Annotated in this window: 50 protein-coding genes (2 of these 50 running past the window's edge); 28 read left to right on the top strand and 22 right to left on the bottom strand. The window is 61.6% G+C overall.

Features of this window, described 5'->3' with window-relative positions:
• Both odc2 and JYU29_RS11575 read left to right on the top strand, forming a co-directional pair.
• A protein-coding gene (odc2, locus tag JYU29_RS11580; RefSeq protein WP_213984937.1) for an ornithine/lysine decarboxylase crosses the window boundary here: on the top strand, positions 1-1119 show its 3' portion. The gene continues 15 nt to the left of window position 1, outside the view; the window shows 1119 of its 1134 coding nt (coding positions 16-1134); its start codon lies off the left edge, out of view; its stop codon occupies positions 1117-1119.
• Between the two features lie 131 nt (positions 1120-1250).
• Entirely contained in the window at positions 1251-1850 is a 600-nt protein-coding gene (locus JYU29_RS11575) for a GNAT family N-acetyltransferase (protein WP_213984936.1), read from the top strand.
• Between the two features lie 319 nt (positions 1851-2169).
• On the opposite strand, the gene JYU29_RS11570 is transcribed toward JYU29_RS11575, so the two are convergent.
• Positions 2170-3150 carry a zinc-binding dehydrogenase gene (locus JYU29_RS11570; protein WP_213984935.1) on the bottom strand — a complete coding sequence of 327 codons (981 nt, stop codon included), beginning with the start codon at positions 3148-3150 and terminating at the stop codon, positions 2170-2172.
• A gap of 181 nt (positions 3151-3331) precedes the next feature.
• Positions 3332-3613 (bottom strand): SCP2 sterol-binding domain-containing protein, encoded by a 282-nt coding sequence (locus tag JYU29_RS11565; protein ID WP_213984934.1) that lies wholly within the window; start codon positions 3611-3613, stop codon positions 3332-3334.
• A 214-nt stretch (positions 3614-3827) separates the two neighbouring features.
• On the opposite strand from JYU29_RS11565, the gene JYU29_RS11560 reads away from it, so the two are divergent.
• Positions 3828-4163: a hypothetical protein gene (locus JYU29_RS11560; RefSeq protein ID WP_213984933.1), complete on the top strand. Its 336-nt coding sequence runs from the start codon at positions 3828-3830 to the stop codon at positions 4161-4163.
• 46 nt (positions 4164-4209) lie between these two features.
• Here JYU29_RS11560 and flbT read toward each other — a convergent pair whose 3' ends face one another.
• The 3 genes from flbT to JYU29_RS11545 form a co-directional block, all read right to left on the bottom strand.
• The gene (gene flbT / locus JYU29_RS11555) at positions 4210-4644 is read right to left on the bottom strand and encodes a flagellar biosynthesis repressor FlbT (RefSeq protein ID WP_213984932.1); all 435 of its coding nucleotides are present in this window, start codon (positions 4642-4644) and stop codon (positions 4210-4212) included.
• Positions 4641-4988, bottom strand: a complete 348-nt coding sequence (gene flaF / locus JYU29_RS11550) for a flagellar biosynthesis regulator FlaF (protein ID WP_213984931.1) — start codon at positions 4986-4988, stop codon at positions 4641-4643. Before flaF ends, flbT begins: the two co-directional genes overlap by 4 nt.
• Before the next feature lie 107 nt (positions 4989-5095).
• Positions 5096-5767 carry a response regulator transcription factor gene (locus JYU29_RS11545; RefSeq protein ID WP_213985056.1) on the bottom strand — a complete coding sequence of 224 codons (672 nt, stop codon included), beginning with the start codon at positions 5765-5767 and terminating at the stop codon, positions 5096-5098.
• A 444-nt stretch (positions 5768-6211) separates the two neighbouring features.
• Between JYU29_RS11545 and JYU29_RS11540 the strand changes: the two genes are divergently transcribed.
• Positions 6212-6664: a hypothetical protein gene (locus tag JYU29_RS11540; RefSeq protein ID WP_213984930.1), complete on the top strand. Its 453-nt coding sequence runs from the start codon at positions 6212-6214 to the stop codon at positions 6662-6664.
• Here the strand turns inward: JYU29_RS11540 and JYU29_RS18420 are convergent.
• Complete coding sequence (locus tag JYU29_RS18420; RefSeq protein WP_213984929.1) at positions 6661-7386, bottom strand: helix-turn-helix transcriptional regulator; 726 nt, start codon at positions 7384-7386, stop codon at positions 6661-6663. The two genes, JYU29_RS11540 and JYU29_RS18420, sit on opposite strands and share 4 nt — an antisense overlap.
• A 2-nt stretch (positions 7387-7388) precedes the next feature.
• Positions 7389-8054, bottom strand: a complete 666-nt coding sequence (locus tag JYU29_RS11530; protein WP_250157351.1) for a helix-turn-helix domain-containing protein — start codon at positions 8052-8054, stop codon at positions 7389-7391.
• 480 nt (positions 8055-8534) lie between these two features.
• Between JYU29_RS11530 and JYU29_RS11525 the strand changes: the two genes are divergently transcribed.
• The 9 genes from JYU29_RS11525 (at position 8535) to JYU29_RS11485 (ending at position 24828) form a co-directional block, all read left to right on the top strand.
• On the top strand, positions 8535-10127 hold the full coding sequence (locus JYU29_RS11525) for a peptide ABC transporter substrate-binding protein (RefSeq protein WP_213984928.1): 1593 nt from the start codon (positions 8535-8537) through the stop codon (positions 10125-10127).
• A 69-nt stretch (positions 10128-10196) separates the two neighbouring features.
• Complete coding sequence (oppB, locus tag JYU29_RS11520) at positions 10197-11114, top strand: oligopeptide ABC transporter permease OppB (RefSeq protein WP_213984927.1); 918 nt, start codon at positions 10197-10199, stop codon at positions 11112-11114.
• Positions 11107-12264: an ABC transporter permease gene (locus JYU29_RS11515; protein WP_213984926.1), complete on the top strand. Its 1158-nt coding sequence runs from the start codon at positions 11107-11109 to the stop codon at positions 12262-12264. Before oppB ends, JYU29_RS11515 begins: the two co-directional genes overlap by 8 nt.
• A gap of 1 nt (position 12265) precedes the next feature.
• Positions 12266-13894 (top strand): ABC transporter ATP-binding protein, encoded by a 1629-nt coding sequence (locus tag JYU29_RS11510; protein WP_213984925.1) that lies wholly within the window; start codon positions 12266-12268, stop codon positions 13892-13894.
• A gap of 135 nt (positions 13895-14029) precedes the next feature.
• Entirely contained in the window at positions 14030-15991 is a 1962-nt protein-coding gene (locus tag JYU29_RS11505; protein ID WP_213984924.1) for an autotransporter assembly complex protein TamA, read from the top strand.
• Positions 15988-20583, top strand: a complete 4596-nt coding sequence (locus JYU29_RS11500) for a translocation/assembly module TamB domain-containing protein (protein ID WP_213984923.1) — start codon at positions 15988-15990, stop codon at positions 20581-20583. The genes JYU29_RS11505 and JYU29_RS11500 overlap by 4 nt, the downstream gene beginning before the upstream one ends.
• Before the next feature lie 147 nt (positions 20584-20730).
• The gene (locus JYU29_RS11495) at positions 20731-21483 is read left to right on the top strand and encodes an SDR family NAD(P)-dependent oxidoreductase (protein ID WP_213984922.1); all 753 of its coding nucleotides are present in this window, start codon (positions 20731-20733) and stop codon (positions 21481-21483) included.
• A gap of 10 nt (positions 21484-21493) precedes the next feature.
• Positions 21494-22711, top strand: a complete 1218-nt coding sequence (locus tag JYU29_RS11490; RefSeq protein WP_213984921.1) for an acyl-CoA dehydrogenase family protein — start codon at positions 21494-21496, stop codon at positions 22709-22711.
• 164 nt (positions 22712-22875) lie between these two features.
• The gene (locus tag JYU29_RS11485; protein ID WP_213984920.1) at positions 22876-24828 is read left to right on the top strand and encodes a putative bifunctional diguanylate cyclase/phosphodiesterase; all 1953 of its coding nucleotides are present in this window, start codon (positions 22876-22878) and stop codon (positions 24826-24828) included.
• Between the two features lie 3 nt (positions 24829-24831).
• Here JYU29_RS11485 and JYU29_RS11480 read toward each other — a convergent pair whose 3' ends face one another.
• Positions 24832-25884 (bottom strand): phosphotransferase family protein, encoded by a 1053-nt coding sequence (locus tag JYU29_RS11480; protein WP_213984919.1) that lies wholly within the window; start codon positions 25882-25884, stop codon positions 24832-24834.
• 19 nt (positions 25885-25903) lie between these two features.
• Positions 25904-27070: an acetyl-CoA C-acyltransferase gene (locus tag JYU29_RS11475; RefSeq protein ID WP_213984918.1), complete on the bottom strand. Its 1167-nt coding sequence runs from the start codon at positions 27068-27070 to the stop codon at positions 25904-25906.
• Between the two features lie 91 nt (positions 27071-27161).
• Here JYU29_RS11475 and JYU29_RS11470 point away from each other — a divergent pair, with 91 nt between their 5' ends.
• Both JYU29_RS11470 and JYU29_RS11465 read left to right on the top strand, forming a co-directional pair.
• Entirely contained in the window at positions 27162-27827 is a 666-nt protein-coding gene (locus JYU29_RS11470) for a TetR/AcrR family transcriptional regulator (protein ID WP_213984917.1), read from the top strand.
• A gap of 13 nt (positions 27828-27840) precedes the next feature.
• The gene (locus JYU29_RS11465) at positions 27841-28815 is read left to right on the top strand and encodes an NAD(P)H-dependent flavin oxidoreductase (RefSeq protein ID WP_213984916.1); all 975 of its coding nucleotides are present in this window, start codon (positions 27841-27843) and stop codon (positions 28813-28815) included.
• Here the strand turns inward: JYU29_RS11465 and JYU29_RS11460 are convergent.
• Together JYU29_RS11460 and JYU29_RS11455 are read right to left on the bottom strand one after the other, a co-directional pair.
• Complete coding sequence (locus JYU29_RS11460) at positions 28812-29273, bottom strand: MaoC family dehydratase (protein ID WP_213984915.1); 462 nt, start codon at positions 29271-29273, stop codon at positions 28812-28814. The two genes, JYU29_RS11465 and JYU29_RS11460, sit on opposite strands and share 4 nt — an antisense overlap.
• Positions 29274-29359: 86 nt before the next feature.
• The gene (locus tag JYU29_RS11455) at positions 29360-30151 is read right to left on the bottom strand and encodes a GGDEF domain-containing protein (RefSeq protein WP_213984914.1); all 792 of its coding nucleotides are present in this window, start codon (positions 30149-30151) and stop codon (positions 29360-29362) included.
• 342 nt (positions 30152-30493) lie between these two features.
• Here JYU29_RS11455 and JYU29_RS11450 point away from each other — a divergent pair, with 342 nt between their 5' ends.
• The 5 genes from JYU29_RS11450 to JYU29_RS11430 all read left to right on the top strand — a co-directional run bounded on the left by JYU29_RS11450 (position 30494) and on the right by JYU29_RS11430 (position 37649).
• Positions 30494-31510 (top strand): pyridoxal-phosphate-dependent aminotransferase family protein, encoded by a 1017-nt coding sequence (locus JYU29_RS11450; protein ID WP_250157350.1) that lies wholly within the window; start codon positions 30494-30496, stop codon positions 31508-31510.
• A 72-nt stretch (positions 31511-31582) separates the two neighbouring features.
• The gene (locus JYU29_RS18345; protein WP_250157349.1) at positions 31583-33064 is read left to right on the top strand and encodes a class I SAM-dependent methyltransferase; all 1482 of its coding nucleotides are present in this window, start codon (positions 31583-31585) and stop codon (positions 33062-33064) included.
• Positions 33064-34140, top strand: a complete 1077-nt coding sequence (locus tag JYU29_RS11440; protein ID WP_213984912.1) for a glycosyltransferase family 4 protein — start codon at positions 33064-33066, stop codon at positions 34138-34140. Before JYU29_RS18345 ends, JYU29_RS11440 begins: the two co-directional genes overlap by 1 nt.
• A 10-nt stretch (positions 34141-34150) precedes the next feature.
• Positions 34151-36544, top strand: a complete 2394-nt coding sequence (locus JYU29_RS11435; RefSeq protein ID WP_213984911.1) for a glycosyltransferase — start codon at positions 34151-34153, stop codon at positions 36542-36544.
• Positions 36545-36557: 13 nt separating this feature from the next.
• Positions 36558-37649 (top strand): acyltransferase family protein, encoded by a 1092-nt coding sequence (locus tag JYU29_RS11430; RefSeq protein ID WP_213984910.1) that lies wholly within the window; start codon positions 36558-36560, stop codon positions 37647-37649.
• Here the strand turns inward: JYU29_RS11430 and JYU29_RS11425 are convergent, their stop codons facing one another.
• The 3 genes from JYU29_RS11425 to JYU29_RS11415 are packed head-to-tail and all read right to left on the bottom strand — an operon-like array spanning position 37650 to position 40848.
• Positions 37650-38873, bottom strand: a complete 1224-nt coding sequence (locus JYU29_RS11425) for an ABC transporter ATP-binding protein (RefSeq protein WP_347879882.1) — start codon at positions 38871-38873, stop codon at positions 37650-37652. It lies immediately after the preceding gene.
• Positions 38870-39670: an ABC transporter permease gene (locus tag JYU29_RS11420; protein ID WP_213984909.1), complete on the bottom strand. Its 801-nt coding sequence runs from the start codon at positions 39668-39670 to the stop codon at positions 38870-38872. Before JYU29_RS11420 ends, JYU29_RS11425 begins: the two co-directional genes overlap by 4 nt.
• Before the next feature lie 8 nt (positions 39671-39678).
• Positions 39679-40848, bottom strand: coding sequence for a glycosyltransferase family 4 protein (locus tag JYU29_RS11415; protein ID WP_213984908.1), 1170 nt, complete (start codon positions 40846-40848; stop codon positions 39679-39681).
• A gap of 151 nt (positions 40849-40999) precedes the next feature.
• On the opposite strand from JYU29_RS11415, the gene JYU29_RS11410 reads away from it, so the two are divergent.
• Positions 41000-41806 (top strand): SapC family protein, encoded by an 807-nt coding sequence (locus JYU29_RS11410; RefSeq protein ID WP_213984907.1) that lies wholly within the window; start codon positions 41000-41002, stop codon positions 41804-41806.
• A gap of 149 nt (positions 41807-41955) precedes the next feature.
• Here the strand turns inward: JYU29_RS11410 and JYU29_RS11405 are convergent, their stop codons facing one another.
• Entirely contained in the window at positions 41956-42339 is a 384-nt protein-coding gene (locus tag JYU29_RS11405; protein WP_213984906.1) for a helix-turn-helix domain-containing protein, read from the bottom strand.
• Between the two features lie 301 nt (positions 42340-42640).
• Here JYU29_RS11405 and JYU29_RS11400 point away from each other — a divergent pair, with 301 nt between their 5' ends.
• From JYU29_RS11400 to JYU29_RS11390, 3 genes are all read left to right on the top strand, one after another.
• Complete coding sequence (locus JYU29_RS11400) at positions 42641-44230, top strand: DUF4214 domain-containing protein (protein ID WP_213984905.1); 1590 nt, start codon at positions 42641-42643, stop codon at positions 44228-44230.
• Between the two features lie 208 nt (positions 44231-44438).
• Complete coding sequence (locus JYU29_RS11395; protein ID WP_213984904.1) at positions 44439-45593, top strand: glycosyltransferase; 1155 nt, start codon at positions 44439-44441, stop codon at positions 45591-45593.
• The gene (locus JYU29_RS11390) at positions 45586-46017 is read left to right on the top strand and encodes a hypothetical protein (protein ID WP_213984903.1); all 432 of its coding nucleotides are present in this window, start codon (positions 45586-45588) and stop codon (positions 46015-46017) included. Before JYU29_RS11395 ends, JYU29_RS11390 begins: the two co-directional genes overlap by 8 nt.
• A 37-nt stretch (positions 46018-46054) precedes the next feature.
• Here JYU29_RS11390 and JYU29_RS11385 read toward each other — a convergent pair whose 3' ends face one another.
• The 6 genes from JYU29_RS11385 to JYU29_RS11360 all read right to left on the bottom strand — a co-directional run bounded on the left by JYU29_RS11385 (position 46055) and on the right by JYU29_RS11360 (position 54188).
• Positions 46055-47014, bottom strand: coding sequence for a GDP-mannose 4,6-dehydratase (locus JYU29_RS11385; RefSeq protein WP_213984902.1), 960 nt, complete (start codon positions 47012-47014; stop codon positions 46055-46057).
• 15 nt (positions 47015-47029) lie between these two features.
• On the bottom strand, positions 47030-48013 hold the full coding sequence (gmd, locus tag JYU29_RS11380) for a GDP-mannose 4,6-dehydratase (RefSeq protein WP_213984901.1): 984 nt from the start codon (positions 48011-48013) through the stop codon (positions 47030-47032).
• An 82-nt stretch (positions 48014-48095) separates the two neighbouring features.
• The gene (locus JYU29_RS11375) at positions 48096-49409 is read right to left on the bottom strand and encodes an O-antigen ligase family protein (protein ID WP_213984900.1); all 1314 of its coding nucleotides are present in this window, start codon (positions 49407-49409) and stop codon (positions 48096-48098) included.
• Between the two features lie 134 nt (positions 49410-49543).
• Positions 49544-51019, bottom strand: a complete 1476-nt coding sequence (locus tag JYU29_RS11370; RefSeq protein ID WP_213984899.1) for a hypothetical protein — start codon at positions 51017-51019, stop codon at positions 49544-49546.
• 101 nt (positions 51020-51120) lie between these two features.
• Positions 51121-52437 carry an HlyD family type I secretion periplasmic adaptor subunit gene (locus JYU29_RS11365; protein WP_213984898.1) on the bottom strand — a complete coding sequence of 439 codons (1317 nt, stop codon included), beginning with the start codon at positions 52435-52437 and terminating at the stop codon, positions 51121-51123.
• Positions 52438-52457: 20 nt separating this feature from the next.
• The gene (locus JYU29_RS11360; RefSeq protein WP_213984897.1) at positions 52458-54188 is read right to left on the bottom strand and encodes a type I secretion system permease/ATPase; all 1731 of its coding nucleotides are present in this window, start codon (positions 54186-54188) and stop codon (positions 52458-52460) included.
• A 389-nt stretch (positions 54189-54577) separates the two neighbouring features.
• On the opposite strand from JYU29_RS11360, the gene modA reads away from it, so the two are divergent.
• The 4 genes from modA to JYU29_RS11340 are packed head-to-tail and all read left to right on the top strand — an operon-like array spanning position 54578 to position 57561.
• Positions 54578-55375: a molybdate ABC transporter substrate-binding protein gene (gene modA, locus JYU29_RS11355; RefSeq protein ID WP_213984896.1), complete on the top strand. Its 798-nt coding sequence runs from the start codon at positions 54578-54580 to the stop codon at positions 55373-55375.
• A 12-nt stretch (positions 55376-55387) separates the two neighbouring features.
• Entirely contained in the window at positions 55388-56089 is a 702-nt protein-coding gene (modB, locus tag JYU29_RS11350; RefSeq protein WP_213984895.1) for a molybdate ABC transporter permease subunit, read from the top strand.
• Positions 56086-57195, top strand: coding sequence for a molybdenum ABC transporter ATP-binding protein (gene modC, locus JYU29_RS11345; RefSeq protein WP_213984894.1), 1110 nt, complete (start codon positions 56086-56088; stop codon positions 57193-57195). Before modB ends, modC begins: the two co-directional genes overlap by 4 nt.
• A 3-nt stretch (positions 57196-57198) precedes the next feature.
• Complete coding sequence (locus tag JYU29_RS11340) at positions 57199-57561, top strand: winged helix-turn-helix domain-containing protein (RefSeq protein ID WP_213984893.1); 363 nt, start codon at positions 57199-57201, stop codon at positions 57559-57561.
• On the opposite strand, the gene JYU29_RS18535 is transcribed toward JYU29_RS11340, so the two are convergent.
• A protein-coding gene (locus JYU29_RS18535) for a BrnA antitoxin family protein (RefSeq protein ID WP_213984892.1) crosses the window boundary here: on the bottom strand, positions 57553-57671 show its 3' portion. The gene runs 97 nt beyond the window's last position; 119 of the gene's 216 nt are visible here — the last part of the coding sequence; the start codon falls outside the window, past its right edge; its stop codon occupies positions 57553-57555. The genes JYU29_RS11340 and JYU29_RS18535 overlap by 9 nt on opposite strands.

The raw sequence follows: 57671 nt of genomic DNA, 5'->3' as shown, positions 1-57671 counted from the left end.
ATCATCGACTTCCTCGCCACCCGACGTCCAGACGGTCCCTGCCTCGTGGTCGACCTCGACGTCATCGAAGACAACTTCCATGCTTTCGAGCGCGCTCTGCCGGACTCGAAGATCTTCTATGCCGTAAAGGCAAACCCAGCTCCGGAAGTTCTGCGCCTTCTGGCTCAGCTCGGCTCGTCCTTCGACACGGCATCGGTTGCCGAAGTCGAAATGGCGCTCGACGCCGGTGCAACGCCCGACCGCATCTCTTTCGGCAACACGATCAAGAAGGAGCGCGACATCGCGCGTGCCTACGCACATGGCATCAACTTGTTTGCCGTGGATTGCATCGAGGAAGTCGAGAAGATCGCGCGTGCCGCTCCTGGCTCCCGCGTGTTCTGCCGCGTGCTGACCGATGGCGAAGGCGCCGAATGGCCGCTATCGCGCAAGTTCGGCTGCGTGCCGGCGATGGCCGTCGACGTTCTGCGTCATGCCAAGTCGCTCGGTCTCGAGTCCTACGGCGTGTCCTTCCATGTCGGTTCGCAGCAGTGCGACCTGTCGGCATGGGACCGTGCGCTCGGCGATGCCAAGATGGTATTCGAGAAGCTGGCGCGCGAAGGCATCGTGCTGAAGATGGTCAATATGGGCGGCGGTTTTCCGACCCGTTACCTCAAGGACGTGCCGGTCGCGAAGGCCTATGGCCAGGCGATCTTCGAGTCGCTGTCGAAGCACTTCGGCAACCAGATCCCGGAAACCATCATCGAGCCGGGTCGCGGCATGGTCGGCAATGCAGGCGTCATCAAGTCGGAAGTCGTTCTGATTTCGAAGAAGTCCGACACGGATGACGTGCGCTGGGTGTATCTCGACATCGGCAAGTTCGGCGGTTTGGCCGAAACGATGGATGAGGCAATCCGCTACCCGATCGCGACCCCGCGCGACGGTGACACGGTGGCTCCATGCGTGCTGGCCGGCCCGACCTGTGACAGCGCTGATGTGCTGTACGAAAAGACGCCGTATCCTCTGCCTTTGTCGCTGACGATCGGCGATGAAGTGCTGATCGAAGGCACCGGCGCTTACACCACCACCTATTCGGCGGTGGCATTCAACGGCTTCGAGCCGCTCCGATCCTACGTGATCTGAGCCACCTCGACCGTCCGGCAGGCGGGTTCATCACCCGCCTGTAAGTCCTCCCCAATGCATGCCTGCGGCGGCTGATCCTGCAACGGATCGGTGCGCCAGGTGTTTCGCGCGCTCTTATTTTGTGAAATGCCATGAACGCCAACGCCTTCAATCTCGCCACCTCCACCGAAGCCTTTGCGCCTGTTGCTGCCCCCCGTCCGGCTTTCATCTTGTGCGCCGAGCGCCTGCGCGATGTCGTTGCGCGTGAAAACCTGCTCGACCGCGCCATGGGTCCAGGCCGCAGGCGCAAGTCGTCGGAAAAGATCCGCCGTGGCCGCAAGCCTGCCGAAGGTCTGGCGCTTGTTGCGCGTGATGCTGATGATGTGCTCGTCGGCACGGTCCGCTTGTGGAATGTGCGGCTGGGCGAGGGTGGCCGTCAGGCGCTTCTGCTTGGACCTTTGGCCGTGGAGCCGACCGCCAAGTCGGGCGGCATCGGGTCTGCCCTGATGCGTCAGGCGATCGCGGAAGCTGCAAGGCTCGGCCACGGCGCCGTGCTCCTTGTCGGCGATCCCGCATACTATCAGCGCTTCGGCTTTTCCGCCGCCAAGACAAGCGAGCTTGCCATGCCTGGTCCTTACGAGCGTCACCGCTTTCTGGCGCTGGAGCTGGTGGATGGCTGGCTCGACGGTGCTGCCGGCACGCTCAAGGCATCCGGCCGCAAGGTCAGTGAGGCGCTGTTCAAGGCGGGGTGAGGGGCGGGCGCTTGTTCCGCTGCCTTAATTGTTTAGGCATGGATCCTCGGGTCAAGCCCGAGGATGACGAAGCGGAGAGGGTGCGGGCAACCACAAGCGTCATCATCCCGAAGTGCGGGCGAGGCGAGCTTGAACAACTTTCGTCACCCTGAGGTACGAGCAAAGCGAGCCTAGAAGGACGCACTTTGCTCATGCAACGCATTGTCCCTTCTCCCCCTGTGGGAGAAGGTGGCTGAGCGAAGCGAAGTCGGATGAGGGGTGTTCCAGTTTGGTGAAAACCGAGGCTGTCTTCGGCCCCTCAACCAACCTCTTCCCTGGCTTACTGCACGCTGGCGCCCTTGATGGCGATCTTGCCCTTGCGGCCGGGTTCGCCGCTGGCACTCACTGCCTTGGCGATGTCTTCGATCGGATAAACGGCTTCGACCGGCAGCTTCAGCTTGCCCGAGGCGGCGTCCCTGACGAGTTCGCCCAGGAGCTCAGCGATGCGTTCCGGCTTCACCGGTGGCTTCGCGCCCCAGAAACCTTTGACGGTGATGCCGCGAAACAGGAGGTCGCCGGCCGCGATCTTCAGCGGCTGCTGCGTCATGGCGCCGAAGCTGACCAGCTCGGCACCGTCGGACGCCACGCTCAACACCTGTGACGGCCCATCACCGCCGAGCGAGTCGATCGCGCGCAATACTTTCGCGTCGCCAACCATCGCTTTTGCCTTGTCCTGCCAGCCGTTTTCGTCGGTCGCCACGACGTTTTCGATGCCTTCAGCCTTCAGCTCGTCGATTGCCGCCTGCCGGCGAACCAGCCCGAGAACCTTGACGCCGCGCTCGGCGCCGAATTGCGCCATCATCTTGCCGACGGCCCCATTGGCCGCATTCTGCACCACCCATTCACCGGATGGCAGGTTCAGCGTTTCCAAGAGCATCTTGGCCGAAAGCGGCATGGCGACCAGCTGGCACGCCGTTTCGTTGTCGACCGTATCGGGCACGGGAACGGACCGGGATGCATCGGCCAGATAATACTCCGCCCATGTCGCGGTTGCGCCGCCCGCAACACGCTGGCCGACCTTCAGGTTTGTCACGCCCTCGCCAAGCGCTTCCACGATGCCGACGGCTTCCGTTCCGGGAATGGCTGGAAGCTCAGGCTTGATGCCGTATTGGCCGGCAATGGTCATGAGGTCGTGGTTGTGCACGGGCGACAACAGCATGCGCACGAGAACTTGGCCGGCTCCCGGCTTCGGCTGATCGCTGTTTTGGCTGGTCAGCACCTCTTGCGGTGTTCCGAACTGCTTGTAAACGGCGCTTTTCATGGCGGGCTCCTGTGTTGGTGGCTTTGAAGAAAGCACTCTCCTCCACAGACGAGGTGGCTGCCGAATGGTTCCGAAGCGTGATGCGATCCGCTTCAGGCCGAGGAGGACGGGCCGCTGAACAGCCGGTCCTCGTTTTGAGAGGGCGACCTGCAGGAGAGCCTCGCAGGTCGCATGATCGTGCTTAAAGCAGCTGGCTCAGCGCCATGGCGGCGGACATGTCGCCTTCCACCTTGAGCTTGCCGGACATGAAGGCAGCGGTCGGGCTGAGGTTGCCGGCAACCAGATCCTCGAAGTCCGAACGCGCCACGGTGATGGTGCAATCGGTCGGCGCATCCTCGGTGGACACCTGCTTGCCATCGAGCACGATCACACCTTCGTCGTTCATCACGAACTTCACCGACTTGTCGAAATCGGAATCGGCAACACGGGTTTGCAGCTCGGCTGCGATTTCCTGCAGGGTCATCGTTCTCTCCTCATAAGGTGGGTCATTCTTCGCCCTGCCGAGATGTATGAAGGGCTTCCGTTTACGTCAACGTGACAATTCGGATCTTGCACCGCTGCAAGTTAAGGCGCGCGCCTTTTCCAGCATCGGCAAATAATGTTCGGGAACAGTCTTCAAGCTGAAGAATTATTGCCACGATGAACAAGGAGCGACCGAGGTCGCCAAGGAGAAAACGATGCATAAGGTTCTGACATCTGCGGGTCTCGCGCTCGCCGTGACAGTTGGTTCGCTTGGCGGCGGCATGTCGATTGCTTCCGCTCAGGGCATCCAGCTGGAGATCGGACCCAATGGCATACGCCCGGTTGAGCGCGAGCGTGAACGCGACCGCCGTGGTCCGCCGCGCCGTGGCTGTTCGGAGCGTGATGCCCGCGCTGCTGCCCGCGACGAAGGCTTGCGCGATGTCGAAGTCACCCGCGTCACGCCGCGCAGCGTCACCGTTGAAGGCGAGACGCGCCGCGGCCGCGTGATCACGATGCGCTTTGCCAATGAGCGTGGTTGCCCGGAACTGTAAGCAGCTCCAATCCCAAACAAAAGCCCGCCTCCAATGGCGGGCTTTTTTATGCCGCAGCGACGGGCGTTCTCTTGTTGCCGTCGCCCAGCGCCCGGCCGAGCAGCGCGTCTTCTTGGGGGAAAAGGCTGCGGATCGAGCGCAGCGCCTCATAGAACTGGCCGGCCGCAACCATGCGGTCGATGTCGCCGAGCTTGGCCGGCATGTCGCCATCACGAAACGTGTCGAGCAGACCGGGCATGATCTCGCCGAGCTGGCTGCGCGATTGATCGGCTGCTTCCGCATTCATCAGGATGGTTTGAACGGCAAGATAAAGCCGGCGCAGCGGCGATGTCGCGTCTTCGGCCTGCATGACGTGGTTTTGCAGGAGGAACTTCACGTCGTTATGAAATTCGAGCGAGACCTTGCGGTCGACGCTGATCACCGCGCCGTTGACATAGATCGTTTCGCCGGGCTTCAGCGCGATCTTCAAGCGGCTTTTCATTCCAGTCCGTCCAGGACAGTGGTGGACACGTCGATCAGGCCGTTTATGTCGGCCGAGCGTCCCAGCCGCAGCGTTTCGGCTTCGGCGAGAAGCCACGAGCCAACGGCGATCAGATGATCGCGCAGGTCCTTCGGCGTGGAGTTTTCGGGGGCCTGGAGATCGCTGACGAAGCTCGTCCAGATGCGATGCATGAACAAGGCGGCTTCCACCGCCTGGCGCGATCGGGGACCTGCGGCGCGTGCATCTCCAAGCAGCTCGATCGAGCGCACCAGGAGCTGCCGCTCACGGTCTCGCGCGTCGGCTATCGTGTCGGCCTGGATCTCGGCATAGCTGAACTGATACATCGGCTTCCGTGCTGGCGTCAGGCCGATCCGGCAAGCGCTTCCACCGCCACAATGGCGAAAGGCGCTTGTGCGAAGCTGATGGCTTGGCTGTCGATCGGGCCGATTGATCAGGCCATCAACTGGTAGCCGAGGAAGCGCTTGGATTCGATTGGATCGAAGCCGAGCTTCTCGCGCAGCTTCTTGCGCAGCTTGGAGATGTGGCTTTCCACGACGTTCTCTTCGACGGCATCGTCGAACAGGCCATAGATCGCATTGAAGACCTGCGACTTGGTTACCCGGCGGCCACGATTGCTCGCCAGATATTCGAGGATCCGGCGTTCGCGGCGCGGCAAGGGCAGGGGGGCGCCGTTGATCTCGGGATCGCGGCCATCGGTATAGATGCGCATCGGACCAACTTCGGTGTAGCTCACCACATCATCCTGCACGCGGCGGCGAATGGCGGCGATGCGCGCGAGAATCTCGCGGATATGAACAGGCTTGCGGATCACGTCATCGACGCCGGTCTCAAACAGGCGGAGCGTGTTTTCCAGGGAATGATGTTCGCTGAGCGCAATTACGGGAGCCGCCGTGCGGCTGCGGATGGCGCGGGGCGAGACCTTGTCTTCGGCACATTCGCCGATGAGAAAGGCGCGAACGGACTTCAGATCGGACGGTGCGACGCTTTCCACCCAGTCGCCGAATTCGGCGGAACGAAATCCCGCGCTGGCAATTCCTTCCCTGTTGAAGAGGGATTGATACCCTTCCTTAACCAGGTCTCGTTCATCAACAATCACGATCATCGTGCGCCCCCGAATCAGCTCCGTCATGAGCTGTCCAAGGGGTACCGACTGCGTGGAATCCCGCACAGTACGAGTTCTTATGAGGATGATCTTGGGAGTCGCCGAACCGGAATGGTTAACGCGGCGTTTCCTTTCGATGTATCATCCATTTAAATGACGCCAAATCAGGCACTTAGCTTTCCGTCTGCATTCGGATGGTCCAATCCGATGGCGCCGGAATCGCCCGCCGTGCCTCGGAAATCTGTGGCCTTTGAGTCACAATCTCTGACGAAGCGCGGCAATCTTCAGGCAAGCGAGATCTGTCTAGGGCGCGACCACGTTTTGTGCGCCTGATCCATGCTCAAACAAGTTTCGTTGGATAGGTTTTCAACGTCGCAAGTTAGCCGAAGCGACCGCGGCTCTCGTCCGCACCATCACCAACAAGAAACCTGTTGTTGCGCGATCATGAACCGACAAGATCAGTCCGAAGACCGGAACATTATCGTCGCAAACGCGATCAGCGAAGTTGTCGCTGAATTGCGCATGGTCGATGTCGCGGATTATCTGGCGTTCCTGCGCTTCGAACAGTTTGCTTCGATTGCCGACATCGTGGAATCGGCAGCCGAGCTTTATTTCATGCCGGGCACGCTAAAGCTCGGTCATGGCGGTGAAGCTGTCGTGAGCTGGGGCGAGGTGCCGAAGATCAAGCTTGATCTTGAGCTCAAACCGCGCGGCGCCACCGTTTACTTCACGTTGAGGCTGGAAGACGAGCAGGCCGGTGTCGATGTGACTTACGTGTCCTTCGACCAGCCGACGCCGGATGCGGATGAAAATACGCGCAACCTGGCCGCGATGATCGAACAAGCGCGCATTCGCAAGTCACCGCCGCGGACTGCTGCGGTGGAACAGAGGCTCTAGTCGATCAAACCGAGCCGCAAGGCCTTTGCCACCGCATGCATGCGGTTCACGGCATCGAGCTTCTGGGTGGCGTTGCCGAGATAGGTGTTGGCCGTGTGGATCGACAGGCCAAGCCCGGCCGCGATTTCTTCGCTGGTCTGGCCTTCCGCGGTCAAACGCAGGCAGTCCAGTTCGCGGCCCGAAAGCTTCGGCTGGTTGTCCGCATCCTTGACCCGCAGCGCGATCAGGCGGCCGAACAGGTCGAGCGCCTGCAGATGGGCGTTGGCGAGACGGTCGTCATCGACCTGAAATTCTGAACCGGTCAGAACCAGCACGCCATATTCGGCGCATCTGGCGTGAAGCGGCATGACGAGACCGGCGCGCGACGTGCCGAGCGGCGTGGTGCGCGTGGCCCAGCGCAAACGCTCGAACTGCGTTGCTGCCGGGTGATCCGATGCCGCCCACCAGGAAATGATGGTCGAGGACATCGGATGGCGGACCAATGTCGCTGGCGCTTCCGATACGAGCTGCTGGCTGAGCGCTGCGGCATCCGGGTAGGCGGAATCCATCAGGGGGCTCAGCTTGCCGGTTCGGCCCGATGTGACCGACAGAAGGCTGAAGTCGGACGCGCCGAGATCTTCCGACAGTTCCAGCAGTTCTGCCAGGAGCGGCATATAGGCTGCGGTGGCAGCCGGTGTCGCGATGGAAAAGCGGGTGCCGGATTGGAACGAGCCGAGAAACATCGTCAGATCAATCCGTGCCGGATCGCAGTGGCGATCGCCAAAGCGCGATTGCGGGCACCGAGCTTCTGGATCGAACTGGTGAGATGGCTGTTGGCCGTGCTTGTGGACACGCCCAAGATGACGCCGACCTCTTCCGTGGTCTTGCCTTCGGCAACCCAGAACAGGCATTCGCGCTCGCGCTCGGTAAGGGGATCATTGTTCGACGTCGCGCCGAGTTTACCGGCCAGCATGGACAGGGCGTAGCCGCAAAGCAGTTCGACCTTGGCCACGGCCCGCGTCATTAAACGGCCGGGCGCTTCTGCGGTCAGAAGCAGGGCGTAGCGCTTGCTTCCCGTGCGCAAGGGAATGCCCATGATATCGACGTGGCCATAGCCGGCGAGAAGTTCGGCATCGACGGTCGGGGGCAGGGCTTGCGCTTCAACCGGATTGCGCACGGCCATGCGCACGATGAGATCGAGCCCGACGAGATCGATGGCGTCATAGATCCAGTTGGAAGCGACGATCCGCGCTTTTTCTCCGGCGCGTGCGGTGAGATCGATCAGCATGTAACGATCCGCGCGAATGTCGCTGCAGATCTGGTGCATGAGTTCAACGAGACCGCGCCGCGCATCCTGAACGGTGGATGGCATCGCCAGCGCACCGGAAGAAGCGTGAAATGCAGCACCCATTGTTGATCGAACCCCTCCACGGGTCATGCAAGGCATGACCAAAATCTTTCAAAAGCTTTCAGACACAGCGGTTCGAGCGCATCCGGAAGGCTACGCCAACTCAGCTCGAAACACAGTTTACGCGGGAAACACAGCCGGCTTCACGGCGACAAGCCACCGGCGAACGCGGGAACGAAACCGAAGTCTCTGATGATTGCGACCAATGTCGACAACCCGGCTTTTGCGCCTCTTGCGAACCCCTCCGCGACAGGCGCTTCAACCAACATCCCTTGATTCGTGGTTAACGTAGCTGGCGCGGATTCCGGTGTCAAAATGCATTTGCTGGCGAAGGTGGAGAACGGCGTTGCCCACAGCTCACATTGCTGCGATGCAACACTTCCCCAGCGGCAAACATGTTCCGACTAGACCGAGCCTCGAACCGGTTTAATGTATCGGTCAGCAGCCTTGTCAAAAAAAGGCCGGACCACAAGGGGAAGTACCATGATGAAGTCGCTTCTGAGCGCCACCTGTCTCGCGACCGTCCTGTTGACCGCAGCGCCGATGCTGGCGAGTGCGCAGGCCGAAGTCGTTTATAACCGCGGCAACGACACCGATCCAACCACGCTCGATCATCACAAGACCTCGACCATCGCCGAGGCGAACCTGATGCGCGATCTTTATGAAGGGCTGGTGGCACCCAGCGCGAAGGCCGAGGTCATTCCCGGCGTTGCGGAAAGCTGGGAAATTTCCGAAGACGGCCTGACCTATACGTTCAAGCTGCGCAACGATGCCAAGTGGTCGAACGGCGATCCGGTGACTGCCGGTGATTTCGTGTTCGCCTATCAGCGCATCCAGGACCCGGCAACGGCCGCGCCTTACGCCAACATGCTTTACCCGATCGTCAATGCGGAAGCGATCAACAAGGGCGAGAAGCAGGCGTCGGATCTGGGCGCAAAGGCACTCGACGATCACACGCTCGAGATCAAGCTCAACGCGCCGACGCCCTATTTCCTGCAGCTTCTGACGCATCAAAGCTCGTTCCCGCTGCATCAGAAATCGGTCGAGCAGTTCGGCAACGAGTTCACCAAGCCCGGCAATATGGTGACCAACGGCGCCTATATGCTGGAAGCGTTCACGCCGAACGACAAGATCGTGATGCGCAAGAACCCGAACTTCCACGATGCGGCCAACGTCAAGATCGATGTCGTGAACTACATTCCGTTTGAAGAGCGCGCGACCTGTCTGCGCCGCTTCGAGGCCGGTGAGGTTCTGTCCTGCTCGGACATCGACAATGCCCAAATGGACTACATGAAGGAGAAGCTGGGCGACCAGCTCCACATCGCGCCTTATCTCGGCTCCTATTATCTGCCGGTGAAGGTGAACAAGGAAAAGCTTTCCGATCCGCGCGTGCGCCAGGCGCTGTCCATGGCAATCGACCGCGACTTCCTCGCCAACGAAATCTGGCGCGAATCCATGCTGCCGGGCTATTCGATCGTGCCGCCCGGCATCGACAATTATCCTGACCCGGTGTTCCTGCCCTACAAGGACATGGATATTCTCGACCGCGAGGACGAGGCCAAAAAGCTGCTGGAAGAAGCCGGCGTGAAGGAAGGCAGCCTCACGGTCGAGCTGCGCCACAACACTGGTGAAAACCACAAGAACACGATGACGGCCATTGCCGACATGCTGAAGAATATCGGCGTGAACGCAACGATCGTGGAAATGGAAGGCACCGGCTACTTCGATTACATGAAGAATGACGGCGATTTCGATCTGACGCGCGCCGGCTGGATCGGCGATTATTCCGATCCGCAGAACTTCCTGTTCCTGTTTGAAAGCGCCAATCTCGGCTTCAACTATCCGCGCTGGTCGAATGCCGACTACGACAAGCTGATGGCGGAAGCCGCGACCACTACCGATCTGGCCGCGCGCGCCAAGATCCTGCGCCAGGCCGAAGAGCTCTTCCTTAAGGAAGTGCCGGCGATCCCCATCCTGTATTACTCGTCTACGGCGCTCGTTTCGCCCAAGCTGAAGGGCTGGGAAGACAACATCATGAACCAGCACGCAACGCGCTGGCTGTCCGTCGAGAACTGAATCGTTGATGCGGCCGAACCGGGCTGACCGGCTCGGCCGCTGGCATTCTCTGCGACGGAGCGTTCCCTCATGTTGACCTATGTGCTGCGGCGCCTGCTTGGCGCCGTGCCGACGATGTTCGTGATCGTCACCATCGCCTTCTTCATGATCCGGCTGGCGCCCGGCGGACCGTTCGATCTCGAGCGTCCGCTCGATCCGCTGATCATGCAGAACCTCGAGCGCGCCTATAATTTCGACAAGCCGCTCTGGCAGCAATACTTCATCTATCTCGGCAATCTCGCGCAGGGCGATCTCGGCCCGAGCTTTACGCGACGCGACTTTTCCGTGGTGGATCTGTTTCGCGTCGGTTTGCCGGTGTCGATCCAGATCGGCTCGCTGTCCATGCTGATCGCGCTCGTGTTCGGCACGCTGCTCGGCGCGCTGGCGGCACTTCGGCAAAACAGCTGGGTGGATTACATGGTGGTGGGCACGGCCACTTTCGGCATCACCATTCCGACCTTCGTAATCGCCCCGCTGCTCAGCCTTTTGTTCGGCGTTCTCATGGGCTGGCTGCCGGCTGGCGGCTGGGGCACGTGGAAGCACATGATCCTGCCGGTGGTCACGCTGTCCCTGCCGCAGATCGCGGTTGTGGCGCGGTTGACGCGCGGCGCGACCATCGAGGCGCTGCGCTCGAACCATGTACGCACCGCACGCGCTTATGGTCTGCCGACACGCATCGTCGTCGGCGTTCATGCGCTGCGCGCCGCCATGCTGCCGGTGGTGTCCTATCTCGGACCAGCGGCGGCCAGCCTTCTCACCGGCTCGGTGGTGGTTGAAACCATTTTCGGCATTCCGGGCATCGGCCGTTACTTCGTGCAGGGCGCGCTTGGCCGCGACTACACGCTGGTGATGGGCACCGTGGTGGTGATCGCGCTGTTCGTGATCGTGTTCAACCTGATCGTCGACATTCTTTACGCCTGGCTCGACCCGCGGGTGCGCTATGACTGAGCATGTGTTTTCCGAACAGCCGCAGGCTGAAGCGATTGCCGTTACGGCCAGCCGTTCCTTGTGGCAGGACGCGTGGCTGCGGCTTCGGCGCAACCGCGCGGCCGTGGCGAGCGCGATCGTTCTGCTTCTGCTGGCGCTGGCCGGTATCTTCGGACCAAGCCTCGTGCCGCATCGCTACGACGAGATCTTCCCGCAATATGTGCGTGTGCCGGCAAGCCTCGAAGCCTATCCACGCGAAGACCGGATCGTGCCGGACTTCCAGCGCTCGCTGGAGCGCGCACGCATCACGATTGGCGAGGTCGAGCTGGATGGCTCCACCATTCGCGCTGATATCTCCGACAACGAGCCGATCGATCCGCGCATCACCCGCTATATCGACCGCTCCGACCTGTTCGATAATTCCCGGCTGGAGGATGCGGACGGCAATGCGCTGAGTGAAACCGCGACCAGCGGCGTCATGGTGGCCGATGTGCAGCGCGTGCGCTTTCTGTTCGGCACCGATGCCAACGGCCGCGATCTCCTGGCGCGCGTCCTGATCGGCATCCGCATTTCGCTGGCGATCGGCCTGCTTGCGTCCTTCATGGCGCTGGCGCTCGGCGTCACCTACGGCGCGGTCGCCGGCTACTTCGGCGGGCGGATCGACAATGTGATGATGCGCGTGGTCGATGTTCTTTACTCACTGCCCTTCATCTTCTTCGTGATCCTGCTCGTCGTGTTCTTCGGGCGAAGTTTCGTGCTGATCTTCATCGCGATCGGCTTCACGGAATGGCTCGACATGGCGCGCATCGCACGCGGCCAGACGCTTACGATCAAGCGGCAGGAATATGTGCAGGCGGCCGAAGCTATGGGCGTGTCCAGCGCCGGCATCCTCAAGCGCCACATCATCCCAAACACGCTTGGGCCGGTGGTGGTGTTCGTGACGCTGCTGGTGCCCAAGGCGATCCTGCTGGAAAGCCTGTTGTCGTTCCTTGGCCTTGGCGTGCAGGAGCCGCTGACCAGTCTCGGTCTGCTGATCGCGGAAGGCGCGTCGAACATGCGTGGCGCGATCTGGCTGCTGCTTTATCCCGCCGTGACGCTGACCGTGATCCTGTTCGCCCTCAACTTCCTGGGCGATGGTTTGCGCGACGCGCTCGATCCGAAGGAGCGCTGAGATGGACCGCGAAAACGTTCTTTCCGTCCGCGACCTCAAGGTCTCCTTTCAGACCAATGACGGCGTCGTGGATGCCGTGAAAGGTGTGAGCCTCGATGTGGCGCGTGGCGAAACCGTCGCCATCGTCGGCGAATCCGGTTCAGGCAAGAGCCAGACCATGATGGCGGTGATGGGCCTGCTCGCCGGCAACGGGCGCGCAACCGGTTCGGCCCTTTATCGCGACAAGGAGATCCTCGGCCTGTCGGACCGGCAGCTCAACACGGTGCGCGGCGCCAAGATCACTATGATCTTTCAGGAGCCGATGACCTCGCTCGATCCGTTGTACCGGATCGGCCGTCAGCTTTCCGAGCCGATCATCCATCATCGCGGATCAAGCAGAAGCGAAGCGCGCAAACGGGCGATCGAACTGCTAACGCTGGTGGGGATCCCCGAGCCGGAGCGGCGCATCGATTCCTATCCGCACGAACTCTCCGGCGGCCAGCGCCAGCGCGTGATGATCGCCATGGCGCTCGCCAACGATCCCGACATTCTGATCGCCGACGAGCCCACCACGGCGCTCGACGTGACGATCCAGGCGCAGATCCTGACCCTTCTGGCCGAGCTTCAGGCCAAGCTCGGCATGGCGATCGTGTTCATCACCCACGATCTCGGCATCGTCCGCCGATTGGCAGACCGCGTTTACGTCATGCAGGCCGGAAAGGTGGTGGAGGAGGGGGAAACCTCTTCCCTGTTCACCGAACCCAAGCATGACTACACGCGCATGCTGATCAACGCCGAACCCACCGGGCAGAAGGTGCCGGCGCAAGCGGATGCGCCGATCCTGCTTCAGGGCCGCGATGTCACCGTAACCTTTGCGCTGGGCGGTTCGCTGTTCAAGGAAGCCGCGACCTTCACCGCGGTCGATCGCGTGTCGGTGACGTTGAAGAAGCGGCAAACGATCGGCATCGTCGGCGAATCCGGGTCCGGCAAGTCGACGCTCGGCCGTGCGCTCCTGCGCCTTCTTCCCAGCACGGGCGCTGTGCGCTTCAAGGAGCACGATATCAGCCACGCTGATCGCCGCGCCATGCGTCCGCTGCGTCATCAGTTGCAGCTGGTGTTCCAGGATCCGTTCGGCTCCCTGTCGCCGCGCATGACGGTGGGCCAGATCGTCACCGAAGGGCTGCTTGTCCACGAAAGCGGTATCGGGCGCACCGAGCGCGACCGCCGCGCCATGCAGGCTCTGGAAGAAGTCGGGCTCGATCCGGCCATGCGCAATCGCTATCCGCACGAATTTTCCGGCGGCCAGCGCCAGCGCATCGCCATTGCGCGGGCCTTGATCCTCAAGCCAGACGTCATGGTGCTGGACGAGCCGACCTCGGCGCTAGACCGGTCCGTGCAAAAGCAGATCGTCGACCTCCTGCGCGATCTGCAGCAGGCGCATGATCTGTCCTACATCTTCATCAGCCACGATCTGTCGGTGGTGCGCGCCATGGCCGACACGATCCTCGTGATGCGCGGCGGGCGCATCGTGGAAGAGGGGCCTGTGGAAGAGATCTTCAACCATCCGCGCGATCCCTACACGCAGGCGCTTCTTGGTGCTGCGGTGGATGATCGGCGCTTCAGGAAAGCAACGGAAGCCATGCCCGCATAAGGACTTTTCACAACTGTCAGGTGTGGCAGGATTGCCGAAATTGGATAAAAGATTCTCGTTTCGAGACATTTGATGCTGCGCCTGACGGCTCGCCGGGGTACTTTGCCCCCGTTGAGCGTGCGAGTACGGTGGGGAATGCGGTTGCTGACGAAGCGTGGCTGGACTTTGCGGATCGTCACGGCGGTCATGGTGAGCACTTCGGCGCTTTATCCAGCGGCGGCCTTTGAGCTGTTCGGCTTCAAGTTCTTCGAAAAAGCTCCGGATCCGGAAGACGCGCCGGTTGGCGATCCACAGCCCTACAACGTCACCTTCACCGTCAATGCGGGCGAGGACGATGACGTCGAAGACACGCTGAAAGGCGCTTCGAACCTTTGGGGCGACCGCGAGGAGCCGGCATCGGGCGCATCCGGACTGCTTGCCAAGGCGCGCGGCGATTACCGCCGTTTGCTCGGCACCATGTATGCGCAAGGGCGCTACGGTCCCACCATTTCCATCAAGGTCGATGGCCGCGAAGCCGCCGATCTGCCGCCGGATGCAACAGTTTCCAATCCCGCCAATATCGTGGTCGCGGTTGATCCGGGTCCGCTGTTTGCCTTTGGCGTCGCCAGTGTCGTCAACCAGGCGCCGCCGCCCACCGACCGGCACGACATTGTCGAACTGCCCACCGACAACGGTTTCGTTCCCGGTGAAGTCGCCAAGTCCGGCGTGATCCTGCAGGCCGAGAACCTGTCCAAGGAAGCCTGGCGTCAGCAGGGCTATGCCAAGGCTGATGTGGCCGAGCGCCGGGTCGAGGCGCTGCACGACACGAACAAGCTCGATGCGACGCTTGTCATGGATCCGGGTCGCCGCGCCGTTTACGGGCCGACCTCCGTGCAGGGCACGGCGCGCATGGATCCCGATTTCGTAGCCTACATGACCGATCTGCCGCGGGGCAAAGAGTTCGATCCGGACGACGTCAAGCGCGGCAATGACCGGCTTGGCCGCTTGGAAGTGTTTCGTTCGCAGCGCATCGAGGAAGCCGAAGCCATTGAAGCCAATGGCGAACTGCCGATGAACGTGATCGTGCAGGAGCGTCCGCTGCATCGCTTCGGCGTCGGCGCGTCCTATTCGACGCTCGATGGCGCGGGTGTGGAAGGCTATTGGCTGCATCGCAATCTGTTCGGCAAGGCCGAGCGTCTGCGTTTCGACGCCAAGGTTGCCGGCATCGGCGCCGAGGTTACCAACCGCTCCGATGACGAGCCGGACAAAAGCCGCTTCGATCCGGCCGCCTTTACCTATCGCGTCGGCGCGACCTTCACCAAGCCCGGCGTCTTCACGCCCGACACCGATTTCGTGATGTCGCTGTTCGGCGACCGCGAAGTGCTGGACCGTTATACGCGCACGGCCGTGACGGCGCAGGTCGGCTTCACCCGGATCTTCACCGACGAACTGTCCGGCAGCCTGTTCCTGAGCGGCGGTCCGTCGCGCTTCGAGGACGATCTCGGCGAACGGGATTTCGTGACCGTCGGTTTGCCGGGAACGCTGACCTATGACACGCGCGACAACAAGGTGGATGCCACCGAGGGCGTGTTCGTGGAAGCCTCGATCGAACCCTTCTTCGAGTTCAACTACGGCAATCCGGTTGTGCGCGGCACGCTGGAAGGCCGGACCTATTACGGCTTCGGCGAAGAAAACCGTATCGTGGCCGCCGGCCGATTAAAGATCGGCTCGCTGGCTGGCGCCGATATCGGCGAAACTCCGCCCGACAAGCTGTTCTTTGCAGGCGGCGGTGGATCGGTGCGCGGTTATGAATATCGCGGCATCGGCGTGGAACAGGCCGACGGCATCATCACCGGCGGCCGTTCGCTGATCGAAGGATCGGCCGAGCTGCGCGCCAAGGTCACGGATTCCATCGGCCTCGTCGGCTTCGTGGATGCCGGTTATGTCGGCGCGGAATCCTTCCCCAACTTTGCAGAAGAGCTGAAGGTCGGCGCGGGCATCGGTTTGCGGTATCTGACCGGCCTCGGCCCCATTCGCGGCGACATCGCCATTCCGCTCAATCCCGGCCGCGATGATCCCGACTTCGCGTTTTACATCGGCATAGGACAGGCGTTTTGACCCGGTTCCTCGCACTTCTCGCTCTGCTGTTCGTCGCGTTTCCTGTTTTCGCGCAAGACGAGCAGGAAGACCGCTCTTATTTTGTCGGCCTGGTGGAAGACCAGCTTTCCACGCCCAACCGGCAGATCCGGCTGAACGGCATTCAGGGCGCGCTGTCGTCCGATGCCACGATCGGCGAGATCACGATTGCCGACCGCGAAGGTGTGTGGCTGCGCATCGTCAATGCGCGCATCAACTGGACACGCCGCGCGCTTCTGCTCGGCCGTTTGCAGATCTCGACCCTGTCGGCCGAACGCATCGAAGTCACCCGCAAGCCCTTGCCGGAAGAAGGCCTGCCGCCACCGGAAGCCAGCAGCGGCTTCGCTTTGCCGGAACTGCCGGTCTCGGTCACGCTTGATGAGCTCGATGTTCAGCGTGTCGTGTTCGGCCCGACCGTATTCGGTCTGGCCTCCGAGCTCGCCCTCAATGGCCGCGTGCGTCTGGCCGACGGTTCGCTCGACACCGCGCTCAACGTCACACGCCTCGATGGTCCCGGCGGCAAGCTTTCGCTCACCGCATCTTATGCCAATGACAGCACTGAACTCGGTATCGACCTTCGCCTGGAAGAGCCGGAAAACGGCATCGTCGCCAACCTGCTGAAGATCGAAAACCGTCCTCCGGTCAATCTCGTTGTTTCGGGCAAGGGGCCGCTTGAACAGTTTGACCTGCAGCTTGCTCTCGATGCCGCCGGAGAGCGCATTCTCACCGGGCAAACATCGCTGCGCCGTCAGGAACTCGGCCTCGGCTTCAACACGACGCTGGATGGTCCGATTGCCTCGCTCATCCCCGAGCGCTTTCGTGCCTTTTTTGGTCAATCGACGCAGCTGCAAGCAAGCGGCGTGTCGAAGGATGCGGGCGGGTTCCGGCTCGACCAGCTCGAACTGGCGAGCGCGCAGCTCAAGCTCAGCGCCAAGGCGGAAACGGCGGCCGACAACTTCCTGCAGCGCCTGACGCTCGATGCGCGGGTGGACAATGGCGGTGCCGAGCCGATCCTTCTGCCGGCACCCGGCCACAACACGATCCAACGCGCGCAGCTGAAGATTTCGTTTGGCGATACAGCGAGCGACCAGTGGTCCGGCTCGCTCGACATCGCCGACCTCATGACGGAAAACTTCTCCAGCGACCGCGTTGCGCTCAACTTCTCGGGTCTTGCCCAGAACCTTCAGGACGCCGCCAACCGCCGCGTCAGCTTCAAGGTCGATGGCGGCGCGCGCGGTCTGGATGCGCCGGCTGCACAGGTGGCCGAAGCGCTTGGCTCCGAGATCACGCTGCTGATCGATGGTGACTGGCGCGCCAACCAGCCGGTTCAGTTGAACCAGGCCACCTTGTCTGGCAACGGGCTCAGCGTCGCGCTCGATGGCGCCATCGCGGATCTCGTTTTCAACGGCAATATCGCTGTGAACGCCGATTCCATCGTGCCGTTTTCCGCGCTCGCCGGGCGTGATCTGGCCGGCAGCCTGCGTTTGACCGCGCAAGGCTCGGTCAACCCGATCGGCGGCGGCTTCGACCTCACGCTGGATGGCTCGGCCAACGGTTTGTCGATCGACACGCCGGCAGCCGACGCTCTGCTCAAGGGCGAAACACGCCTGACGGGCGGCGTCGCACGCGGCGAAAATGGCCTCGTCGCGCGTCAGTTCCGTCTTGCCAACAATCAGGTCGAGCTCACGGCTGACGGCCGCTTCGCAACGGGCACGGCCGACTTCAACTTCGATCTCGCTTTGAGCGATCTGGCGCTGGTTTCACAGCAGGCGAGCGGTCGCATGACGGCAACCGGTCGCGCGCAGGGTTCGGACGGAACGATCCGTCTCAATCTGGACGCCAATGTGCCGAGCGGCCGCTTGATGGGCAAGTCGCTGACGCAAGCGCGCATCGGCTTTGACGGCGTGCAACTGCCGGATCTGCTTGACGGCAACCTGACCGGTGACGCGTTCCTCGACGGCAACCGCGTGCAGCTTGCGAGCGGCGTGGCCGTGTCGGCGTCCACACGCAAGCTGAGCGGGCTCAGCTTCTCGGCCGGCGGCGCGAACCTGACGGGCGATATCCAGCAGATCGTCTCGAGCGGCTTGTTCGACGGACAGGTGCAGCTCAATGCCCGCGACGTGTCCACGGCAGCCGCCCTGTTCCTGACGAAGGCGTCCGGTGCGGTGGATGCCACGATCCGCCTGCGTCCAGTCAACGGCAACCAGGACGGCGACATCAAGGCCGATATCCGCAATCTCGTCGTGGATCAGGCGCGCGTCGGTAGTGCCGATGTTCAGGCGGAGTTTTCCGACCTGTTCAAGGTGCCGGGCGGCAATGCGACGATCGATGCGCGCAATGTCGTGGCAGGCGGCGTCACCGTGACCCGGCTTCAGGCACAGGCGCGCCAGAATGGCGATACCACCGACTTTTCTGCCGAAACCGCGCTCGACAACGGTACCACGGCCAATGTCGCCGGCGCCTTGTCGCGCGTCCAGACCGGCTTCCGTGTCAATCTGAACGAGCTGGCTTTGGCTCAGGGCAACACCAATGCCCGCCTGCTTCAGCCAGCCGCAATCACCATCATCAATCAGATCATCACCATCGACGGCGTTGCGCTCGATGTCGGCGGCGGGCGGATCGACGCCAAGGGCCAGATCGCCGAAACGCTCGACCTCGATGTGGTGATCGCGAACCTGCCTTTGTCGATCGGCAACAGCGTCGTGCCGGATCTTGGCCTCGGCGGCACACTCGATGGCACCGTGAAGGTCAGCGGCTCGCGCAGCGCGCCCGACGTCAACTTCGATGTACGCGGGCAGGGGCTCACGGCAGCCCAGCTGCGCCAGGCCGGTTTGTCTTCGATCAACGTTACGGCCAATGGCAGCACGCAGAACCAGCTTCTGACGGTTGATGCAGCCGTGACCAGCCCCGAAGGCGTCGATGCAAGGGCGCAGGGCACGGTGCCTCTTGGCCAGGGCCAGCTCAATCTCGATGTCACCTTGCGCTCGCTGCCGCTCGGCATTGCGAACGCGATCGTGCCGGAACAGAACCTCGCCGGCACCATCACGGGCACGGCTCAGGTGACCGGCGAACTGCGCAATCCCGCTGCAAGCTTCCAGCTTTCGGGCAGCGGCATCAGTGCCACACCGCTCGCCGATGCCGGCGTCGCGCCGCTGTCGGTTCAGGCCGACGGTGCTTATGGCGACAACGCCGTGACGCTGAACAGCGTTCAGGTGAACGGCCCGCAAGGCCTCACCGTCAGCGGCAACGGCCGCGTGCCTTTGTCGGGTGCCGGCCTGTCGGTGAATGTGGATGCGCAGGCGCCGCTTGCGCTTGCCAATCGCTTCCTGGCCGATCGCGGCACGCAGTTGAACGGCACGGTCAATGCCAATGTGGCGGTGACCGGCAGCATCCAGCAGCCCAACATCCAGGGCCGCGTGACATCGGCGGGGGCAGCCGTTGTTGATCCCGAAACCAATCTGCGGGTCAGCAACATCAACGTCGCCGTCGGCATTTCGGGCCAGACGGTCACGATCGAAAACGTGTCGGGCGCCATCGGTGGCGGCGGCACGGTGAGTGCATCGGGCACGATCGGCATTGCGCCCGGCAGCAATTTTCCGGCCAACATCGCCATCAACCTCAACAATGCACGCTACGCCGATGGTGAGTTGCTGGTGGCGACCGTCAACGGCCGTTTGAACGTGACCGGCGCCTTGCTGCAGGATCCGTTGATCGGCGGCACGATCGACGTGGCGCGGGCCGAGATCACCGTTCCGGAAAGCTTCGCGGGCGGTGCGGCCGCCATCAACGTCAAGCACCGCAATCCGCCGGCCGGCGTGCGCGCCACCCTGGCGCGTGCCAAGGCCAATGACGGTACGCCGACGCCGACCGCGCGTCCGAGCGTTGCGCGCCTCAACATCACGATCAACGCGCCCAACCAGGTGTTCGTGCGTGGCCGTGGCGTTGATGCCGAACTCGGCGGTTCCGTGCAGATCAGCGGTCCGGTGACCAACATTCAGCCAACCGGCGGTTTGCGCATGATCCGGGGCCGCATCGGCATTCTCGGCCAGCGCATCACCTTCGATGAGGGTGAAGTCACGCTGGTGGGCGACCTCAATCCCTACCTCAACTTCGTGGCGCGCTCGGAAGGTTCGGACATCACCGTTTTCGTGACGGTGACGGGCCGCGCGTCCGATATCGACGTGAAGTTCTCTTCCTCGCCCGAACTGCCGCAGGATGAAGTGCTGGCGCGTTTGATCTTCAATCGCGGCATCAACGAATTGTCGGCCTTCCAGATCGCCCAGCTCGCGGCTGCGGCGGCCGAACTGGCGGGCGGCGGCAACAATTCGCTGCTCGGCAGGCTGCGCGCCGGCACCGGGCTCGATGACCTCGATGTGGTGACCGACAGCGAAGGCAACGCTGCCGTGCGGGCCGGTCGCTACATCAACGAGAATGTATATCTCGGCGTCGAAGCGGGTGCGGGCGGCAACACGCGCGCCACCATCAATCTCGACATTACCGAGAACCTCAAGGTGAAGGGTGGCGCCGGCACCACCGATTCCAGCGTCGGCGTGTTCTACGAGCGCGATTACTGAGCCGGATCTTGTCAGGCGGTGCTTGAAGCGCCGCCTGAGCCATCCTTGAACACCTGAACGAGGCCGCCTGCTCTTGCGGGCCGCACCGACTTCCCGCACAACTAGGTGACACATCTGTCGGATGTTCATTGTCGGGGAGGAGCCTGCATGTTCGACGACATCAGGGGCAAGCGCGTGCTGATTACCGGCGCGTCGAGCGGGCTGGGTCAGCATTTCGCGCGATTGTTCGCGCAACGCGGTGCCGCCGTCACTCTGGCTGCCCGCCGCCTGGACAGGATCGAAGCCGAGTGCGAAGCTTTGCGCAGTTCAGGCGCGGAGGCCACGGCTGTCGCGCTGGACGTTCGCGACAGTGCGTCGATCGCGCACCTGTTTGCCGAGGCGGACCAGCCTTTCGACATCGTGGTCAACAATGCCGGCATCAGCGGCGCGGCGCGGGCGCTCGATCTCACTGAAGGTGATTGGGACGCGACGCTCGACGTTAATCTGAAAGGGCCGTTTTTGGTCGCGCAGGCTGCGGCAAAAGCGTTGCGGCAGGAAGAGCGCGGCGGTTCGATCGTCAATGTGGCGTCGATCGTCGCCCTGCGGGTTGCCACCGAGCTATCTGCCTATGCCGCGTCGAAAGCCGGTCTCGTTCATCTCACCCGCGCGCTGTCGCTAGAATGGGCGCGCTATGGCATCCGGGTCAACGCGCTTTGCCCCGGCTATGTCGAAACCGAGATCAATCGCGATTTCTTCGCCACGCCCGCCGGCGAGGCGATGGTGAAGCGCATTCCGCAGCGCCGGCTCGGGCGCATGGAAGACCTCGATGGCGCCATGTTGCTGCTGGCTTCTGAAGCCGGCGCTTACATCACGGGCACGGCTCTCGTGGTGGATGGCGGCCACTCGAACGCCTCGCTTTAGGAGGATCAGCATGGACTTCACCATTCCCGCCCGCGTCGAGGATTTTCGCCAGCGTATCGCCGATTTCGTGGCGCGCGAGGTGCTGCCGCTCGAGGCCGATCCGGCGTCCTATGATGCGCATGAGAATATCGCGCTGCCGCTTCTGGAAGCGCTGCGCGCCAAGGCCAAGGCGGAAGGTCTCTGGACCCTTCAGCTGTCGGCGGAGAGCGGCGGGCAAGGCCTCGACAAACGGGGCATGGCGGTCTGCTATGAGGCCATGAACCGCTCGATCTTCGGTCCGGCCGTGTTCAATTCGGCCGCGCCGGATGACGGCAATATGATGGTGCTCGAAAAGATAGGCACGCCCGCGCAAAAGGAGAAATGGCTGATGCCGATCGCGCGCGGTGACGTGCGCTCGGCCTTTGTCATGACGGAACCGCATCCGGGCGGCGGGTCCGATCCGCAGATGATCCAGACGCGTGCGGTCAAAAAGGGCGACACCTATGTCGTGCATGGCACGAAGTGGTTCATCACGGGCGCTGAAGACGCCGAGCATTTCATCCTGATCGCCCGCACATCAGATGATCCGCGTCACGGGCTGTCGGCGCTGTTGTTCCACAAGAACCAGCCGGGCTGGCGCATCAAGCGCCGCATCCCGATCATGGGCCCGGAAGAACATGGCGGTCATTGCGAGATCGAGTTCGACGGGCTGGAGATCCCCCAAAGCGAGATCCTGCTTGGTGAAGGCAAGGGCATGCGCGTCACGCAAACGCGGCTTGGCCCGGCACGGCTCACGCATTGCATGCGCTGGCTTGGTCTTGCCAAGCGCTGCACCGAGATTGCGCGCGATTATGCCGAGAACCGCCAGGGCTTCGGCATCCGGCTGGCCGACCGGGAAAGCATCCAGCTGATGCTGGGCGATCTCGCGATGCAGATCGAGATCGGTCGCCTGCTCGTGCAGAAGGCGGCCTACGCGCTCGATAGGGGGGAATACGCCCGCAAGGAAGTGTCGATGGCCAAGGTTCATGTCGCGAACCTCCTGCACAAGGCCGCCGATACCGGCATCCAGATCAACGGCGCGCGAGGTTATTCCAAGGACACGGTGCTGGAATGGATCTACCGCTATGCCCGGCAGGCGCGGCTCGTGGACGGCGCCGATGAAGTCCACAAGATGGTGCTGAACCGCAATCTTTCGGAAGAAGGCGAGGCGTTTTGGCGCTGGCCGGTGGAAGGCGCAGTCGAACGATGAACAAAAGTGCCTTGATCAAGGTCTGTTCTTCTCAAGGGAACAGGAAGTCACCCGGTCTTCAATATTGATGATGAAAGGGCGCTTGAACGAGGATTCTTTTCGCGGTCAGAACAGTTCATTAGCCTTGCAATGCGACAATAGCCAAAAGGCCTTTCGAGATCTCAATGGCGCTCCGCGATCTTCTTCTGCAACTCAGGAACGGGCTCACTGCCCGGGCGTCAGACGAGCTCGTGGTCGCTCAACTGGATGCGTTGAAGAAGCGCATTCCGATCCTTTACGCGGTTCTCAGCATCAACACGCTGGCTGTGGCGATCACGCATCAGCAGGTCCATGCTGTGCTGTCCCGCTATGTACCGGCAGTTCTCGTGACCCTGATGGTCGCGCGCTTGATCCACTGGCAGCGTTTGCAGACCGTCACCATAGAAGCCGCTGAAGCACGCCGGATCCTGCGGCGCCTGACACCCTTTACCGCTATTTTGTCTTCGGTGACACTTGCCTGGGCCATGGGGCTTTATCTCATTGACGAGAGGCTCAACACTGACGCCACCAGGCACATGACGCAACATGGTCATGCTGCATTGTTTGTGGGTCTGACGGTGATCTCCTGCATCAATCTCCTGATGCATGCGCGCGTTCCCGCGCTGGTGACCACCGTCTTCGTGATCCCGCCCTTTGCTTTGTTTCTCCTGTGGAACGGCTCGCGTGTCGAGCAGGCGGTGGCCATCAACCTCGTTCTGGTTGCCTCCGCCATGGTTTACGTGGTGTTCGTGTTCGCGCGCGATTTCGAGGATCTGGTTCTGTCGCGCTCCCGGTTGTCGCAGATGAACGCTTACCAAACCCGTCTTGCCAACACGGACGCGCTGACGGGCCTTGCCAACAGGCGCAGGTTCTATGGGGTTCTCGAGGAGTTAAGCCAGATCGAAGCGGCTTCGACCGTTCTTGTGATCGATCTCGACGGGTTCAAGCAGATCAACGACCTGCATGGCCATGCGATCGGCGATGAAGTTTTGCGCGAGATAGCCGTCCGTATCGCTCGGGAAACGCCTGACAGTCTTTGCACGGCGCGTATAGGTGGTGATGAATTTGCGGTGGTCTTCAACAAGGCGTTTCGAGACGCCAAGGTGCAGGCCTATGGTGAGCGGCTCATCGCTGCCTGCAATGCACCCGTGGTTCTTGAGGCCCTCACACTGTCCGTCGGCGCGTCGGTGGGCGTCTACAACGATTGCGACCCCAAAGGCGCGGCTCACGGTCGCCATATCGAGCGGGCCGATTACGCGCTGTTTCACGCCAAGGAAGCTGGCCGCAACCAGGTCGCCATTTTCCGGGCCGAACACGAGGTCCAACGCAAGCGCGGCAGTCATGTCGAACAGGTTCTGCGCGCCGCCAAGCTTGAAGAAGAACTCTATGTTCTCTTTCAGCCGATCGTTGATGCGCATTCCCGCCAGTTGATCGGCTTCGAAGCCCTGGCGCGCTGGAACAGCCCGGTTCTCGGCCAGGTTTTTCCATCGGAGTTCATCCCGATCGCCGAGCGCAGCGATGTCATTCATGCCGTGACCCGCAGCGTGATGAACAAGGCCGTTGCCCAGGCGAGCCGATGGCCCGCGCAGATCAGTCTCAAGGTCAATCTGTCCGCGCGCGACCTGTCTCCGCCCCGCATGCTGGAGCTTCTGGAGCAGTTCGAACATTCAGGCTTCGATGCCGCACGCATGAGCTTTGAAGTCACCGAAACGGCGCTCGGATCGCTCGATATGATCCTCGACACCGTGGCGCTGGTGAAGACCAAGGGCATTGCGCTTGCCGTGGACGATTTCGGCATCGGCTATTCGAGCCTGAGCTACATCCACAAGCTCAAGCCCGACCTCATCAAGATCGACCGCAGCTTTGTCAGTCGGCTCGGCAAGAATGACGGTGCCGAGGCGATCATCGAAACCATCGTGGCGATGAGCCGGAACGTGAAAGCAAGCTGCCTGGCTGAAGGTGTGGAAGAGGAAGCTCAGATCGATGCTCTCGAAGCGCTCGGATGCGACCAACTGCAAGGCTTTGCCATCGGGTATCCCATGTCAGGCGCCGAAGCTCTGGTCTTGATCGAAACGGGCGAGAAGCCGCCCTCTGGCTGAAGCTCAGCCCTTCCAGCCCCGATCGCCCGACAGAATACCGACTGCACGTCCGGCTAGCACGCTCGACAGCTTGCCGACCTCCGCCGCATTGGCGCTGGCGGCGCTTCCATCCCTCGCGCGGGCTGCGATGCCTTCGAAGATCACGGCGAAGCGGAACAAGGCGAAGGCGAGGTGGAAGGGTTTGAGGCCTTCGCTGAGACCTACGGCCCCGAGATAGATCTCCTCGAAGGCTTCGCGCGTCGGCAGGCCCTGATCCGCGAAGTCGACCCCCATCACGCCGCCATATTCCTGCGGGGTGATGAACCACAGTGTTTCGGTATGGGCGAGATCTGCGAAGGGGTGACCGAGTGTGGCTAGTTCCCAGTCGAGCACGCCGACGATCTGCGGTGCGGTCGGATGCAGCATGACATTGCCGACCCGGTAATCGCCATGCACGATCGTGGTGCGATCATCGGCCGGAATGTTCTGCGGCAGCCAGGCAGCCAGCGCATCGATGTCCGGGATTTCGCGCGTTTGGGAGAGGTGCCACTGCTTGGTCCACCGCGCGATCTGGCGCGCGAAGTAGCTTCCATGCTTGCCGAAGTCGCTCAGCCCGGCAGCGGCGACGTCCACGGAATGCAGGCGCGCAAGCACGGTGGCGAGATCGCGATAGGCGCTGGCGCGCTCGTCTTTCGCCAGTTCCGGCAGCTGGCTGTCGTGGAAGACGCGGCCATCAAGCCGCTCCATGACATAGAACTTGGTGCCGAGAAGCGCGGGATCGTCTTCATAAAGCACCATGCGCGGCACCGGAACGCCGTGGTCGGCCAGCGCCGCCATGATGCGGTATTCGCGGTCGACAGCGTGGGCCGACGGCAGAAGCTCGCCGGCCGGCTGCTTGCGCAGCACGAGTTCGCGATCGGGAAAGGACAGAAAGAAGGTGGGGTTCGATTGCCCACCCGAAATCTGTTGCAAGCGAGGCTCGCCGCGCAGGTCCGGCAGCCTTGTTTTCAGGTAATCGGACAGGGTTGAGAGCGCGAGCTCGCCCTGTCCTCCACTCTGTTTCAGATCCGCCGCCATGCGCTTCTCGCGCTGCCGCTCAGACGAGCTCGACCGCCATGGCCGTGCCTTCGCCGCCGCCGATGCACAGCGATGCCACGCCGCGCTTGAGGCCGTTTGCCTTCAGCGCGTTCAACAGCGTCACCATGATGCGCGCGCCCGAAGCGCCGATCGGATGGCCGAGCGCGCAGGCGCCGCCATTGATGTTGACGACATCATGCGAAATGCCGAGATCGTGGATCGCAGCCATCGGCACAACGGCAAAGGCTTCGTTAATTTCCCACAGATCGACGTCGTTCTTCGTCCAGCCGACCTTGTCGAGCAGCTTCTGCATGGCGAAAACCGGCGCGGTAGTGAACCAGTTCGGCTCCTGCGCATGGCTGGCATGGCCATGGATGGTGGCGAGCGGGGTCATGCCGCGCTTTTCGGCTTCCGACATGCGGGTGATGATGAGAGCCGCCGCGCCGTCCGAGATGGAGGAGGAATTGGCTGCGGTCACCGTGCCACCTTCGCGGAAGGCAGGCTTCAGATGCGGGATCTTTTCGGGACGCGACTTGCCGGGCTGTTCGTCGGTGGTGGAGGCATCCACGGCCACGATCTCGGCCTGGAAGCGGCCTTCCTCGATCGCCCGCTTGGCGCGTGACAGGGATTCCAACGCGTAGTTGTCCTGCGCTTCCCGAGTGAACTGATAATGCTGCGCGGTGTCTTCGGCAAAGGTGCCCATGGCGCGACCGCGATCATACGCGTCTTCGAGGCCGTCCAGCATCATGTGATCCAGAATGCGGCCGTGGCCGATGCGATAACCGCCGCGGGCCTTTTCAAGCAGGTATGGCGCGTTGGTCATGCTTTCCATGCCGCCGGCCAGAACGATGTTGGCGCTGCCGGAGGCCACCAGATCGGTCGCGAACATCGCGGCCTTCATGCCCGAGCCGCACATCTTGTTGATGGTGGACGCCGGAACGGCCTGCGGCACGCCGCCGGCGATCGCAGCCTGGCGTCCCGGGGCCTGGCCGAGGCCGGCCGACAGCACGCAGCCCATCACGACTTCGTCGATGTCGCCGCCGTTGATGCCGGCGCGCGACAGCGTTTCGCGGATCGCGGCCGCGCCAAGCGTAACGGCGCTTTCCTTCTTCAATTCACCCTGGAAGCTGCCCATCGGGGTACGGGCGGCGGCGGCAATGACGATGGGATCGCTCGACGAGATCATGATGATCCTCCTTGGACAGGTGGGCTGTTTGACAGCTGTTTACTCGCGAGTATAGGACTTACGCAAGAGCTATGATTATTCCGGACAATCGATGACAACTGGTGCGACGGTGAAACGCGCGACCGAGGTTTCTCCTTGGCCGAAGCCCGAGCAAAGACAGCGCGACCGCGCGTCGAAGCGCGAAGCCGTGCTGTTGCGGGCCGTGGAGTTCTTCAACGAAAAGGGCTTTCACGCGACCTCGCTGGAAGATGTCGCGGTGTCGCTGCATGTCACCAAGCCCACGATCTATCATTACTTCGCCAACAAGGATGAGATCCTGTTTGCCTGCGTGCAGCGCGGGCTGGAGGAAATCAGGCAGGCAGCGGAAGCCGCCGAGCAGGCGGGCGGCAATGGGTTGCAGCGGTTGCACGCGCTTCTGATCGACTATGCGATGATGATGAGCGACGGCTTCGGCGCTTGCGTCGGCCGCACCCCCGATCACGCGCTGTCGCCCGAAAGCCTGTCGCGCATCAAGGCGCTCAAGCGCGACACGGACGTCATCGTGCGCCGGGTCATTGAAGCCGGCATGGAAGATGGTTCGATCGCCGTGGCTGATGTGAGGCTGACGACCTTTACGGCACTTGGCGCCCTGAACTGGATTTCGCGCTGGTATGACCCGGCTGGCCCCCTATCCAAACGCGAAATTGCAGAGCATAGCGTGGATATGCTGATTGGCGGCCTGGCTGCGCGATCACACAAGGTCGCCGAGGGCGAATAGGGGAGTTCGATTGATGGGCATTCCGCAGAGTTTCGAAGGCCGGCTGCAGATCCCGGCGATTGCGGCTCCCATGTTCCTGGCGTCCGGCCCCGACCTCGTGGTGGAAACCTGCCGCGCCGGCATGATCGGCACCTTTCCGGCCCTCAACCAGCGCAGCAGCGAAGGCTATGCGGAGTGGCTGGACGAAATCCAGCGGCGCCTTGGCGAAACCTCCTCCGCCGCCCCGTTTGGCGTCAACCTGATCGTTCACAAGACCAATCCGCGTCTCGAAGCCGACCTCAAGATCACCGTGCAGAAGAAGGTGCCGCTGGTGATTACCTCGCTTGGTGCCGTGCGCGACGTGGTGGATGCCGTGCATTCCTATGGCGGTCTCGTTTTTCACGATGTGATCAACCGCCGCCATGCCGAAAAGGCTGCCGAAGCGGGTGTGGACGGCATCATCGCCGTGGCTGCGGGTGCAGGCGGACATGCCGGCTCCATCAGCCCCTTCGCGCTGATTTCCGAAATCCGCAGCATCTTTTCCGGCACGATCGTTTTGTCGGGCGCCATGTCCGATGGGCGCCAGATTGCGGCTGCGCGCGTCATGGGCGCTGACATGGCCTATCTCGGCACGCGCTTCATTGCCACGAAGGAAGCGCTGGTGTCGGAAGAGCAGAAGGCGATGCTGGTTGCGGCCAACGCCGCCGACATTCTCTACACACCGGCCATCTCAGGCGTGAACGCCAACTTCCTGCGCCCGAGCATCGTGGCTGCCGGGCTTGATCCCGACAATCTCGTTCAGCACGGCACGCTGGACATGGAAAACGAAGCGCGCGCCTGGAAAAACGTCTGGTCGGCCGGGCAGGGCACGGGCGCGATCAATGATGTTCCGGCAGCCGCCGAGCTCGTGCGGCGCTTGATTGCGGAATATCGCGACGCGATCAACGATGCCGCGCTCGATCCATTCGTTTCGACGGCACCGATCGTGGAACAGATCGCGCTGTCTTAAGCCGCGTCTGCCTCAGCGGGGAAAACGAGCATCCGCATGGCCATCACAAGGGCGGGCTTTTCCTCGTCCTCGATCTCGACGGTGATCTCGGCCAGATATTGCAGGCCGCCTGCGCGGGGTTCGACGGTTTTGATCACCTTGCGAATGCGCACCCGCTTGCCAACCGGGACGGGCGCGGTGAAGCGCAGGCGATCGGCCCCATAATTGATGGTGTGGCTGACATCCTCGTAGGTCAGAAGCTTTTCGATCAGACCCGGCACGAGCGACAGGGTGAGATAGCCATGCGCAACCGTGCCGCCGCGCTCGCGTGTCGCGCGCTCCACATCGACATGGATCCACTGGAAGTCGCCCGTTGCTTCGGCGAAGCGATCGACGCGCTCCTGGTCGATCAGCACCCACTCGCTGACGCCAATTTCCTGGCCAGCCAAGGCCGGCAAGTCCTGGTACTTGATATGCATGCGCTAAAAAGTCCGGTCTGAAAAACTGGACACCAGCCTAGCACGCTTCAAACGCCGCAGCATCATGCGCCGGTGCCGGTATACGCTCAGTGTAGCGCCGTGGTCGGCAGTGCGATCGTGCCGGTGCCGGAAGCCTTGAACAGAACCCGGTTCCGGCCCGTACGCTTTGCCCGGTAAAGCTGTTGATCCGCTTCGCGATAAAGCTGCGTAAAGCGCGACGGCGGCTCGAACGTGGCTCCGCCAACGCTGACCGACATGCGGATTGGTTTTCCCAAGGGTGCAAACAAGCTTTGAGCCACGCTCTGGCGGATGCGTTCCGCCACCGATTGCGCCGCCTCGGGAGCCGCGCCAGGCAAGAACACGGAAAACTCTTCACCGCCAATGCGGCCGACCAGGTCGATCTCGCGCAGCGATGACTTGATGCTGTTGGCGATCATCCGCAGCGCCTGGTCGCCTTCGTCATGCCCGAACTCGTCATTGATGACCTTGAAGTAGTCGACGTCGATCACGAGCAGGGCACCGCCGCGCTGCTTCTCCTCCAGGCTGACTTGTTCGAGGTAGGCATCAACCAATGTCGTAAAGGCGCGCCGCGTCAGACAGTCGGTCAGGCTGTCGGTGGAAGCCAGGAGTTGCAGCTGCCGATGCGCGATCGCCAGCTCGCGCATCCGGCTCAGCAGGAAGAAAAAGATAGGCGGGGCGATGAGGCCCGGAATGATGATGTTGTTCTGGGGATCGGAGCCCCACTGGAAGCGCCAATGTTCGAACGAGAAGCAGTCGATGATAAAGGCCAGCGCGATGCAGAGCAGCGTGCCAAGAACCGTAAACAGAATGATCTGCGGCCAGGTGTGTACGGTTCGCTTCGTGTTCAGAACGGTCATTGTCACTATAAGATCATGTCAGCTGTTTGAAAGGGCGCCGACCGTTTCTAGGTTCGTCAAAGAATGATATTGATGCGATGGTTTCAACCGCCTGGGCAGCGAGCCTTTGCCTTGGAACGGGAACTTCGCAAAGAGGCTTAAATCTTACATCGTGTTTGAGTAGCTTCCAAGGATCGGCGCATGCGTTATCCTCACGATAAACCCCCTGTGCTCAGTCTCACCCCTGGACCGGTGCCGGTCTATCCTGAAGTGCTGCATGCACTGTCACGGCAGGTGCCTTATGATGACGACCTGCCATACTCGGCTAAGTACGAGTTCGTCGTCGAAAGGTTGCAATCGGCAATGCAACTTTCCACCAAACCGCTCATTTTGCAGGGTGAGCCCGTGCTGGGGTTGGAAGCGGCCGCAGCATCGCTGATCGCATCCGACGACACTGTGTTGAACCTCGTTTCCGGGCCGTACGGCCGGGGCTTCGGCGTGTGGGCGCGGCGTTACGGCACCCAGGTCGTCGATCTCGAAGTCCCGGATAACCAGGCGATCGATTCCCACGCGGTGAGCGATCTTCTGAAGCGTTATCCCCAAACCGCCGTCGTGTCGGTTTGCCACCATGAAACGCCATGCGGCACGATCAATCCGATCAACGAGATCGGGGCGGTGGTGGCGGATCATGGTGCGTTGTTGATCGTGGATGCCGTGTCCTCTTTCGGCGGCATGAACACGCATCCCGAAGACTGCCAGGCTGCAATCTATGTCACCGGACCCGCCAAATGCCTCGGCGCTCCGCCGGCCCTCACGCTGCTCGGTGTCAGCACGCGCGCCTGGGCGAAGATGAAAGCCAATCCCACCGCGCCACGCGGATCGGTGCTCAGCATCCTCGATTGGGAGGACGCAGGCCTGGGCGGCAGGCGCTTTCCCTTCACGACCTCCATCGCCGACATCAACGCCCTCGATGCCGCGCTCGATCTTTACCTTGCAGAAAGACCGCAAGCCGTGTGGGCGCGCCATGATCTGACCGCGCGCACATTTCGTGTCGGCATTGCTGCGCTCAGTCTGTCGATCTGGGCGGCAAGCGACGCCATCGCGTCGCCCACGACCACCGTCGTGCGTTTGCCCGAAGGCGTCAGTGAGGCCGAGCTTCTCGGGGATCTGCGGGCCCGTTATGGCCTTCTCGTATCCGGCGGGCGAGGGCCTACAACCGGCAAGGCCATTCGCGTCGCTCACATGGGTCCAGCCGCGCACCCTCTGCACGCGATCGCGGCGCTGTCGGCACTGGGCGGAAGCCTGCAAAGACTGGGCTTCGACACGTCTCCCGGCGCGGCGATCGAAGCCGCACTACAGGTTGTGGAATTATCTACCTAGGGTTGCGTTTCGTTTCAACTCGCGCTAAGCCGCCAATGCATTTTTGGATCAAAGAAGAAAGCATTTCGGCGGATGAGCGAAGCCCTGGCTGACCCTCAGCGTGACATCGATGCAATCCTGGCGAGCATCCGTGCCGAGCTTGGAACGATCGCACCATCGCCCGCACAGGCCGATCGCCGTGCGCTTAGCGTCGTGCGGGTCGAGAGCCTGCATGAAGGCGACGAAAGCTTTCCCAGCGAGCGCAGGCAGTTCGCGCTGGCGGAATTCGAAGGCATGGATGAACTCGCCTTTCTTCATGCCGCGTATCGCGCCGTGCTTGGGCGCGACATCGATGAATCCGGCCTCAGCCATTATCTGCCCGTTCTGCGCGAAGGTCATACCGGCCCAGCCGATATCCTGCGCTCCCTGCGCGCTTCACCGGAAGGACAAGCGCGCGGCGTGGAGATCGCCGATCTCGATGGCCGTTCCCGCTTTGGTTGGGCGAAACGACTGCCGGTCGTCGGCGGCATTCTCTTCCGCCTCAAACCCTATCTCGCTTTGCCGCACGGCCAGCGCCGCCTGCAAAAGCGCATCGCTTCAAGCGATCGGCGCCAGCGCGAGGTCGTCACCGCCGTCAACGCGTCCTTATCCAGCGTGCGCCGTTCCCTGCAGAAGCTGGAACAACGCGTCATCGAAGCCGAGCAAGCGGCCGATCAGGCCCATGCGCTGGCACAAGAGGTGATCGACAGCCGCGACAACGCCCTGTCCGAACTCACCTCGGCGCGCCGGCAACTCATGGAACAACAGCGCCAGCTCACCGCCTTTATCGACCAAGCCCGCAGCGCTTTGCCCGAAGCGGCAACGCAAACTCCGGCGCTGCAAGCCGCCGAAGATGCTTCACTCGACAGCCTCTATATCGCCTTCGAGAACCGCTTTCGCGGTTCCACGGAGCTGATCAGCCAGCGCCTGCGCCGGTATCTCGGTCTCACCTGCGAAACGCCGCCTGTTGCCGCCGGCGGCACCGTTCTCGACATCGGCTGCGGGCGTGGCGAGTGGCTGGCTTTGTTGCGCGACGCCAATGTCGCTGCCCGCGGCATCGACCTCAACGGCGCCATGGCAGCGGAAGCGAGGGGACGCGGGCTCGACGCGCAGGAAGGTGACGCCATCGCTTATCTGCGTGGCCTGGAGGAGGGCAGCCTCGCCGCCGTCACCGGCTTCCACATCGTGGAGCATCTCGCCTTTCAAGATCTCGTTGCGCTGTTCGACGCTGCTTACGCCGCGCTGGCGCCCGAAGGCTTTGTTCTGTTTGAAACGCCCAACCCGGAAAATCTCGTGGTCGGCGCCTGCACCTTTCATTACGACCCGACCCACAACAAGCCGCTGCCGCCCGACTTCCTTCGTTTCATCGCCGAAACGCGCGGCTTCAGCGATGTCCGCATCATCCGGCGTGATGAAGACTGCCAGCTCGACCAGCCCGAAAGCGGCTTCGCACCTGTTGAGCTCAACGATTGGTTCCGCCAGCCGGCCGATTACGCCGTTTACGCCCGCAAGCCGCGTCTGGACGCCGCTTCCTGATGCGCGTCGGCGTTGCCACCGTTTACACGCCGGGCATTTTCGGCGGCGCGGAGTTCCTTGCGGCCGGTTTGGAGGACGCCTTTCGCCGTGCCGGCCACAGCCTGCACGGCATCCGCATCCCGTTCCACTTCGAACCGCCTACCGCCGCGCATGAGGCGATGCGCCAGGCCGGGTCGGTCGATTTCTCGCGCTACCATGGCGGCCAGATCGACGCCCTGATCTGCCTCAAATTCCCCGCTTACCTAATCGAGCACCCCCACAAGGCGCTGTGGCTCCTGCATCAGCATCGCCCCGCCTATGACCTCTATGACACGCCCTATGGCTGGGCGAAGGGGCACGCCGAAACCGATGCGCTGCGCACCGAGATCATCGAGGCCGACAACAAGAGCCTCGGTAGCGCCAAGGCGGTCTTCACCATCGCCGAGCGCGTGTCGCAGCGGCTGCAGCACTATAACGGTATCGCCTCAAGGGCGCTCTACCATCCGCCGGCAAACGCCGACGCCTTCCATTGCGCCGAAGCCATGCCCTACATCTTCGCGCCGAGCCGGCTGGAAATCCTGAAGCGTCAGGACCTGCTGCTGCGGGCCGTTGCGGCCTGTCCGCGTCCCGTGCAGGTCATCTTCGGCGGCACCGGCGGGCGTCGTGCCTTTCTCGAAGATCTCGCCGGCGAACTCGGCGTCACCGACCGCGTGCGCTTTCTCGGCGAGATCTCGCGCCCCGAGATGATCGCGCTTTATGCGCATGCCTCCGCGGTGTTCTTCGGTCCGCTCGATGAAGACTACGGCTATGTCACGCTGGAAGCGATGCTGTCGGGCAAGCCGGTCATCACCTGCACAGATTCCGGCGGCCCACTCGAATTCGTGGTGGATGGCGAAACCGGTCTGATCTCAGCGCCGACCCCGCAAGCGGTCGCCGAAGCGCTGGTGCAGATCGTCGATCATCCCGCCAAAGCCGCTGCGATGGGGCAGGCGGGGCGGGCGCGCTATGGCGACATGCAGATCGGTTGGCAGCCGGTGGTGGACGCTCTTCTCGACGGCGCGCTCGGCCGAACCGGCACGTCGGCGCGTGCTGCATGAAGATCGCACCATGAAGATCGCAATCATCATCCCGCACCCCATTCCCTTCGCCATCGGCGGGGCAGAAAACCTGTGGTGGGGGCTGCAAGGTCATATCGAGCAGAACACGCCGCATACTTGCGACATCGTCGCTGTGGTTTCGCCGGAAGACACGCTCGACGGCCTCGTTTCCTCCTACAAGGCTTTCTCTGAGCTCGATCTCAGCGCCTATGACTGCGTCATATCCGGCAAGTACCCGGCCTGGATGGTCAAGCATCCCAACCATGTCTGCTACATGCTGCACCGCCTGCGCGGTTTGTACGACACCTACAACGGCGCTTCGGCCGACACGATCACCTCGGCCCGCGCCCGCATGTTGGTCGCCTGGATGCGCGACATGGCGGGCGATCACGGCGCGCATGATCAGGTCCTGCCGGAGTTCTTCGAACGCTACAAAGCGCTGCGTCAAAGCGACGTCGCCGAAAGCGTCTTCGCCTTTCCCGGCCCATTCGCGCGCGAGATCCTGCACTTTCTCGATGGCATCGGCCTGTCGCAGGCGCGCATCCAGCATCATGCCGCGATCTCCAGAACGGTTGCCGATCGCCGGGGATATTTCCCGCTCGGCGCCGATGTCAGCGTCCTGCATCCGCCGCCGCATCGCGCGGATTATCGCTGCGGCGCGCAGGATTACCTCTTCACCTCGAGCCGGCTCGATGCACCCAAGCGCGTCGATCTCCTTATCGAGGCCATGCGCTTCGTTGATGCCGATCTCCCGCTGCTCATCGCCGGCTCCGGCCCCGACGAAAAGCGCCTGAAAAATCTGGCGCAACACGATCCGCGTATCCGCTTTCTCGGCTTCGTGCCGGATGACCAGATGCCCGGCCTTTATGCCGATGCGCTCGCCGTGCCCTTCGTGCCCCGCGACGAGGATTACGGCCTGATCACGGTTGAAGCCATGCGCAGCGGCAAGCCGGTGGTGACGGTTCGGGATTCCGGCGGCCCAACGGAGTTCGTGCGCAACGGCGAAACCGGCTTCATCACCGCAAGCACGGCCGAGGCGCTCGGCGAACGGCTGGCCTATCTTGCCGCACATCGGGATGAAGCGCAGCGCATGGGCGAAACGGCGCGCGCTGGCGTTGAAGGCGTCACCTGGGCCTCCGTATTCGAAGGCCTGATGCAGCGGCCGACCCGTGCTGCCGCAGTGCTTCGCCAGCGCCGCCCCAAGCTCACGCTCGCCAACACGTTTCCCGTTTATCCGCCCATGGGCGGCGGGCAGTCGCGCATTTTTCACCTCTACAAGCATCTCGCCGACAGCTACGATATCGACATCGTTTCGCTGGATGACCAGCCGGAACCGCCGCGTGAGATCGCGCCGGGCGTGGTCGAGATCCGGATCGCCAAGTCGGCGGCGCATCTGCGGGCCGAGCAGCTTTTGTCGCAAACCGTCGGCAACCAGCCCGTCGGCGATATTGCTGCCGCACTGGCATCGCGCCTGACGCCGGATTTCATGGCCGCGCTCGCCGCCTCCTGCGCCACGAGCGTGGCGGGTATCGCCAGCCATCCCTATCTCGTTGAACCTCTGAAACAGGCGCTGAACACCAAGCCGCTCTGGTTCGAAGCGCACAATGTCGAGGCCGACCTCAAGCGCGCCATGCTTGCGGATCATCCCGCAGGCCAGCGCCTGCTGGATGCCGTGCAAGCCGCAGAAGGCAAGGCCTGGCGTCTCGCTTCGCATGTCTTTGCATGTACCGCGCGCGATCTGACGCGGCTGGGCGAGATCTACGGCCCAACCCGCGCTCATCTGCACGAAGTGCCGAACGGCGTTGCGCTCGATGACGTGCCGTTCACCGCACCGGCCACCCGGCGTGATCTGCAAGCGCGCACCGGCTTGGCCGGGCAAACCACCGCGCTTTTCATTGGAAGCTGGCACCAGCCGAACATTGAAGCGCTGGAAGAGATCATCGCTGTCGCCGAAACACTGCCGAGCGTTCGCTTTGTTATCCTCGGCAGCGTGTGTCTGCCTTTTGGGGATCGGGCTACTCCTTCCAATGTCCACCTGCTCGGTCAGGTCGACAACGCCACCCGCAACGACCTGCTTGCCGCTGCCCATGTCGCGCTCAATCCCATGCGCTCGGGCTCGGGCACCAACCTCAAAATGCTGGATTACTTCGCTTCCGGCATTCCGGTTCTGTCCACCGCCTTCGGCGCACGCGGTTTGCGCTTTGAAAGCGGCGAGCATTTCGGGCTGATCGGAGAGAACGGCCTGCATGGCGGGCTGAGCGAGTTCGTGAACACCGCACCGGGCGAGCTCGACCGGATGGTCACCGCCGCGCGAAAACAGGTGGAAGCGCTTTATTCCTGGGAAACGATCGCGAGAAACTTCCTCGCCGATCTCTCCGGCACCACCCTTCCGAAATCCGCGTGAGATCGGAGGCAAGGTGAAGTCCCGCAATCTCCGCTACATTCCCGAGATCGACCAACTCAGGCTGCTCGCCGCTCTGCTGGTTTTCGCGTTCCATTTCTTCCACATGTACAAAGGCGGCTGGATTCCGCTGCCCCAATACGCCTGGCTCGGCCTCATCACCGAAGGGCATACCGGCGTTGCCTTGTTCTTCGTGCTGTCCGGCTTCATTTTCATGACGATCGCGGCGGAAGGGGAGGCGATCGCCTATCGCCAATTCCTGCGTAACCGCCTGCTGCGCATCGCGCCGCTGTTTCTCGCGGTCTTCATGGTCGCGATCTCGATCCATCGCGACCGCTTCGTGGCCACCGACCTGCTTTATGTCTTCGTCACCAATATCGGCGATCCGCCGACCTCCTGGCATCTCGTCACCGGGCCGGCATGGAGCATCTCGGTCGAGTTTACCTTTTATCTGATCTTCCCGTTTCTGGCGCAGTTCGTGCGCGAGCGCGGCGCAGGTTATCTCGTCAAGCTGATCCTGATGATGCTCGTCATCAAGCTCGGCGCTTATCTCGCGGCCGAGAACAGCCGGCTGATGCTGTATTCAACGCTGGTCGGACGCTTCGACCAGTTCCTCATCGGCATGCTGGCAGGCCTCGCCTATCACCGTCGGCAGGATTGGCTGAGCCGTCACGGACGAACACTCTTCTTCGTGGCATCCCTCGTGACGATCGTCGCTGTCGGCGTGCAGGCGCGCTATGCGAGTTCGTTCCTGCCCGAGCAGAAGCAGCCATTCTGGATCTTGTGGGGCACGGTTGAAGCCGCATGCTGGGCCGGCGTCATCCTGGGCTTCGTGCGTGGCGGCATTTCGTTCGGCGAACGGCTGGATCGCGTCTTTGCGACCTGCGGCGCCTGGAGCTTCTCGATCTATATGTGGCACGCCATGATCCTGTTCACCGCGCATGAGCTGTTCGGCTCGATGGGCGGCACCGGCATCATTGCGCTTATCCTGAACGGGGCTGTGCTTCTTGGCGCGACACTCGCCTTTTCCTGGCTGTCCTATTCCGTCATCGAACAGCCGTTCCTCGGCCTGCGCGGTCGTTATGTGGAAGCGCCCGCCAAGCCGTGATCAGCGCTCGACGGTAATCACTGGAGGCATGAACATCTTGCCGTCGAATGCCGGCTTGTCCAGGTTCACCACGTCGAACATCAGCGCCAGATCGCGCCACTCGTAATTGGCGTCGAGATGGCTTTCGCCGGCCGAAAGCGCCAGCGCGATCGAATAGGTGCCCGGTCCCAGCATGACAGGAAAGGTGATGCGAAAGGTCGCCGTGTCACCGGCCTGCGGTGCCTCGATGACCTGGCCGCTGAACGCCGTATTGGTGCCGAAAAAGGTTTGCCCGAGACGGTCCTTGATCGCGTAACCCAGCACCAGCGACGGCAGCGCTTCCACCGCGCGTGCTTTCACCACGAGAGTGACCGTCGCGCCCACGGCCACCGTATCCGCCGGCTTGCTGGCGGCATCTTCCAGGGCGGCATGCTCGATCACCGCCTGCCGGGTGCCGGAAATCGTGCGCATGCGCCCGTCTTCCAGTGTTTCGGTGGTGATCGTTTCGCCCTTCTTCTGGGCGATCAGCGCGTTGTAGTAATCGAGCACGGCTTCCGGAGTGCCGTCGCGCACCATCTGCCCGTTGTCGAGCAGGATCGCGCGCGTGCACAGGCTCTGCAGCGCCACCTTGTCATGCGACACCAGGATCAGGCTCGTGCCCTTGGCCTGAAAGCGGCGGATGCGCTCCATGCTCTTGTGCTGGAAATAGGCGTCACCCACCGCCAGCGCTTCATCGACGATCAGGATATCCGGCCGAAACGCCGTCGCCACCGCAAAAGCCAGCCGCATCTGCATGCCGCTGGAATAGGTGCGGATCGGCTGGTCGAAAAAAGCGCCGAGTTCGGCAAAGCCGGTAATATCCTCCAGCGCGCCTTCGATCTCACTTTGATTGAACCCCATCATGCCGGCCGCGTGAAAGGTGTTCTGCCGCCCCGTCAGCTCGCCACTGAACCCCATGCCGAGTTCGAGGATCGCCGCCACTCGGCCGGACAAAGCAATACGTCCCGCACTCGGGCGCGTAATGCCGGCGATCATCTTCAACAGCGTGCTTTTGCCCGCACCATTGCGCCCGGCTATGCCGATCGCTTCGCCGGGATCGACCCGGAAGCTGATGTCGCTCAGCACCCACCGTTCGTCCGGTGCCGGGATCGGCAGCCCGAACCAGCGCATCAGCCGATGCCGCTCGCGTGCGTATCGACGAAACGCCTTGCCGACACCGTCCAGTTGCAAAAGCGGTGCGCTCACAGCGTATCCATCATCTCGGCCTGCGATTGGCGCAGCATGAAGCGGCCAAGCAGAAGCAGAACAAGCGCAAGGGCGACAACCGCCGCAAGCTTCCCGAAATCCGGCGGCTGATCGTACACCAGCACGCGGTGATAATTATCCAGCACCCAGAACATCGGATTGAGCCCGATCACCCAGCGGTAACTCGCCGGGATGATGTCGATCACATAAACGATCGGCGTCAGCCAGAAGCCGAACTGCAAGCCGATCTGCACGAGCTGGCCGACATCTCGAATGAACACGTTGAGCACGCCGCAGCACAGCCCAAACCCACCCGCCAAGGCAAGGTTGGCGAGCAACAGCACCGGCAACCAAAGCGCTTGCCAGCTCGGCACATGGCCCATCAGCAGAAAGGCCGCGGCCGTTACCGCGATCATCACGCAATTGTTGAAGGCGGCACTTCCCAACACGATCAGAGGCAGCACGGTGCGCGGAAAGGCGATTTTCTTCAGCGCATTGGCATTGTCGAGAAACAGCGTCACGCAGCGCGTCACGATTTCGGTGAACGGATACCAGGCGAGAAATCCCGCCAGCAGATAGATCGCATAAGCAAAGCGATTGTCGACGCCAGGCAGGCGCGAGCGCATCACAGTCGACAGAACCAGCGCATACATCGCGACCTGTAATAGCGGCGAGACCACCAGCCACACCAATCCGAGCCGGCTTCCCACCACGCGCAACCGCAGCTCGGTGGCGATGGATGACAAGACGAAATAGCGATAAGCCCAGGTGCGCCGCAGGCCGAAGGATTGCCGCATCGCGGGGATCATGCCCGCTGACCCAGCACATGGCGATAAACATCCGCCGTTTCCCGTGCGCAGCGGGCCCAGGAGAAGCGCGCCGCCTGGCTGAATCCGGCAGCAATCGCTCCGTCGCGCCAGGCTTCATCCGTCAGCCCGCGCTCCAGCGCCGCCGTCAGCCCCTCGACATCCTCGGCCTGCACCATCAGCGCCGCATTGCCCGCAACTTCCGGCAACGATGCGGCATTCGAACACACCACCGGCACGCCCGATGCCATCGCTTCCAGCACCGGCAGGCCAAAGCCTTCGTAGAGCGAGGGGAAAGCGAACAACCGCGCGCCGGCAAACAGATGCGGCAGCGCTTCTTCCGGCACATAACCGAGATATCGGGCCCAGCCTTCCGCCGTTGCCTGGCGAATGCGCGCGTGAATGCCCGCATTGTTCCAGCCCTTGTAGCCCGCAAGCACCAGCGGAAAGCGCGTGCGCAATGTCGTCGGCAGCGCTTCATAAGCCGCCAGAAGCCGCTCCAGGTTTTTTCGCGGCTCGATCGTGCCGGCATAAAGCGCATAGCCGCCTGGCTTGAGCCCCATCGTTGCAAGTATCGGCGCAGTGATCGCCTGGTCGCGCGCAAAGAAGTCCGCGCTGCCCGCAAGGCTGGTCGTAAAGATCCGCTCCAGCGGCAATCCGAAATGGGCGGCGATCTCGTGCCTTATGAAATCGGATACGGTGATGATCGCCGTCGCGCGCTCCATCGCCACCTCCACCTCGCGCGTCATGAACGCCACGCGCTCAGGCGGATGAAACTGCGGCATCTTCAGAACCGAAAGGTCGTGCATGGTCACAACCGCCGGACCATCCGTCTTCGGCAGGTAGAAGTTCGGCCCGTGATAGACATAGTCGCCCTTGCCGGCGAGCGTGTCCGTCCGCGCCGTATCGACCCGTCGGCGGTAGATGTTGAGCAGAAACGGAAACCGCGCCGCCACCTCCCGCTTCAGCCTGAGCATGCGCGAAGCCGGCGCCGTGGCACTCGCTGCCTCCATTCCATCCGGCAGCGTGTCCACGAAGGCGGCGTCGCTGAAATAGCGGAGCTCTTCCACATCCTTAAGTTGTGAAAGGTTGCGGGCGAGCTCCAGCGTATAACGGCCGATCCCCGTGAGCGGATAACGGATCGGTTCAACCGAAAGAATGACTTTCATGGGATGCGGCAGGGTCCAGGCGCGGGCGGGTGAACAAAACGGGACCTAGCCGCTCCCGCACCAAAATGCAACCTTCGGTAGAGCTTGCTCGTGTGATTTTCCTTGGCTAAGGAAGCACGCGTTCAGTGTTTCACAAGCGAGGCTTGCCAGCATGACCGCCGATTTCCATCCGATCTCTCGCGAACGTCATTCAGCCAAGAAGTGGCTGGCGGCGCGTGACCTGGGCTTTGCCGCCGACCGTCATCTCGTGCCGCTTGTCAGTGCAGAGATCGGCCATGCCGCGCGCGCTTTGCCGCTGGCCTTCGTGAAAAGCGGGAACATAACCACGCTCGTTGCCGTGCTCGGTCTTACGCCTGGCCACAACCTGATGGTGGGGCCGAACAACCGCTGGCTGGCGCTCTACACCCCCGCCCTTTTGCGCTCCCACCCCTTCCGCCTGGCCAAAACCGAGGCGGATAAGTTCGTGTTGTGCGTGGATGAAGCAAGCGGTCTGGTGATCGACAGCGCGGTGGGCGAGGCGGGGTCGCCCTTCTTCGACGCTCAAGGCGAGATCGCGCCCGAAACGGCCAAGATGATGGAGTTCGTGTCCACCCTGCAGCAGGCCGAACAGCCAACCGCCAAAGCCGTGCAAGCCATAGAAGCCGCCGGTCTGCTCGAGCCTTGGCCGATCACGACAGGTGAGGGCGCGGAGGCCGCGCAGGTGCAGGGCTTGTTGCGCATCAACGAGGCCGCGCTCAATGCGCTCGACGCCAATGCTCTTCATCAGCTGCGCCAAAGCGGCGGCCTCCCCATCGCCTATGCGCAGCTCATTTCCGCCGGCAATCTGCCCATGCTGTCCGGCCTGCTGATGGCCAGCCGCAAAGCCCAGGCCGCGCGCATGACAGTGCCCGAAAAGAGCTTTCTCAATGAAGAAGACGGCTCGCTGAAGATCGACTGGAACACGTTCCTCAAGGACTAGCCCTGATCCGAACAACCAGAGCCACCTTGCGGGAAAGCGCGAAGGGCCGGACAATGCCGACCCTCACAACGCAAAGCCCCTGCAGTCACAGCCCGTGGTCCGTCATCCCAAGAACGAAACCGGCTGCCACGACCGTGCCGGCGCGTCGATCAATGACGCGCCATGAACCCTTCGAGCTTGGCGATCCGCGCTTCCAGTTCGTCGCGCGCTTGTTCGGCGGCCTGCACGGCCATTTCGTCGCCGAAGATCAGCTCATAGCTCAGCGGATCGTAATACTTCATCAGGTTCACCGCGAATTCGCGCGGCGCCACCTTGAAGGCGTCGGCCCAAACCCGCATCTGCGCCGGCGGCACGCGACCGCGTCCGGATTCGATCTGCGAGATGAACGTGTAGTAGTCGATGCCCACAACCTTTGCGAGATCGCGCTGAGACAGGCCTGCGGCCTCGCGCAATCCCTTCAGCCACTTGCCGGCTTCCTGCCGCAAGCGCAGCACATCTCCATGGGCAACGCCCTGTTGCGGATGGGTGAACATCTCCGTGTACTCACTCGGTTCGAGTTTTGCTGTCCTGTTCCTTCCGCTTTGCCTTGGCCTTGCAGGGGAACATCAGCTCTTGCACCCACCAATACCCATCATCTCCTGCTTATGCAACCTAACCGTGCAGCAAAAATAACAACTCACGCTTAGGTTGACTCCCTTGCACAACTTGCAGTAGTTCAATCCGCATACACCGACTCAACCATGAGTGGGTGTCTGTCTTGGTGCTTTACGACAGCTGGCCCGCGAGGGGGCTGGGTGAGCTCCGGACTTGTGAAGCCAACCCAAGGGAACCATCATGGACGAGATCCAGAAGATTTACATCGCCCTCTTCGGGCGTCCGGCCGATCCGCTCGGCCTTGAATACTTCGCAGCCGAAACCAAGAACGGTGCCGATCTCACCGCGATTGGCGATCTGGCCAGCACGGACGAGTACCAGTCGCGTTTTGAAGGCGACAGCAACGCGCAGATCATCAACGCGATCTACCTTCAGCTGTTCGACCGGCCGGCCGACGCTGCCGGCCTCGCTTTCTTCAGTGCTCAGCTGATCTCCGGTGCTCAGACGATCAACACGATCGCCATCAACATTGCGCAGGGCGCGCAGGGTGGTGATCTTGATGTGCTGAATGCGAAGGTAGAAGCTGCGAACCTGTTCACAAACGCGATCGATACCGACATTGAGATCGCGCTTTACACGGGTGATGACGCTGCCGCAGCCGGTCGCGCCTATCTTTCGGCCGTTGTGAGCGAAGCCACCATCCCGACGCAGGCTGAAGTTGATGCAGCCGTCGCCAACCTTCAGGATGTGAACTTCCCTGGTAACACGATCGAGCTTACGGGCGGTGTGGACAACATCACTGTCAGCTCGACCGGTGCAGCAGGCTTCGCAACCACCAATAATGACGTCATCAATGCTGACGCCGGTGAGTTCACGAGCGGCGATCAGATCAATGCTGGTGCCGGAACTGACACCCTGAACGCTGTTCTGTCGAATAGCATCACCACAACCGAGACGACGCTCGTTAGCGTTGAGGAACTCAATGTGGTTGGCGCAACGGGAGCAAGTGTTTCGCTAGACTTGCAAGAAACCTCTGGCGTGACATCCATCACTGTGGATGCAAACCTTCTTGATGGTGCGGCTGCCGGCGATACCTTTATCTACTCGGTTGATGCTGGCGTGGCTCTCGAGGTCGTTGGTGACCATGGTGCGGCTGACATCGGCTTCTCCGCAGGTGAAGATAGTAATACCCTTACGCTTACAGACGTTTCCACGACCGGATACATCTACCTGTATGGCGACAACGAGTATCTTGACACTGCAAACTATGTAATCGCTGGCGATGCTTCAGTAGGTGAGCTTGAATCCTACGCTACGGACTCAGTTGTAACTGGCGAAGGTGATCTGAATATCCGTAACCTCTACATCTCGGACAACGATGATGAGGCTCATTCGTTCGACGCGTCGGCTCTCGATGGTGTTCTGACCATCGGCGGTATTTCGGATAATGGCGCAACCATCACCATCACCGGCACGAACAACATCGATGCTATCACGCTCGGCACCGCTGAAGAGACGGTCGTTTATCTGAAGTCGGATCAAACCACTTCCGCGACACTGGAAGTGCTCACCGGTTTCGATGCGACGGAAGACGCACTCGACTTCTCCGCATTTGATCTCGATAGCGCCAACGCAACCACCTTCACGCAGCTCATCGATGGTGCTGCTTTCTTGAACGGCACTTCGATCGGTCTCTTCGACACGGGCGCCGGCACCACTGTCATCATCGACAGCAACGGCGACGGCAATCTCGATCTCGCAACGGACTTCGCAGTTTCGCTTACCGGCGTGGCTGCTGCGTCCCTCACGGCAGATAACTTCGTTATCTAAGTTTCGGCAGATTTGTAGTGAACCCGCTGCCTTCGGGCGGCGGGTTTTTGCATGTCGTTCCAAGCTAATGCATCTCTAGCGACCACGTTAACCATACACATAGCGCTTGAAAGCAACCTAAGGTTGTCTTATACAACTATCGGGAGTGAACAGCGGCTGTTCACAATCAGCGGGTGCAAGCCTGCTGACGCGCCAGTACGCGGAACGCATGAAGATCCTGCATGTCTTCAAGACCTATCTGCCCGAAACGTTTGGTGGGGTGGAGCGTGTTGTTTGGGAGATCGCCGAGGGGGCGGCGCGGCGGGGTTTTGCGAGCGATGTTTTCACGCTGAGCAAAACGCCCGCCGCTGCACCCTTCGTCGTCGACAACCATCGCGTGCATCAGGCGAGTACGGCGCTCGATATTGCCTCCACCCCGATCGGCTTCACTGCCGCCAGCCGGTTCCGCGCCCTGGCCCAAGCGGCTGATCTCATCCATTATCATTTCCCCTGGCCGATGATGGATCTGTGGCATCTTCATGCCGGTGGGCGAGGGCGGCCGAGTGTCGTCACCTATCATTCCGATGTGGTGAAACAGACGGCTCTGCTGAGGCTCTATCAGCCGCTCATGAACCGCTTCCTCGGATCGGTCGACCACATCGTGGCGACATCGCCGCAATATCTCGCGACGAGCTCTGTGTTGTCGCGATATCAGGGAAAAACCACTGTTATTCCGCTTGGCATAGACCCAATCTGCGTTGCCAAACCGCCAAATTGCGCTGCCATATCGCGATTTCACGCCCTTCCAGACCGGTTCTTTCTGTTCGTTGGAGCCCCTCGCTACTACAAGGGGCTGCCCTTCCTGTTCGAAGCAGCCCGTCTTACGGGCCTCCCGGTTGTCATCGCTGGCGGCGTTCCCGAAGGCCATCAAGCACCTGAAAACGTTATGCTTCTTGGCTCGGTTAGCGATGAGGAGAAAGCCGCCTTGCTGTCACGCGCGGAAGCCTTTGTGTTCCCGTCTCATCTGCGCTCTGAAGCCTTCGGCATCGCCCTCCTTGAAGCCGCCTTTGCCGGTAAGCCGTTGATTTCTTGTGAGATCGGAACCGGAACCAGCTACGTGAATCGCGAAGGCGTCACCGGCCTCGTCGTCCCACCTGCCGACCCTCAGGCGCTTGCCAATGCGATGCTAAACCTTTGGAACAACAAGGCTTTACGCACCCGCCTCGGCGCCGCTGCCCGCCATCGCGCCATGACCCATTTCCAGGCCGATCAGATGGTCGACGCCTATTGCGACCTCTATCGAACCCTCTTGCGCCGCCCTGCTGAAGCGAAGCAGCCTCGCGGAACAATCATCAATGAAAGCAATCGGTTAAGCCATGGCTGAAGCGCGTGCGTCCGATCTCGTCACGAGACTTCAGACTGCCAAACCCCGCAATCTCAACGCGCTGTGGGACCTCGGAAACGAAGTTCACCGCCACCTCGGTCTCGCACCCTTTCACACCGTCGGCCCAGAAAACCCGGTCCTCTCCTTGGACGGTGCATCGGCCCTGATGAAGCTGCTTTTCGCTAGAAGCCAGCCGCATTTATTCATGTCGATCAATGGCTTGATGAACCCGCCGCACGAAGTCTGGCGCGTCGAGATCGGCTGGCCGCATAACACCTATCGCGGCCGCGCCAAAAGCCCCGCACTCGCCCTGTGCATCGCTACCTTACGCGCTCACCAGGGCCATGCCCATGATCGCGACGACGAAGCTCCGGCGTGGGTGAAGAGTGAGCTGTGGCAAGCAGGCGTTCAGCCATTTTGCTGAACACAGCGCGGCGCCGGCAACATGCTATATGGCTTTGTTATTGCAGCGTTTCTGGCTGGGTGTTTGCCAGTTCGCGCCAGTGATTCAGCACGTCCTCCAGTGTCTCAGACAAGGGTACTCGGGGCTTCCAGTTGAAAGCTTCGTGAGCGCGTGTTGCATCGCCGGAAACAACCGGGATCTCGCTCGGCCGCATCAGTCCGGGATCGCGCTCTACGGTTATGGTGCGCTCTGATCTCTCGATGATTGTGTCCAGAATGGTCTGGATGGCTATGGGTGAGCCTGTGGCGAGGTTATAGGCGCCGGGAGCTGCGAGCGGTGCATCAACGGCGGCGGCCAGGTAGGCGTCGACGACGTCACGGACGTTCATAAAGTCGCGTGCCGCTTCAAGATTGCCGACTTTCATCACCGGCTCCTGCCAGCCGCGTTCGATGCGCACGATCTGGCGGGCAAAGGCTGAAACGACATAGGCTGGAGCCTGTCCTGGACCAGTGTGGTTGAAGGGGCGGAAGCGGACGGCGTTGAGCCCTCCGCGCGCCATCTGCCCGAGCATCAGATCGGCTGCGGCTTTTGTTGCTCCATAAACGGAGGTGGGCTCGAACGCGGCGTCCTCGCGCAGTGGCTCACAGTATCTGGCGAAGGTTGCGCCATAGGCTTCCGCACTGCCGGCGAAGATGAAGCGGGCGTCTGGTGCATGGCTGCGGATGGCATGGGCGAGGTTGAAGGTGCCCATGACGTTGACCGCCCAGGCTTCGGCCGGGTCATCAGCCGCATCTCGAGGCGACGCGATTGCCGCCAGATGGATGAGAGCAGTGGGTTTCACCCGCTTAACAACGGCAGCGACGGCATCTGCATCCCGAATATCGACCATGGCGTCTTCGGGATCGTTCAGGCCCGAGATCGCGATGTCGGCTGCGTCGGCACGCTCGCACACACGGTTCGCTAGAACCGTGCCAACAAAGCCGGGAAGGCCGGTGACGAGAAGCCGGTGCCGGGTCATCACGTCCTTCCAGCTTCAGCGAAGCTTGCGCTTCCAGCGCTCGAGATCGGCATCGACCATTTCACGGATCATGTCTTCCATCGTGATCTCCGCTTCCCAACCGAGCTTGGTCTTTGCCTTGGTCGGATCGCCAAGCAGGATGTCGACTTCGGCCGGGCGGAACAAGGCCGGATCTATCACCAGATGTTTGTCCAGGTCGAGGCTGGCATGATCGAAGGCGATTTCGCACATGGCTCGAACCGTGGATGTGCGGCCGGTTGCGACGACATAGTCGTCCGGCTCGTCCTGTTGCAGCATCAGCCACATGGCGTGGACATAATCGCGCGAATGGCCCCAATCGCGCTTGGCGTCAATATTGCCGAGCCGCAACTCGCTTTGTGTGCCGAGCTTGATACGGGCAACCGCATCGGTGACTTTTCGGGTCACGAACTCGATTCCACGCAGTGGCGACTCGTGGTTGAACAGGATGCCGCTCGAGGCGTGAATGCCGAAACTTTCGCGGTAGTTCACGGTCAACCAGTGGCCGTAGAGTTTGGCAACCGCATAGGGAGAGCGGGGATAGAAGGGCGTCTGCTCACTCTGCATCGGCTCGCGAATGCGGCCATACATTTCCGAGGAAGAAGCCTGGTAAAAGCGGGCTTTGGGCTGCGCGACGCGCACGGCTTCCAGCACGTTGGTGACGCCGAGACCCGTGACTTGGCCGGTCAGGATGGGCTGCTGCCAGGATGAATGAACGAAACTCTGCGCGGCCAGGTTGTAGACTTCATCCGGCTGGATGTCCTGCAGCGTGCGAATGAGCGCAGAGAGGTCGAGCAGATTGCCATCGACAACGCGTACCTGACGCTCGATGCCGAGCCATTCTAATCGGCTGAGATTAACGTCGGAACTGCTGGAGCGGCGGGCAAGGCCATGAACTTCATAGCCTTTTTGCAGCAGAAGTTCAGCGAGATAGGCGCCATCCTGGCCGGTGATGCCCGTAACAAGCGCTTTCTTCGACAAGGCGGTGCTCCACTTGAGAGGTCAGCAAGGTGCGCAGCTTATGCAACGCACAGAACGCAACTTCAAGTAGTTCTTTTCAATCCTATTTGTCAATCCTCGGTTGTGTTAGGTAGTAGGCGTAGAAGGCGAAGCCGGCGGTGATCAGGATGAAGGATTCGCCAATTGCGAGGCGATTGTTGGAGTTGGTCAGCAGCGTCAGGGCGAAGAACAGGATGCCGAAAAGCCAGACCTTCACTTCGATGCTGCCTAGCAGCCTTTTCTGCCAGGCTCGCAGGACCCACCATGCAAAGGTGGTGTAAAGGGCTGCGAAGAATACCAACCCACTCAAGCCGTAGCGGATGGCGATTTCGACGTAGCCGTTATGCATGAGATTGTAGGGCACGGATGCGTAGGTCGTCGTAACCCAGATGCGCTGCCAGCCGATGCCGGCGCCAAAAATTGGATGGGCCGTGATGATCTCCAGAGCATTCATCCAGAGCATCAGCCGCTCGTTGAAGGAGAACGGCACGGAGCCCTGTGCGATTGCAGTGCGCACTGCGCCAACGCCGTCCAGCAGGGTGGCATCGAACAGGGCAAGGCCGCTGGCTGTTACAGGTGCAAGTTCGCGGATGATGCCAGCGCTGCCGATAAACAAGATGATGGCCACACCCAGTACGGTCATCGATGCCCCGACAAGCACCTGCTTGCGCGGCAGATGAACGAGGCTCGTCAGCGCCTGGATGGGAACGGACAAGGCAAGTGCAAGCCAGACGCCCTTGGACTTGGCGCCATAGATGCCGAGCAAGCACAGCGCGATCACAGCCAAAGCGAGCATCAGGCGAAGCGCCTGCTCAAGCGAGTTTTGGTTTGCCCGATTGCGATAGGTGTTTTCCGCATAAGCCAGCGCGCAGATCGTGATGAGGCCGGCGGAAACGGAGGCATGGATAGTGTTGTTCTGGAACAAGAAGGGTGTGCGCTCGCCATCGAATACCTGGGACAAGTCGATGGTGATGCCGAGCATCACAAGGCTGATCAGCATGAACAGATCAGCCAACCCCGTCAGTCGGTTACGCAGGAGAAAGAAGGCATAGCCAATAGTGGGGAAGATCAGCGGGAAAAGGTAGATGCCTTCGGCCGAGCCGTGTTTGCCTGGCACGTTGAAAAAGACCCAGGCGTAGCGCAGTCCGACATACAAGGCCCAAACCACACAAGCCACGCCGCCCCAGCCGATAGACGGTCGTGAGGCTTGGGGCATTCGCCAGTAATCAACGAGTGCTGCGATGATCAGGACGCCGCAGCTGTAGCGGTAAGCGTCGTTTTCAATCCAGACGGCCGAAACCGTGACAAGACAAAGGAGAACAGCGGCAATGGAGAAGCCCATTGGGCCGCGCAGTTGCTCGATAACGGGCTTGAACAAAGAAATAGTCGGCGCTCCCAAGGCAGCCACATCGTTGCAGACCATCCGCTGGGCTGGCGGATCATCTGCTGCGTGCAGAATGCCTTAGCGAAGAAGATAGCCGAAAAACAGTGCGAAGTGGCGGTAAACCGCTGTCAGCTCAAGCTGGTTGTGACGTCCGTCACCAGATCGACGTGGCCGATCACCGAAATGGCGCTGCCGTCTTCCATGATATTGGTCCACATGCCGATGAGATCGGAACTCAACGATGCAGTGTCATGCTGCTCGATCAACACGCGACCGTCGGCGAACTCCACATCATAGCTGCCGAAGCGCGCCATGAAGTCGATGATCGTGTCGGTCAGCAGATCACCGGTCAGGGTCGTTTCTCTGAATAGAGCAACGCTTGTGTCGAGATCGGGCAGACTGGCGATGGTGATGTCACCCAAACCGACCGGGACGGCTGCATCATCAGAGGCGCTGTCGTCGACAATAGACGGCGTCAGGCTCGGCAGGGTTGTTTCAGGCAAAAGGCTTTGAACGGCGCGCGTGGCAAGGCTCGTCGTGATCGCCGTGTCCTGCGTGGCTGGCGTTGGAGCAACGACGCTGGTCGTGGCATCCGAAGATACGGCGGCTTGCGAGACCGCAACGCTCGCGATGCTGCTCGATGAAGCGGCGTGGTGCGCTTCATCTGCATGGGCTTGAGGGGTGTCAGGCTGCGGTGTCAGTGTTTGCATGTCGGAAGAATGCGCCGGCGCTGCCTTGCCTTGGTCTGGCGGGGCGGCAATCGCCGCCGCGTGCATGGCGAGCTGGATGTTCGGGCTGAGATCGACCGTGCCGTGCGCAAGGGCCACCTTGTGCCCAGCTCCCGAAGACGGTTCAGCAACGGTCGCTTCTGCAGGCGAAGCGATCACGGCCGCGTCTTCATGATGTGTGTCCAGAGCAACGATGCCGTCGCTGGGGGTATCATCGTTCACGCCAACCACATCGGACGGCTGATGATCGGCTGCAAGCTGGGCGCGGGCGAGTTCGACGCTGAGAATGGCGCCGGCGATCGCAGCGGCTGCGGCAGGGGCATCGGCGATGTCGAAGATGCGCGCGAAGGCCTGATGCAAGCGAGGGGCCATTCCGGCGTCTTGCTTGCGCGTGGCGTCGGAGATCGCGTTGGTATCGATCAGGCTCTTGGCCTGGGCTGCGCCACCATTCTCAAGCTTGAAGAGAAGGAACACGGCCGAAATCGACATGATGATGCGTGCAGCCGGATGAAGAACAATGTTGGAATTCTGGTTCTGCCGGATCGCAACGAAGTCGCGCACGCTTTCTTCGAAAGCAAGAATGACATCCGCGATCGTTGGGGCAGTCAGCTTTAGGTCCAGCGTCTCGCAAATCAGCATGCATTGGTTGTCGAAGCGCGCAACATGGAGGAATACGTCCTGCGTGGCGGTGTCGAAGAACACCATCCAAGGATCGCCCGTGTCGGTCTGTCCGCGATCGATGCCGATCGCCACACCGTTCTGCGCAAGCAGATGATGCGCGCGGTAGAAGTCAGCCATCTCTTGCTGCGACCAGTCCTGCTGCATCGCGACAACGGCAGGGCTTTGTGTCGGCCTGCGGAACTGGAGAATGCGCATTGGACCTCTCAAGCTGCTTGGTGGTGCGTTTTGCTCGCATCCTTTTGTGGGAAAGGACGGATGATGTCGTGACGGTCGGCGAGTGTGTCCCGCCGACAGTTTTATTCCTCCAGCATGCCCTTGGAGAAGGCATCGCGCATGGGCTTGGTGATATATTGCACCAGCGTGCGCTCCGGCCCGACAAAGATCACGTCGGCCGGCATACCGGGCACGAGACGTCCCTTGATGTTAGCCGGCACATCCTGCTCTGCAACCTGCACGCGGGCAACGTAATAGGGCTCGCTGCGAGGATCGTCCGGCTGCACCACGTCCTGCGACAGCACATTGACCGTGCCGAAGATCACGGGTGTTGTGCGGCTGGAAAAGGCGGACAGGCGAACTTCCGCGACATTGCCAACCGCGACATTGTCGATGTCGACAGGACGCACCCGGGCGTTGATGATCAGGTTGTCGTCCAGCGGGATCAGGTCCATCAGCGGCTCGGCCGGGCGAATGACGCCGGACTTGGTGTGGATCTGGATGTTCTGGATCATGCCGCGCACCGGAGCGCGGATCACCGTGCGGCTCAGAATGTCCTGAGCTTGTTTGACGCGCTCGCCGGTTTCATTGAGCTGATCGCGGACCTCGCGCAGCTCGTTGCTGGCGCGCTCCACGAATTCCTGGTTGATCTGCAGGATCTGCAGCTTGGTCTCCGCGATGGTCTGGTTGACCTTGGCTGTTTCGGCAACGATGCGGCCGAGATTGCCTTCGACCTCAATGCGCGAACGGTTGAGCTGGGCGACCTGATTGGTGGCGACGACGCCACCCTTCTGGCCTTTGGTCATGCGCTTGATTTCTTCCACCATCGAGCTGGCCTGCTCGGAGAAGGATTTGCGCTGCGCGTCCAGCCCGCCGATCTCATTTTGGAGCTGCTCAATCCGCGCGCCGAGAATATCGATCTGGCCCTTCTTGGTTGCCAGTCGGTCGCGGAAGGAGTTGTGCTGCAGCCGGATATAAAGCGGCTCTTCGCCCTTGTTGTCGGTGAGCGGCAGATCGGCCGGAAACTCGATCGTTTCAAGATTGGCGCTTTCAGCCTGCAGGCGGGCTTCGGTGGCGCGCAGGAGATTATAGCGCTGGCTGAGAATGTCGAAATTGCCTTGGGCCTGGTTAGGCTCGAGACGCGCCAGCACATCGCCCGGATTGACGACATCGCCTTCCTGCACCGGAATTTCCTGCACGATGCCGCCTTCAAGGTGCTGGATCACCTTGCGATTGCTGAACACGACGACCTGACCCTGCGCGGCAACGCCGCTCGACAACGGCGCCGTGGATGCCCAGGTGCCAAAGACGCCGAATGCAAGCGCAACCGTGACATAGCCGGCGAGCACGAAGGGACGTGGGGAGAAGCCGTCGACCGGCTGCTTCGGCGCCTTGTTCATCGTAAGCATCTTACCGATCATCAGCTTGCCACCGTCATTGCGCGGGCCGCGACTGCCGCTGGTTGATTGACTGTCGGAAGCGGTGCCACGGCCTTGGGCTGCAGCACTTCGCGGGTGGGACCAAAGGCGCGCATGCGGCCATCAGCCAGGATCAGCGCCTTGTCGCTCAAGGCAAGCAGGCCGATCTTGTGGCTGACGAAGATCACAGTGCGGTTGCGCGCCTTGAGGTCCTTGAGCGAGCGAACGAGCGCTTCCTCGCCATCCATGTCGAGATTGGCGTTGGGTTCGTCGAGGATCAGCACAGCTGGATCACCGAACAGGGCGCGGGCCAAGCCGATGCGCTGACGTTGGCCCCCGGATAACTGGCGCCCGCTGATGCCGATCTGCGTTTCATAGCCGTCGGGCAGAGCCTGGATCATTTCGTGCACACCGGCGCGCTGGGATGCCAGCACGATCTCCTCGGCTGTGGCATCGCGAAAGCGGGCGATATTTTCGGCGATCGTTCCGGCAAACAGCTCAACCGTTTGCGGGAGATAACCGACATAGGTGCCGAGTTCGTCCTTGTTCCAGTGCTGCAACTCCGAACCATCGAGGCGCACGCCGCCGGCGATCGGCTGCCAGACACCAACAAGGGCACGAACAAGACTGGATTTTCCAGCGCCACTTGGGCCGACCAGCGCCAAAGCTTCGCCGGGCTCCAGAGCGAACGACACGCCGGCCACGATCGGGTTGCGCGAGCCGGGAGGGGCGATCACCAGGCCTTCGGTGGAGAACTGGCCGGTCGGGGCAGGAAGCTGCAGGCGCTCCGTCTCGCCGGGAACGCGGGCGAAGAGTTCGCTGAGACGATGATAGGCGCTGCGCGCACCGATGAATTGTTTCCATTGGCCGACGACCTGATCCACTGGCGCAAGCGCGCGGCCCATCATGATCGATGCCGCCACCATCATGCCAGGGCTCATTTCGCGCTCCAGAACGAGATAAGCGCCCGTGCAAAGGATTGCGACCTGCAAAACCATGCGCACGAACTTGGAAGCGGAAACCAGCACGCCGGCTCGGTCGCTGGCTGTCGCCTGAAGTTCCAGCGTCTTGCGGTGCATGGCGTTCCACCGCCCGCGCAAGCTGGTCTCCATGCCGAGCGCGCGAATGACCTCGACGTTCTGAAGCGTCGTGTTGGCAAAATGCTGGGCAGCTTGCGATGCAGAGTTGGCATCGTTCAGCGTCTTCTTGGTGGTGAATTCGTTGAGGATGGCCAGCGTGAAGATGACGACTGCGCCGGCCGTTGCCACCCAGCCGATATAGGGATGGAAGAAGAAGCAGACGGCCAGGAAAACTGGGACCCAAGGCACGTCGCAAAGCGAGATCAGGCCGGAGCCGGTGAGGAATTCGCGCAATCGGTCGATGTCTACCAGTGCAAATTCGGACTTGGCGCCGGGGGCGGCCAAAGCGCTGGAAACGACGCGCGAGAAAAGCGGGCTCGCCATGACATTGTCGAACTGCATGCCGGCGCGCACCAGAACGCGGGAGCGGATCCATTCGAGCACGCCGTAGATGATCAGCATGGTGACGGCTATGACGGTCAGGGCGATCAGCGTGACTTCGCTGCGGCTTTGCAGAACGCGGTCATAGACCTGCAGCATGTAAAGCGGACCAACGAACATCAGCGTATTGATGGCGGCGCTAAACAGCACCACGGCGCCGAAGATCGCGCGGTAGCTGCGCAGCGCATCTTTGAACGTGTCGGATTTATTCATGGAAATGCCTGCGCGTCATGTCGCTGCCGAGGTGCCGCATGGTGCTGCCGTGCTTTTTGTTTCAGTGCATCGAACGCCGTGGACCTGCCAGCAAGCCCAAAGGAGCCGCTAGGAAATACGTCCGCTGACAGAAAAATGCAAAGTAAAGTTGTGTTCTTTGTGGCAGTGAATCCTCTTAAAGTTGTATATGAGCTACGAGCTTTTTGGGTATGGGCGTTGCTCTACCGTACTAAACTGCAAAGGCTTCGGGACTGCTTGCTTCCTGGTGTCGTGGTGACGTTTGCTGCGTCTGTCACTGTACGAGCGATGGCTGATAGACGAAGCCGTGCCGTTATGTTTTAAGGAATATAACGGTCGCGGGGTTCTGCGGGCCATCATCAGGAGTTGCGATGTTCAACCGTAGGCAAGCCGCAGGGATTACCGTCGCCGCTTTCGTTGCATTGAGCGTTGGGAGCTTCGTTTCGGCGGCTCATGCGCAGGAAAAGGTCACGGTCTTTGCGGCCGCCAGCCTGAAGAATGCGCTCGACAGCATCAATGCGGCTTGGAAGGGCAGTAGCGGCAGGCAGGCCACCATTTCTTATGCTGCAAGCTCCGCGCTCGCCAAGCAGATCGAGGCAGGTGCGCCGGCAGACGTCTTCGTGTCTGCCGATCTCGACTGGATGAACTATCTGGCGAACAAGAAGCTCATCAAGACTGGCACAGAAGTTCGCCTGCTGGCCAATCGCATCGTGCTGGTTGCGCCTGCAGACTCGTGGGTGACGGCCGACATCAAGAAAGGCTTCGATCTGGCCGGGCTTCTGAAGGGCGGCAAGCTTGCCATGGGCAACGTCGAGGCTGTTCCAGCCGGCAAGTATGGCAAAGATGCTTTGGAGCATCTGGGCGTCTGGCAGTCGGTTTCCGGTGATGTCGCGCAGGCTGAAAATGTACGGGCAGCGCTGGCTCTGGTTGCCACGGGTGAGGCGCCCCTCGGCATCGTGTACGAAACGGATGCGGTCGCTGAAAAGAAGGTGAAGGTGGTCGGCGTGTTTCCGGAAGATAGCCATGAGCCGATCATCTATCCGGCTGCTGAGACCGCGGAAGCCAGTTCTGCCGACGCCGACGCCTTTCTCGATTACCTGAAGACGGCTGAAGCCAGGACGCTTTTCGAGGCGCAAGGCTTCACGGTTCTTCCTGCTGCTGTCCGTTAAGGCCGAACCGGAATGGAATGGCTTGCGCTCAGTCCTGACGAATGGAATGCAGTGCGACTGTCGCTGCGCGTTTCCTTCTGGGCAACGATCGCGAGCCTGCCTTTTGGTATATGGATCGCCTATGTGCTGGCGCGACGGGAGTTCTGGGGCAAGTCGCTGCTGAACGGCATCGTGCACTTGCCCCTCATTCTTCCGCCCGTGGTGACCGGCTATCTCCTGCTCCTCACCTTCGGGCGACGTGCACCGGTGGGTTCCTTTCTCGACAGCGCCTTCGGCATCGTGTTCTCGTTTCGCTGGACGGGGGCCGCACTTGCCTGTGGCATCATGGCCTTTCCGCTGATGGTGCGGGCGATCCGCTTGTCGATCGAAGCTGTCGATCGCAAGCTCGAAGCGGCCGCTGGCACTCTGGGTGCAAGCCCTGCCTGGGTCTTTGCGACCGTCACCCTGCCGCTGATCCTGCCAGGCATCATTGCCGGCATGATCCTCGCTTTCGCCAAGGCAATGGGCGAATTCGGAGCCACCATCACTTTCGTGTCGAATATCCCGGGTGAGACGCAGACGCTGCCGTCGGCGATCTACACCTTCACGCAGGTGCCGGGCGGCGAGTTCGGTGCGCTGCGGCTGACGCTTGTTTCCGTTTCCATCGCCATGGTCGCGCTGATCGCATCCGAGGTGATGGCGCGGCGGCTTGCCAAGCGGATTGCTGTCGAATGACGATCTCCGTCAATCTCAACAAGCGGCTCGGTTCTTTCGCGCTGAACGCCTCTTTCGCAAGCAGCGGCCGGTTGACGGCGCTGTTCGGACAATCCGGCTCGGGCAAGACGTCGCTGGTCAATCTGATCGCCGGTTTGACCAAGCCTGATCATGGCCGCATCACGGTTGGCGATCGTGTTCTGGTTGATACCGAGAAGCGCATCTTCCGGCCGGCGCATAAGCGACGGATCGGCTATGTCTTTCAGGATGCGCGCTTGTTTCCGCATCTGACGGTGAGCCATAACCTGCGATACGGGCGGTGGTTCGCGCCCCAAGGGGAACGCTACGCTGATATGGATAGCGTGGTGGAGCTGCTTGGCATCGGCCATCTCCTTGGACGGCGACCAGACGGTTTGTCAGGCGGCGAAAAGCAGCGCGTTGCCATCGGCCGCGCTTTGATCGCCAGTCCCAGGCTGATGCTGATGGACGAGCCGTTGGCCGCGCTCGACGATGCACGGAAGGCCGAGATCCTGCCTTACATCGAGCGACTGCGGGACGAAACGAAGATCCCGATCATCTATGTCAGCCATTCGGTGGCCGAGGTGGCGCGGCTTGCCAATGACGTCGTGATCCTGTCGGACGGTCGTGTGTTGTCGCACGGTTCGGCGGCGGATGTTCTGGCGCGCCATGACCTTCTGCCTGCCAGCGAAAAAGGGGAAGCCGGCGCACTGATCGAGCTGGTTGTTGCCGAGCAGGAGCCTGCTTATGGGCTGACCTTTCTGCGCTCGGCTGGTGGGGAATGGCGCTTGCCGCGGATCAAGGCCGCAACCGGCAGCAAGGTTCGCGTCCGGGTGCGGGCGCGCGATGTGATGCTTGCCACAGAGAAGCCCGCCGGCATCAGTGCTCTCAATGTGCTGGAAGGTGTGGTCACCGGCATTGAAACAGGCGAGGGGCCGGACGTTCTCGTGACGCTTGCTTGTGGAGACGACCGATTGTTTTCGCGCATCACAAGGCGATCACTTGAAGCAATGGCTCTCCGAAACGGCCAGCATCTCTATCTCGTGATCAAGGCGGTGAGCTTCGAGGGCGGTGCGGTTGCGTTTCGCCATGCTGCGGCGGTTGATTAGGATATGTCGTCACTTAGCCTGCGCATCAAGCTCGACCCGGCCGGCCATATCGGCTCCGGCAAGATCGACCTGCTTGAGCGGATCGCAGCGTCAGGCTCGATCTCGGCCGCAGCACGCGAGATGGGCATGTCCTACAAGCGTGCCTGGGATCTCGTGGAAGAGATGAAGCGCATGTTCGGGCGGCCGGTCGTGGAAACGCAGAGCGGCGGCAGGCAGGGCGGTGGCGCGCGGCTTACACCAATGGGCGACATGCTGGTCAGCCGCTATCGCGCGGCGGAGCAGGCTGCCGTCCTTGCCACGCACGTGCATATCGATGCTCTGCAGGCAGAAATGGCGGGGCTGAACGAGGCTGAAACGTCAGCTTGAACGCGTTTGCGCGATATCCGCCGCGCTCAAGACAGCTTCCATCCGTTCGCGCCAGCCTGGACCGGTTGCCTGGAATTTGCTGACCACGTCTGGGTCGAGGTCGATCGTGA

Source organism: Tianweitania aestuarii, assembly GCF_018457165.1.
In the GTDB taxonomy this organism is placed as follows: Bacteria; Pseudomonadota; Alphaproteobacteria; order Rhizobiales; family Rhizobiaceae; genus Tianweitania; species Tianweitania aestuarii.
The sequence above is the reverse complement of the archived record's forward strand: the minus strand, read 5'-3'. Positions and strand labels throughout refer to the sequence as shown.

Coding starts and splice junctions, on each gene's coding strand:
- JYU29_RS11450 (WP_250157350.1), top strand. CDS start 30,494: ATGCAACTTTCCACCAAACCGCTCATTTTGCAGGGTGAGCCCGTGCTG.
- JYU29_RS18345 (WP_250157349.1), top strand. CDS start 31,583: ATGAGCGAAGCCCTGGCTGACCCTCAGCGTGACATCGATGCAATCCTG.
- JYU29_RS11495 (WP_213984922.1), top strand. CDS start 20,731: ATGTTCGACGACATCAGGGGCAAGCGCGTGCTGATTACCGGCGCGTCG.
- JYU29_RS11405 (WP_213984906.1), bottom strand. CDS start 42,339: ATGTTCACCCATCCGCAACAGGGCGTTGCCCATGGAGATGTGCTGCGC.
- JYU29_RS11475 (WP_213984918.1), bottom strand. CDS start 27,070: ATGATCTCGTCGAGCGATCCCATCGTCATTGCCGCCGCCGCCCGTACC.
- JYU29_RS11390 (WP_213984903.1), top strand. CDS start 45,586: ATGGCTGAAGCGCGTGCGTCCGATCTCGTCACGAGACTTCAGACTGCC.
- JYU29_RS11340 (WP_213984893.1), top strand. CDS start 57,199: ATGTCGTCACTTAGCCTGCGCATCAAGCTCGACCCGGCCGGCCATATC.
- modB (WP_213984895.1), top strand. CDS start 55,388: ATGGAATGGCTTGCGCTCAGTCCTGACGAATGGAATGCAGTGCGACTG.
- JYU29_RS11570 (WP_213984935.1), bottom strand. CDS start 3,150: ATGAAAAGCGCCGTTTACAAGCAGTTCGGAACACCGCAAGAGGTGCTG.
- JYU29_RS11460 (WP_213984915.1), bottom strand. CDS start 29,273: ATGCATATCAAGTACCAGGACTTGCCGGCCTTGGCTGGCCAGGAAATT.
- JYU29_RS11360 (WP_213984897.1), bottom strand. CDS start 54,188: ATGAATAAATCCGACACGTTCAAAGATGCGCTGCGCAGCTACCGCGCG.
- JYU29_RS11480 (WP_213984919.1), bottom strand. CDS start 25,884: ATGGCGGCGGATCTGAAACAGAGTGGAGGACAGGGCGAGCTCGCGCTC.
- JYU29_RS11370 (WP_213984899.1), bottom strand. CDS start 51,019: ATGCGCATTCTCCAGTTCCGCAGGCCGACACAAAGCCCTGCCGTTGTC.
- JYU29_RS11420 (WP_213984909.1), bottom strand. CDS start 39,670: ATGCGGCAATCCTTCGGCCTGCGGCGCACCTGGGCTTATCGCTATTTC.
- JYU29_RS11440 (WP_213984912.1), top strand. CDS start 33,064: ATGCGCGTCGGCGTTGCCACCGTTTACACGCCGGGCATTTTCGGCGGC.
- JYU29_RS11410 (WP_213984907.1), top strand. CDS start 41,000: ATGACCGCCGATTTCCATCCGATCTCTCGCGAACGTCATTCAGCCAAG.
- modA (WP_213984896.1), top strand. CDS start 54,578: ATGTTCAACCGTAGGCAAGCCGCAGGGATTACCGTCGCCGCTTTCGTT.
- JYU29_RS11415 (WP_213984908.1), bottom strand. CDS start 40,848: ATGAAAGTCATTCTTTCGGTTGAACCGATCCGTTATCCGCTCACGGGG.
- JYU29_RS11435 (WP_213984911.1), top strand. CDS start 34,151: ATGAAGATCGCAATCATCATCCCGCACCCCATTCCCTTCGCCATCGGC.
- modC (WP_213984894.1), top strand. CDS start 56,086: ATGACGATCTCCGTCAATCTCAACAAGCGGCTCGGTTCTTTCGCGCTG.
- JYU29_RS11400 (WP_213984905.1), top strand. CDS start 42,641: ATGGACGAGATCCAGAAGATTTACATCGCCCTCTTCGGGCGTCCGGCC.
- JYU29_RS11525 (WP_213984928.1), top strand. CDS start 8,535: ATGATGAAGTCGCTTCTGAGCGCCACCTGTCTCGCGACCGTCCTGTTG.
- oppB (WP_213984927.1), top strand. CDS start 10,197: ATGTTGACCTATGTGCTGCGGCGCCTGCTTGGCGCCGTGCCGACGATG.
- JYU29_RS11565 (WP_213984934.1), bottom strand. CDS start 3,613: ATGACCCTGCAGGAAATCGCAGCCGAGCTGCAAACCCGTGTTGCCGAT.
- JYU29_RS11490 (WP_213984921.1), top strand. CDS start 21,494: ATGGACTTCACCATTCCCGCCCGCGTCGAGGATTTTCGCCAGCGTATC.
- JYU29_RS11540 (WP_213984930.1), top strand. CDS start 6,212: ATGAACCGACAAGATCAGTCCGAAGACCGGAACATTATCGTCGCAAAC.
- JYU29_RS11470 (WP_213984917.1), top strand. CDS start 27,162: ATGACAACTGGTGCGACGGTGAAACGCGCGACCGAGGTTTCTCCTTGG.
- JYU29_RS11530 (WP_250157351.1), bottom strand. CDS start 8,054: ATGGGTGCTGCATTTCACGCTTCTTCCGGTGCGCTGGCGATGCCATCC.
- JYU29_RS11545 (WP_213985056.1), bottom strand. CDS start 5,767: ATGATCGTGATTGTTGATGAACGAGACCTGGTTAAGGAAGGGTATCAA.
- JYU29_RS11560 (WP_213984933.1), top strand. CDS start 3,828: ATGCATAAGGTTCTGACATCTGCGGGTCTCGCGCTCGCCGTGACAGTT.
- JYU29_RS11575 (WP_213984936.1), top strand. CDS start 1,251: ATGAACGCCAACGCCTTCAATCTCGCCACCTCCACCGAAGCCTTTGCG.
- JYU29_RS11485 (WP_213984920.1), top strand. CDS start 22,876: ATGGCGCTCCGCGATCTTCTTCTGCAACTCAGGAACGGGCTCACTGCC.
- JYU29_RS11385 (WP_213984902.1), bottom strand. CDS start 47,014: ATGACCCGGCACCGGCTTCTCGTCACCGGCCTTCCCGGCTTTGTTGGC.
- JYU29_RS11455 (WP_213984914.1), bottom strand. CDS start 30,151: ATGACCGTTCTGAACACGAAGCGAACCGTACACACCTGGCCGCAGATC.
- JYU29_RS11505 (WP_213984924.1), top strand. CDS start 14,030: ATGCGGTTGCTGACGAAGCGTGGCTGGACTTTGCGGATCGTCACGGCG.
- JYU29_RS11465 (WP_213984916.1), top strand. CDS start 27,841: ATGGGCATTCCGCAGAGTTTCGAAGGCCGGCTGCAGATCCCGGCGATT.
- JYU29_RS11510 (WP_213984925.1), top strand. CDS start 12,266: ATGGACCGCGAAAACGTTCTTTCCGTCCGCGACCTCAAGGTCTCCTTT.
- JYU29_RS11365 (WP_213984898.1), bottom strand. CDS start 52,437: ATGAACAAGGCGCCGAAGCAGCCGGTCGACGGCTTCTCCCCACGTCCC.
- flaF (WP_213984931.1), bottom strand. CDS start 4,988: ATGTATCAGTTCAGCTATGCCGAGATCCAGGCCGACACGATAGCCGAC.
- JYU29_RS18420 (WP_213984929.1), bottom strand. CDS start 7,386: ATGTTTCTCGGCTCGTTCCAATCCGGCACCCGCTTTTCCATCGCGACA.
- JYU29_RS11515 (WP_213984926.1), top strand. CDS start 11,107: ATGACTGAGCATGTGTTTTCCGAACAGCCGCAGGCTGAAGCGATTGCC.
- JYU29_RS11395 (WP_213984904.1), top strand. CDS start 44,439: ATGAAGATCCTGCATGTCTTCAAGACCTATCTGCCCGAAACGTTTGGT.
- flbT (WP_213984932.1), bottom strand. CDS start 4,644: ATGAAAAGCCGCTTGAAGATCGCGCTGAAGCCCGGCGAAACGATCTAT.